At 58.7% G+C, this 57,466-nt stretch carries 54 protein-coding genes (1 of these 54 running past the window's edge); 24 read left to right on the top strand and 30 right to left on the bottom strand.

All coding sequences use genetic code 11. The features are described 5' to 3' along the window. The first annotated feature begins 145 nt into the window (after window positions 1-145). Window positions 146-571, top strand: coding sequence for a VOC family protein (locus tag GPL81_RS19335; protein ID WP_160108008.1), 426 nt, complete (start codon window positions 146-148; stop codon window positions 569-571). 119 nt (window positions 572-690) lie between these two features. Here GPL81_RS19335 and GPL81_RS19330 read toward each other — a convergent pair whose 3' ends face one another. From GPL81_RS19330 to GPL81_RS19305, 6 genes are all read right to left on the bottom strand, one after another. Further along, window positions 691-1,263, bottom strand: coding sequence for a GGDEF domain-containing protein (locus GPL81_RS19330; protein ID WP_160108007.1), 573 nt, complete (start codon window positions 1,261-1,263; stop codon window positions 691-693). 73 nt (window positions 1,264-1,336) lie between these two features. Further along, window positions 1,337-1,918 (bottom strand): hypothetical protein, encoded by a 582-nt coding sequence (locus tag GPL81_RS19325; protein WP_160108006.1) that lies wholly within the window; start codon window positions 1,916-1,918, stop codon window positions 1,337-1,339. A 1-nt stretch (window position 1,919) separates the two neighbouring features. Next, window positions 1,920-4,088, bottom strand: a complete 2,169-nt coding sequence (locus GPL81_RS19320) for a xanthine dehydrogenase family protein molybdopterin-binding subunit (protein ID WP_160108005.1) — start codon at window positions 4,086-4,088, stop codon at window positions 1,920-1,922. A gap of 7 nt (window positions 4,089-4,095) precedes the next feature. After that, window positions 4,096-4,551, bottom strand: a complete 456-nt coding sequence (locus GPL81_RS19315) for a (2Fe-2S)-binding protein (protein ID WP_096510999.1) — start codon at window positions 4,549-4,551, stop codon at window positions 4,096-4,098. Between the two features lie 245 nt (window positions 4,552-4,796). Then, entirely contained in the window at window positions 4,797-5,951 is a 1,155-nt protein-coding gene (locus GPL81_RS19310) for an NnrS family protein (protein ID WP_160108004.1), read from the bottom strand. Continuing rightward, window positions 5,951-6,199: a transmembrane sensor/regulator PpyR gene (locus GPL81_RS19305; RefSeq protein WP_160108003.1), complete on the bottom strand. Its 249-nt coding sequence runs from the start codon at window positions 6,197-6,199 to the stop codon at window positions 5,951-5,953. Before GPL81_RS19305 ends, GPL81_RS19310 begins: the two co-directional genes overlap by 1 nt. Window positions 6,200-6,563: 364 nt before the next feature. On the opposite strand from GPL81_RS19305, the gene GPL81_RS19300 reads away from it, so the two are divergent. Both GPL81_RS19300 and GPL81_RS19295 read left to right on the top strand, forming a co-directional pair. Beyond that, the gene (locus GPL81_RS19300) at window positions 6,564-7,067 is read left to right on the top strand and encodes a VOC family protein (RefSeq protein WP_160108002.1); all 504 of its coding nucleotides are present in this window, start codon (window positions 6,564-6,566) and stop codon (window positions 7,065-7,067) included. 33 nt (window positions 7,068-7,100) lie between these two features. After that, window positions 7,101-7,934: a helix-turn-helix transcriptional regulator gene (locus GPL81_RS19295; protein ID WP_160108001.1), complete on the top strand. Its 834-nt coding sequence runs from the start codon at window positions 7,101-7,103 to the stop codon at window positions 7,932-7,934. A 101-nt stretch (window positions 7,935-8,035) separates the two neighbouring features. On the opposite strand, the gene GPL81_RS19290 is transcribed toward GPL81_RS19295, so the two are convergent. Then, window positions 8,036-8,623, bottom strand: a complete 588-nt coding sequence (locus tag GPL81_RS19290) for a LysE family translocator (protein WP_160108000.1) — start codon at window positions 8,621-8,623, stop codon at window positions 8,036-8,038. An 88-nt stretch (window positions 8,624-8,711) separates the two neighbouring features. Continuing rightward, on the bottom strand, window positions 8,712-10,043 hold the full coding sequence (locus GPL81_RS19285; protein WP_160107999.1) for an aminotransferase-like domain-containing protein: 1,332 nt from the start codon (window positions 10,041-10,043) through the stop codon (window positions 8,712-8,714). An 88-nt stretch (window positions 10,044-10,131) separates the two neighbouring features. Between GPL81_RS19285 and GPL81_RS19280 the strand changes: the two genes are divergently transcribed. The 7 genes from GPL81_RS19280 to GPL81_RS19250 all read left to right on the top strand — a co-directional run bounded on the left by GPL81_RS19280 (window position 10,132) and on the right by GPL81_RS19250 (window position 15,547). Further along, window positions 10,132-11,028, top strand: coding sequence for a DMT family transporter (locus tag GPL81_RS19280; RefSeq protein WP_160107998.1), 897 nt, complete (start codon window positions 10,132-10,134; stop codon window positions 11,026-11,028). Between the two features lie 91 nt (window positions 11,029-11,119). Next, window positions 11,120-11,740, top strand: a complete 621-nt coding sequence (locus tag GPL81_RS19275; RefSeq protein WP_160107997.1) for a LysE family translocator — start codon at window positions 11,120-11,122, stop codon at window positions 11,738-11,740. Window positions 11,741-11,887: 147 nt separating this feature from the next. Continuing rightward, a complete protein-coding gene (locus tag GPL81_RS19270) occupies window positions 11,888-12,100 on the top strand; it encodes a DUF1059 domain-containing protein (protein WP_160107996.1) in 213 nt (70 codons plus the stop codon). A 236-nt stretch (window positions 12,101-12,336) separates the two neighbouring features. Further along, window positions 12,337-13,419: a bifunctional transcriptional activator/DNA repair enzyme AdaA gene (locus GPL81_RS19265; protein ID WP_160107995.1), complete on the top strand. Its 1,083-nt coding sequence runs from the start codon at window positions 12,337-12,339 to the stop codon at window positions 13,417-13,419. A 34-nt stretch (window positions 13,420-13,453) separates the two neighbouring features. Beyond that, window positions 13,454-14,266: an isocitrate lyase/PEP mutase family protein gene (locus GPL81_RS19260; RefSeq protein ID WP_160107994.1), complete on the top strand. Its 813-nt coding sequence runs from the start codon at window positions 13,454-13,456 to the stop codon at window positions 14,264-14,266. 4 nt (window positions 14,267-14,270) lie between these two features. Then, window positions 14,271-14,888 carry a DNA-3-methyladenine glycosylase family protein gene (locus GPL81_RS19255; RefSeq protein WP_160107993.1) on the top strand — a complete coding sequence of 206 codons (618 nt, stop codon included), beginning with the start codon at window positions 14,271-14,273 and terminating at the stop codon, window positions 14,886-14,888. 170 nt (window positions 14,889-15,058) lie between these two features. Next, window positions 15,059-15,547 (top strand): GFA family protein, encoded by a 489-nt coding sequence (locus GPL81_RS19250; RefSeq protein WP_160107992.1) that lies wholly within the window; start codon window positions 15,059-15,061, stop codon window positions 15,545-15,547. Between the two features lie 26 nt (window positions 15,548-15,573). On the opposite strand, the gene GPL81_RS19245 is transcribed toward GPL81_RS19250, so the two are convergent. Further along, entirely contained in the window at window positions 15,574-16,182 is a 609-nt protein-coding gene (locus GPL81_RS19245) for a MiaE family protein (protein ID WP_160107991.1), read from the bottom strand. Between the two features lie 162 nt (window positions 16,183-16,344). Between GPL81_RS19245 and GPL81_RS19240 the strand changes: the two genes are divergently transcribed. Then, the gene (locus tag GPL81_RS19240) at window positions 16,345-17,208 is read left to right on the top strand and encodes a universal stress protein (RefSeq protein WP_160107990.1); all 864 of its coding nucleotides are present in this window, start codon (window positions 16,345-16,347) and stop codon (window positions 17,206-17,208) included. A gap of 74 nt (window positions 17,209-17,282) precedes the next feature. On the opposite strand, the gene GPL81_RS19235 is transcribed toward GPL81_RS19240, so the two are convergent. Continuing rightward, window positions 17,283-17,753 carry a DUF1289 domain-containing protein gene (locus GPL81_RS19235; RefSeq protein WP_096510965.1) on the bottom strand — a complete coding sequence of 157 codons (471 nt, stop codon included), beginning with the start codon at window positions 17,751-17,753 and terminating at the stop codon, window positions 17,283-17,285. A gap of 457 nt (window positions 17,754-18,210) precedes the next feature. Here GPL81_RS19235 and acnB point away from each other — a divergent pair, with 457 nt between their 5' ends. Beyond that, a complete protein-coding gene (gene acnB, locus GPL81_RS19230; RefSeq protein WP_160108053.1) occupies window positions 18,211-20,811 on the top strand; it encodes a bifunctional aconitate hydratase 2/2-methylisocitrate dehydratase in 2,601 nt (866 codons plus the stop codon). A 173-nt stretch (window positions 20,812-20,984) separates the two neighbouring features. Here acnB and GPL81_RS19225 read toward each other — a convergent pair whose 3' ends face one another. The 8 genes from GPL81_RS19225 to lhpH all read right to left on the bottom strand — a co-directional run bounded on the left by GPL81_RS19225 (window position 20,985) and on the right by lhpH (window position 32,612). Further along, window positions 20,985-22,637, bottom strand: a complete 1,653-nt coding sequence (locus GPL81_RS19225; RefSeq protein ID WP_160107989.1) for a SulP family inorganic anion transporter — start codon at window positions 22,635-22,637, stop codon at window positions 20,985-20,987. 94 nt (window positions 22,638-22,731) lie between these two features. Continuing rightward, the gene (locus GPL81_RS19220; RefSeq protein WP_096510959.1) at window positions 22,732-24,012 is read right to left on the bottom strand and encodes a serine/threonine transporter; all 1,281 of its coding nucleotides are present in this window, start codon (window positions 24,010-24,012) and stop codon (window positions 22,732-22,734) included. A gap of 378 nt (window positions 24,013-24,390) precedes the next feature. Beyond that, window positions 24,391-28,344 (bottom strand): trifunctional transcriptional regulator/proline dehydrogenase/L-glutamate gamma-semialdehyde dehydrogenase, encoded by a 3,954-nt coding sequence (gene putA, locus GPL81_RS19215; protein ID WP_160108052.1) that lies wholly within the window; start codon window positions 28,342-28,344, stop codon window positions 24,391-24,393. 209 nt (window positions 28,345-28,553) lie between these two features. Further along, window positions 28,554-29,276, bottom strand: a complete 723-nt coding sequence (locus tag GPL81_RS19210) for an amino acid ABC transporter ATP-binding protein (RefSeq protein WP_160107988.1) — start codon at window positions 29,274-29,276, stop codon at window positions 28,554-28,556. Next, on the bottom strand, window positions 29,273-29,926 hold the full coding sequence (locus GPL81_RS19205) for an amino acid ABC transporter permease (protein WP_160107987.1): 654 nt from the start codon (window positions 29,924-29,926) through the stop codon (window positions 29,273-29,275). Before GPL81_RS19205 ends, GPL81_RS19210 begins: the two co-directional genes overlap by 4 nt. Before the next feature lie 10 nt (window positions 29,927-29,936). Beyond that, the gene (locus GPL81_RS19200; protein WP_160107986.1) at window positions 29,937-30,599 is read right to left on the bottom strand and encodes an amino acid ABC transporter permease; all 663 of its coding nucleotides are present in this window, start codon (window positions 30,597-30,599) and stop codon (window positions 29,937-29,939) included. 60 nt (window positions 30,600-30,659) lie between these two features. Next, a complete protein-coding gene (locus GPL81_RS19195) occupies window positions 30,660-31,481 on the bottom strand; it encodes a transporter substrate-binding domain-containing protein (RefSeq protein ID WP_160107985.1) in 822 nt (273 codons plus the stop codon). Between the two features lie 123 nt (window positions 31,482-31,604). Next, the gene (gene lhpH, locus GPL81_RS19190) at window positions 31,605-32,612 is read right to left on the bottom strand and encodes a trans-3-hydroxy-L-proline dehydratase (protein WP_160107984.1); all 1,008 of its coding nucleotides are present in this window, start codon (window positions 32,610-32,612) and stop codon (window positions 31,605-31,607) included. A gap of 254 nt (window positions 32,613-32,866) precedes the next feature. Between lhpH and GPL81_RS19185 the strand changes: the two genes are divergently transcribed. Genes GPL81_RS19185 through GPL81_RS19175 form a run of 3 tightly spaced genes read left to right on the top strand, consistent with a single transcriptional unit; the run spans window position 32,867 to window position 36,622 of the window. Then, a complete protein-coding gene (locus tag GPL81_RS19185; protein WP_160107983.1) occupies window positions 32,867-35,098 on the top strand; it encodes a N,N-dimethylformamidase beta subunit family domain-containing protein in 2,232 nt (743 codons plus the stop codon). Between the two features lie 4 nt (window positions 35,099-35,102). After that, entirely contained in the window at window positions 35,103-36,128 is a 1,026-nt protein-coding gene (locus GPL81_RS19180) for an Ldh family oxidoreductase (RefSeq protein ID WP_178122613.1), read from the top strand. Window positions 36,129-36,181: 53 nt separating this feature from the next. After that, window positions 36,182-36,622, top strand: a complete 441-nt coding sequence (locus GPL81_RS19175) for a GNAT family N-acetyltransferase (RefSeq protein ID WP_160107982.1) — start codon at window positions 36,182-36,184, stop codon at window positions 36,620-36,622. A 23-nt stretch (window positions 36,623-36,645) separates the two neighbouring features. Here GPL81_RS19175 and GPL81_RS19170 read toward each other — a convergent pair whose 3' ends face one another. Continuing rightward, on the bottom strand, window positions 36,646-37,929 hold the full coding sequence (locus tag GPL81_RS19170; RefSeq protein WP_160107981.1) for an NAD(P)/FAD-dependent oxidoreductase: 1,284 nt from the start codon (window positions 37,927-37,929) through the stop codon (window positions 36,646-36,648). A 118-nt stretch (window positions 37,930-38,047) separates the two neighbouring features. Next, window positions 38,048-38,725 (bottom strand): GntR family transcriptional regulator, encoded by a 678-nt coding sequence (locus GPL81_RS19165; protein ID WP_246218948.1) that lies wholly within the window; start codon window positions 38,723-38,725, stop codon window positions 38,048-38,050. A 437-nt stretch (window positions 38,726-39,162) separates the two neighbouring features. Here GPL81_RS19165 and GPL81_RS19160 point away from each other — a divergent pair, with 437 nt between their 5' ends. From GPL81_RS19160 to GPL81_RS19150, 3 genes are all read left to right on the top strand, one after another. After that, a complete protein-coding gene (locus tag GPL81_RS19160) occupies window positions 39,163-39,423 on the top strand; it encodes a tautomerase family protein (protein ID WP_281355066.1) in 261 nt (86 codons plus the stop codon). Window positions 39,424-39,508: 85 nt separating this feature from the next. Next, the gene (lhpI, locus tag GPL81_RS19155; RefSeq protein ID WP_160107979.1) at window positions 39,509-40,471 is read left to right on the top strand and encodes a bifunctional Delta(1)-pyrroline-2-carboxylate/Delta(1)-piperideine-2-carboxylate reductase; all 963 of its coding nucleotides are present in this window, start codon (window positions 39,509-39,511) and stop codon (window positions 40,469-40,471) included. 85 nt (window positions 40,472-40,556) lie between these two features. Next, window positions 40,557-41,591, top strand: coding sequence for a trans-3-hydroxy-L-proline dehydratase (locus tag GPL81_RS19150; RefSeq protein WP_160107978.1), 1,035 nt, complete (start codon window positions 40,557-40,559; stop codon window positions 41,589-41,591). A gap of 236 nt (window positions 41,592-41,827) precedes the next feature. On the opposite strand, the gene GPL81_RS19145 is transcribed toward GPL81_RS19150, so the two are convergent. Further along, entirely contained in the window at window positions 41,828-42,610 is a 783-nt protein-coding gene (locus GPL81_RS19145) for an SDR family NAD(P)-dependent oxidoreductase (protein WP_160107977.1), read from the bottom strand. A gap of 121 nt (window positions 42,611-42,731) precedes the next feature. Next, entirely contained in the window at window positions 42,732-43,652 is a 921-nt protein-coding gene (locus tag GPL81_RS19140; protein ID WP_160107976.1) for a LysR family transcriptional regulator, read from the bottom strand. Between the two features lie 148 nt (window positions 43,653-43,800). Here GPL81_RS19140 and GPL81_RS19135 point away from each other — a divergent pair, with 148 nt between their 5' ends. Then, window positions 43,801-44,706: an NAD-dependent epimerase/dehydratase family protein gene (locus GPL81_RS19135; protein ID WP_160107975.1), complete on the top strand. Its 906-nt coding sequence runs from the start codon at window positions 43,801-43,803 to the stop codon at window positions 44,704-44,706. Window positions 44,707-44,907: 201 nt separating this feature from the next. Here GPL81_RS19135 and GPL81_RS19130 read toward each other — a convergent pair whose 3' ends face one another. The 8 genes from GPL81_RS19130 to GPL81_RS19095 form a co-directional block, all read right to left on the bottom strand. Next, entirely contained in the window at window positions 44,908-45,888 is a 981-nt protein-coding gene (locus tag GPL81_RS19130) for a transketolase family protein (protein ID WP_160107974.1), read from the bottom strand. A gap of 3 nt (window positions 45,889-45,891) precedes the next feature. Next, complete coding sequence (locus GPL81_RS19125; protein WP_160107973.1) at window positions 45,892-46,776, bottom strand: transketolase; 885 nt, start codon at window positions 46,774-46,776, stop codon at window positions 45,892-45,894. A gap of 79 nt (window positions 46,777-46,855) precedes the next feature. Further along, window positions 46,856-47,959: an LLM class flavin-dependent oxidoreductase gene (locus tag GPL81_RS19120; protein ID WP_160107972.1), complete on the bottom strand. Its 1,104-nt coding sequence runs from the start codon at window positions 47,957-47,959 to the stop codon at window positions 46,856-46,858. Between the two features lie 201 nt (window positions 47,960-48,160). Beyond that, the gene (locus tag GPL81_RS19115; protein ID WP_160107971.1) at window positions 48,161-48,958 is read right to left on the bottom strand and encodes an SDR family NAD(P)-dependent oxidoreductase; all 798 of its coding nucleotides are present in this window, start codon (window positions 48,956-48,958) and stop codon (window positions 48,161-48,163) included. Window positions 48,959-48,987: 29 nt separating this feature from the next. Further along, window positions 48,988-50,487 carry a sugar ABC transporter ATP-binding protein gene (locus GPL81_RS19110; protein WP_160107970.1) on the bottom strand — a complete coding sequence of 500 codons (1,500 nt, stop codon included), beginning with the start codon at window positions 50,485-50,487 and terminating at the stop codon, window positions 48,988-48,990. A gap of 23 nt (window positions 50,488-50,510) precedes the next feature. Beyond that, complete coding sequence (locus GPL81_RS19105; RefSeq protein ID WP_160107969.1) at window positions 50,511-51,461, bottom strand: sugar ABC transporter substrate-binding protein; 951 nt, start codon at window positions 51,459-51,461, stop codon at window positions 50,511-50,513. 57 nt (window positions 51,462-51,518) lie between these two features. After that, on the bottom strand, window positions 51,519-52,361 hold the full coding sequence (locus GPL81_RS19100) for an ABC transporter permease (RefSeq protein WP_246218947.1): 843 nt from the start codon (window positions 52,359-52,361) through the stop codon (window positions 51,519-51,521). Between the two features lie 203 nt (window positions 52,362-52,564). After that, window positions 52,565-53,077 (bottom strand): flavin reductase family protein, encoded by a 513-nt coding sequence (locus GPL81_RS19095; protein WP_160107967.1) that lies wholly within the window; start codon window positions 53,075-53,077, stop codon window positions 52,565-52,567. A 290-nt stretch (window positions 53,078-53,367) separates the two neighbouring features. On the opposite strand from GPL81_RS19095, the gene GPL81_RS19090 reads away from it, so the two are divergent. The 5 genes from GPL81_RS19090 to GPL81_RS19070 form a co-directional block, all read left to right on the top strand. Continuing rightward, the gene (locus tag GPL81_RS19090) at window positions 53,368-54,294 is read left to right on the top strand and encodes a LysR family transcriptional regulator (RefSeq protein ID WP_178122612.1); all 927 of its coding nucleotides are present in this window, start codon (window positions 53,368-53,370) and stop codon (window positions 54,292-54,294) included. A gap of 228 nt (window positions 54,295-54,522) precedes the next feature. Beyond that, window positions 54,523-54,906 (top strand): tautomerase family protein, encoded by a 384-nt coding sequence (locus GPL81_RS19085; RefSeq protein ID WP_160107966.1) that lies wholly within the window; start codon window positions 54,523-54,525, stop codon window positions 54,904-54,906. A gap of 29 nt (window positions 54,907-54,935) precedes the next feature. After that, window positions 54,936-55,556 (top strand): TetR/AcrR family transcriptional regulator, encoded by a 621-nt coding sequence (locus GPL81_RS19080; RefSeq protein WP_160107965.1) that lies wholly within the window; start codon window positions 54,936-54,938, stop codon window positions 55,554-55,556. A 136-nt stretch (window positions 55,557-55,692) separates the two neighbouring features. Continuing rightward, window positions 55,693-56,658 carry a 2-hydroxyacid dehydrogenase gene (locus GPL81_RS19075; RefSeq protein WP_160107964.1) on the top strand — a complete coding sequence of 322 codons (966 nt, stop codon included), beginning with the start codon at window positions 55,693-55,695 and terminating at the stop codon, window positions 56,656-56,658. Window positions 56,659-56,801: 143 nt separating this feature from the next. Beyond that, window positions 56,802-57,466, top strand: partial view of a phosphotransferase family protein gene (locus GPL81_RS19070; protein WP_096510951.1) — the 5' portion only. Its footprint extends 403 nt past the window's final position; the window shows 665 of its 1,068 coding nt (coding positions 1-665); it begins with the start codon at window positions 56,802-56,804; its stop codon lies off the right edge, out of view.

Below are 57,466 nucleotides of genomic sequence, written 5' to 3'. Positions count from 1 at the left end.
GGGTTTTTTTGTGCCTGCGATTCCAGTGCGGGCGCAATCCATTGCAGGAGCCGGTATTTCAGGGTTAAAAGTTCAGTCAGTGGAATGCCGTTTTCGCTGGCAAGCCAGCGCCTACACTCAACTCTCCATGACCGAGGCTCACCTGATGCAACTCTCTCCTTTTCACTTGGCCATTCCGGTGTATGACCTGCCCGCCGCGCGGCACTTTTATGGCAGCGTGTTTGGTCTGGAAGAAGGCCGTTCCAGCGATCATTGGGTCGATTTCAACTTTTTCGGCCATCAACTGGTGATTCACCTGGCGCCGAAAAACGCCTCGCAAGAGGCTGCTCATACCAATGCGGTGGACGGCCATGACGTCCCGGTACCGCACTTCGGCGTGGTGCTGGGGATGGCGGAATGGGAGGCGCTGGCGCAGCGGCTGAAGTCGCTGGAGACGCGGTTCGTGATCGAACCGGGGATTCGCTTTGAGGGACAGGTTGGCGAACAGGCGACGATGTTTCTGTTCGATCCGTGCGGGAATGCACTGGAGTTCAAGGCGTTCAAGGATATCGGGCAATTGTTTGCCAAATAGGCGGCGCCTATGAAGACGCCTTCGCGAGCAGGCTCGCTCCTACAGTGGATTTGCGTTCACAGCAGATCAACTGTAGGAGCGAGCCTGCTCGCGATGAGGCCCGTCAATACAGCCCGCCTCTACCGGCCCAGCGCCTTTTCAGCCTCAACCAACAGTTCTTCAACCGAGCCATGAACCGTAGGGTCATACTCGATCTGCCCAATGCTGAAACCAATGCCATACCCGCGATGGGCCATGGTATTGCGCTCATCCAGCATTTCCTCCAGCCGGGCCTTGATGGCCGTGACATCCACGCCGCAAGAGCCGGTGAGCAAGGCGACGAAGGTAGCGCCTTCCAGGCGGCCAATCACGTCACTTTCCCGAAATCCGATGCTCAGCACATCGGCGAAGGTCTTCAGCGCGTGATCGCCCTCGGTGCGGCCAAACAGATAGTTGATACGCTTGAAGTCATCCAGGTTGAAAAACAGCAGCGTCGCCGGTCGACCCAGTTGCCCGCAGGCCTCCAGTCCCAGTTGGGCCAGCGCCAGGAAACCGTGCCGATTGGGCAGTAGCGTCAGTTCATCCATACTCGCCATCTGCACCCCGATCAGCTCTTGCTCAGCCTTGCGTGCAAGATCGCGCAGCAGCTCACGCTCCTGCTGTGGCGTCCCTGCACATACACCTGTTGTGTGCGGTTTGCCTGAGATCAGCATCACATACTCCCATGGAGGGTATGTTCTTTAGAGTCCTCGATATCGGTTTGACTCCGTGTTCATTGACCGATGGTCAAGTACCCAGCACCGGGCAAGGCCCTCCTGCCTCAGCCCAGAGCTTGAACTGGGTGACAAAAATATCGTGCGCAACCGGCACCGGCGTGCGATTACCGCCCGGATTCCAGCCCCAGAGCACCAGCTTGTCCTCGCTGACGTGTTTGATCAGCGCCGCGAAATCCCGGTCGCCATTGCTCGCGCGGTCCTTGATCATGCTGCACAGCTTGTCGGGCGGCAGGCCGATCCAGGCCATTTTGTGCGCCGCCGGCGGCAGGCTCCAATGGGGGGCACCGGGTGGTGCCTTGGGACCGTAACTGGCCGGTGGATTGGTTTCGGCATGGCAAGTGGCGCAGGGCAAACCCGCCGCGCCTTTGCCGTCCAGGCCACGAACCACATTCATGGCGTGGGGCGTTCCAGCATCGAACTGCAACGGTGAATCGCCGGGAATATGGCAATTCTGGCAGCGGGGGCTCTGGAAGACTTTCTGCACCGTATCGAAGGCCTTCAGTGCCTCCTTGTCATCAGCGAAAAGCTCCGTTGCATAGATGAAAAGGCAAAGCAGGAGCAAGCCGCCAAGTACCCAATGATGTCGTTTCATCTCACACCCCCGACAGTTGCAGCGGCAGCTCCCGCAGACGTTGCCCAGTCAGGGCGAACACCGCGTTGGCCACTGCCGGCGCCGTGGGTGGCACACCGGCCTCACCGATGCCACCGGGTTTTTCGCTGCTGGGCAGGATATGCACTTCAACCACCGGCATCTCGTTGAGCCGCAGCACCTGGTAATCGTGGTAGTTGGATTGCACCACGTGTCCGTCCTTGATCGTCAGCTTGCTGTGCAAGGTGAAGCTCAGGCCGAAGGCGATGCACGACTCCATCTGCGCCGCGATGCTCTGCGGGTTGACCGCAATCCCGCAGTCCACCGCGCACACCACCCGATGCACACGGATCGCCAAATTGTCCTGGGACACTTCGGCGACGTGGGCCACGTAGCTGCCGAACGACTCATGCACCGCCACGCCCAGGGCATGGCCGTCCGCCAACGGCGCCTTCCAGTTGGCCTTCTCCACCGCCAGGTTCAACACGCCAAGGTGCCGCGGATGGTCCTTGAGCAAGGTCCGCCGGTACTCCACCGGGTCCTTGCCCGCGGCTGTGGCCAGCTCATCGATCAGCGATTCCATGACAAAGGCGGTGTGGGTATGCCCCACCGACCGCAGCCACAGCACGCTGATGCCGGTTTTCGGCGAATGCAGGTCAACCTGATGGTTGGCCAGACCTTCGAGATACGGGCTATCGGCCACGCCCTCGACCGACGTCTTGTCGATGCCGTTCTTGACCATGGCCGCTTCGAGCGAGGTGCCGGCCATGATCGATTGCCCGACCAGTACATGCTTCCACGCCATCGGCAGGCCGTCAGCCCCAAGCCCCACTTGCGCCTGATGCAGGAATGCCGAGCGGTAGTAGCCGCCACGGATGTCATCCTCCCGCGCCCACACGGTTTTCACCGGCGCACCCGCCGCCTTGGCGACCTGCACCGCTTCGGCGACAAAGTCCGAGGTCGGGTTGGCCCGCCGGCCGAATCCGCCGCCGAGGAACTCGGTGTGGATTTCGACCTGCTCGGGTTTGAGTCCGGTGATTTTCCCGGCGATCATCTGGTCCAGGGTCTGGAACTGCGTGCCGGTCCAAATCTCGCATTTATCCTGGGTGATTTTCACCGTGCAATTGAGCGGTTCCATCGGCGCGTGGGCCAGATAAGGCACGCTGTACTCGACGTCGAGGGTCTTGGCTGCCTTGGCCAACGCCGCCTTGGCATCGCCTGCCTGACTCGCCGGGAGGCCGGGTGTGGCGGCGAGTTTGCGAAAGTCCTCCAGCAGTTTCTGACTGTCCAGCCCAGTGTTCGGCCCCAGGTCCCATTCAACCTTCAGCGCATCGCGCCCCAGTTTTGCCGCCCAGTAATGATCGGCGATCACTGCCACACCGGTCGGCACCTGCACCACTTTGTGCACGCCTGGAATCGCCAGCGCCTCAGCGCCTTCAAAGGATTTGACGCTGCCGCCGAACACCGGCGAACGGGCGACCATCGCCGTCATCAGGCCATCGAACTGCACATCCATGCCGAATTTGGCGCGACCGGTGATTTTCTCCGGCGTGTCCAGGCGCTTGGTGGGTTTGCCGATGATCGTCCAGTCTTTCGCATCCTTGAGCTTGATCGATGCCGGATCCGGCACCGGCAGCTTGCCGGCGTCATCGGCCAGTTCGCCGTAGGTGGCGCGCTGGTCGCCAGCAATCACTACACCCGATTCGGTGGAAATCGTGGAAGGCGCGACATTGAAGCGCTTGGCCGCGGCCTCGATCAACATCAACCGCGCCGCCGCACCGGCCTGGCGATAGCGATCGAACTCCATCCAGGTCGAGGTCGAGCCGCCAGTGATCTGCATGCCGCCGAATCCGGCCAGACCATAGTCCTTGGCGGAGGCCGGGGAATGTTCGACGCGAATTTTCGACCAGTCGGCGTCCAGTTCTTCGGCAATCAACATGGTCAGGCCGGTCCAGATGCCCTGCCCCATTTCCGAATGGCCGAGCAACACGGTGACGCTGTTGTCATTGCCGATGCGCAGGAAGGCATTGGGGGCGAACACGTTGCCCTGGTTCTCGGCGCCCATGGCAAAGCGATGGGCACCGGGGATGACGAACGCCACCACCAGCCCGCCGCCCAGCACGGCACTGCCCTTGAGAAAACCACGACGCGAGAGCGGAGGGAGGCTGTTCATGACCACCTCAACTCAGCTCGGCGGCGCGCTTGACCGCGGCGCGGATTCTTGAATAGGTGCCACAGCGGCAGATATTGCCCGACAGCGCCTGATCGATATCACTGTCGGTCGGTTGCGGGATCTTCGCCAGCAACGCCGCCGCCGACATGATCTGCCCGGACTGGCAATAACCGCACTGGACCACATCGAGTTCGGCCCAGGCTTGCTGCACCGGGTGCGAACCGTCAATCGACAAGCCTTCGATGGTGAGGATTTTCTGCCCATGGGCCACGGCTGTGGCGGGCGTGATACAGGAGCGCAATGGCGCGCCGTCGATGTGCACGGTGCAGGCACCGCATTGAGCCATGCCGCAACCGAACTTGGTCCCGGTCAGGTGCGCGACGTCACGCAGGACCCAGAGCAAAGGCATGTCCGCGGGGACATCCAGTTCCTGGTCCTTGCCATTGATATTGAGGGTCAACATTTGCGAAGGTCCTCAGACTCAGGCTGTTCTGAAGGGGGCGTCGCTGTAGCCGTCAACGACCTGCGCGCGCCTCGGGTTATCCCTTCAGCTAAGTCCAATTTGCCCCGCAGGCCGAACTCTATCGACCACCGGTCACCCTCCCCACCTTGTAGGAGCGAGCTTGCTCGCGAAAAACCTGCCCCCCCCCCCGCGGGGTGTCAGGCGCCCAGCGTTATCGTTGACGACCATCGCGAGCAAGCTCGCTCCTACACCCTCGGCTTGAGCAAAATATCGGTATAACGCAGCAGAAACAGTCCCAACGCCATGCACCAAAGCAATGCTGACAGCGCCAGCCCGTACCCGGAAAACGGCACCAGCAGCACCCGCGACAGCCCGGCCATCAGCATCAGGGCAAACCCCGCCACGATCGCTTTCGACGGCTGCAACGGGCGCCCGGTATGACCGAGGCTGACCCGGGCAATCATCGCCAGAATCAGACCACCCACACCGCCCACCGCCAATGAATGGGTGACCAGGCTCTGTTGCGTCATCCAGCCTGCGTGCCACAGCGCCATGGCGAAAACCGCCACCGCCAGCCAGGCGTAGGACAGATACAGCGACCACAGCAACGGCACGCGCCACAGGCCTCGATCGTGCCAGCGCCACAGGCGCAGCAAGTGCAAAGCGCCCATCAGCACGAACAACGCCGCCAGCCAAAGCCTGGGAATGTCCTGCAAGCCGAGGGCAAATGTCAGTGCTGCAAGCAAACCGCTCATCAACAGAATCCGGTTCGGCCATGGACTTCCCGCAGGCTGCACCGGCCGATTCAGGCCGCGCTGGATGAAAAACGGAATCACGCGCCCGCCAATCACACTCATCATGGCGCCCACCAACCACAAGGCCGCCAGGACACCACGCCGTTGCAGCCCGGCGTCGTCGGTCGAAAGGCCCGCCACCGTCATGGCCTGGCACCCGGCCAGCAGCATGACCATCAGCAGAATCGGATAGTTGTCGCGCTTGCCGGCGGCGATCAAGTCGCGGCCCAGCACCAAGGCCAGCAGTGGCAGAAAAGGCAGCTGCAAGAGAAGCAAAAACCCCGGGGAAATCGGCAGCAGCCAGGCCAGTCGCGCCAGCAGCCAGACCAGCACCAGCCCGATCAACGGCCAGCCCTTGAGCCCCGGTCGCCCGGTCCAGTTCGGCACCGCCGTCAGCAGGAACCCGGCGATGATTGCCACGGCGAAGCCGAACGGCATTTCGTGCCGGTGCCAGGCGAGCATGCCGCCCACCGGCTGCGCGCCGGGCAAACGGCCATACAGCCACAAGACCCAGATCGCCACCGCCAGCGCAGCGAACGTGGCCCCGGCCAGAAAAAACGGACGAAAACCGAGACTGAAGACAGGCGCCGCGACCAATTTGCGCATCAGGCCAGCGCCCCGGCCAGCGGTTTGCTCAACCGGTGTTGGGCCAGCAAGCGCATGACGTAGCCGATTTTCAGCAAGGTCGGCCCGACAATGGTCATGGCATGCAGCGAAACCAGGGCGAGGATCGACAGGTGACCGTCATAGAGGTAAGCACCGTAGATCCCTGCCAGCAGCATCGCCAAGCCGATACCGAGCACCCGGCTTGAGAGGTGTAAAACGTTCTGAGGGTTGCTGAAGAAATGGAACATTTTTCCGTACTCCTGTAGCCGTTCAGTTGTACGTTTGATGCATCAAGGGTCGTGCCAGGTATTTACCCCATACGAATCAGGCAGTTGAGACAGATCAAGTCATAATGACTCACTACAAAAAGAGTCTTTTCGACTCATATCGCAGTCATATTGACACAACCCTGTAGGAGCTGGCTTGCCAGCGAAGAACCCAGGAGCGACAGGGCTAACCTGTGGATACGCGTAATCGTTGACGACCATCGCTGGCAAGCCAGCTCCTACAGGGGGCGTTTTGGGACATTTGTCGATCTACGGCACGACCAGACGAGCAGAGGCTGACTACGCTGATAATCCAGCATGGAAAAACCTGCGAAGGAGACCCGTCATGCAACGCGTTCAAAAACTTACGCCCTGCCTGTGGTTCGACGATCAGGCCGAAGAAGCGGCAAAGTTCTACTGTTCGATCTTCGACCATTCGAAAATCACTGCCACCACCCACTATGGCCACGCCGGTTTCGAGTTCCACGGACGGCCCGAAGGTTCGGTGATGACGGTCAGCTTCGAACTCGACGGGCAGAGTTTCACCGGCCTGAACGGTGGTCCGATGTTCAAGTTCAGCGAGGCGATTTCCTTTCAGGTCAATTGCCAGACCCAGGACGAAGTCGACCATTTCTGGGGAGCCCTGTCGGCTGGCGGTGTCCCGCAGGCTCAGCAATGCGGCTGGCTCAAAGACAAGTTTGGAATGTCGTGGCAAGTTGTTCCGGTGCAACTGATGGACATGATAAAAGACCCCGACACGCACAAATCCCAACGCGCCATGGAAGCGATGCTGCAAATGAAAAAACTTGATATCGCCGCACTCAAGCGAGCCTTTGACGGCGAGAGCTAATACACTCCGGGGCTGATCTGCCGAGGACCGACCATGACGCTCGCCAAGCCCAAGGACACAGACAAGGCCCCGCGCTTTTGGCGCGACGACGCCCTGCCCTTCATCGAGGCGCGCTCCATCGCCGACGGACGCGAGGTCTGTTACACCCGGCATGCCCATGAGCATTTTTCCATCGGTGCGATCACTGCCGGGCGCAGCACCTATGTGCACGAGCAATCGCGGTTCGAGGTCAGTGCCGGCACCGTGGTGTTGATGAACCCCGGCGATGTCCACGCCTGCAATCCGATTGACAACCAGCCCTGGTCTTACCTGATGATGTATGTCGATACCCTGTGGCTCACCGACTTGCAGCATCAGCTCGGCTTCAGCGAGGACCCGGCGTTTCGCCGCTTCGCCGTCACCCACACCTCGGACGCCGATCTGTTTGACGGCTTGCAGGGCTTGTATGACGTATTGATTGATCCGCAGCAGGACGTCCTGCGCAAGCACAGCGCAGCGGTGGAGTTTTTCACCGAGGTGCAGCTACGGCTGAATCCGGTCGATCAACCACTGCGCGAGCCCAATTTCAAGCTGGAGCGCGCCGCCGATTTTATCCGCGAACACTGCACGCACATGCTCAAACTCGAGGACATTTGCGACGCGGCACAATTGTCGCCGTCCTACCTGATCCGCGCCTTCAAGCAGCATTACGGCATGACGCCCCACGCCTTCCTGGTCAACCGACGCATCCAGTTCGCCCGGGAGCAACTGCGCAACGGCAAGCTGATCGCCGATGTGGCGCTGGAAGCGGGATTTGCCGATCAGGCGCATTTTCAACGGGCGTTCAAACAGCATTTGGCGGCGACGCCAGGCCAGTATCGCGGCTGAAGCGCATCCCTGTAGGAGCCGGCTTGCTGGCGAAAGCGGTGTGTCAGCCGCCATTCATTTTGATTGATACACCGCCATCGCCAGCAAGCCGGCTCCTACATCTACTGGATCAACAGATACAGGGCACTCCCCGCCAGCAACAATGCCATGCCCCGATTGAACCAGCGCATCCCTGCCGGATTGTTCAGATACCCGCGCAAAAACGTCCCGGCATACGCCCAGCAACCGACCGACAGGTAGCAGATCACCAGGTACACCGCCGCGAACTGCCACACCAGCCGCGCCTCGCCATCGGCGACGAACGCGCCCATGCCGGCCACGCAGGCCAGCCAGGCTTTCGGGTTGAGCCATTGCATGACGGCGCCATACAGCATCGACGGCGCACGATCAGCGTCCTTCGCCTCAAGGTGCCCATTGTCGCCCGCCAGTTTGAACGCCATGTACAAAAGGAACGCCACCCCAGCCCACTGCACCATCTGGGTCATGGCCGGCCAACGCTGCAACAACTCATGCAGCCCCAACCCCATCAGCACCAGCAGCAACACAAACCCCAGGGTCGCCCCGGCCACATGCCGCTGACTGGCGCGAAAGCCGAAGCGCGCCCCCGAACTCAACGCCACGATATTCACCGGCCCTGGCGTTATCGAAGCGACCAGCGCAAACGCCGCCATGGACATCATCAGACTCATCGCACACCTTCTTCCTGTCAGTTGAACCAGGCTTCAAGGTAAAGAGCCCTCGGGTGCACGTATTGAAGAAAACTGCCCTGCGCGAACACTATGAGTAAAAGCCGACCACCCGCTTCACTTTCACCAGCGCTTCGCGCAGCGAGTCCATGTCCACCGAGCCCAGCGCCAGGCGAATGGCATGGGGTACATGGGGGGTAATCGAAAAGGGTTCGGCGGGCGACACCGACACCTGCTCGCGCATCAACGCCATGGCGATCTGGTCCGCCCGCGCCTCTTGCGCCAAAGGCAACCAGATGAAGTACGAAGACGGGTGGCTGATCGTCCTGAGCCCTGCCAGTACCTCGCGCGCCAAGGCTTGCCGGGCCTGCGCGTCCGCACGTTTGTGCGCCTCCAGCTTGCTCACGGTACCGTCGTCGAGCCAGGCCGTAGCAATGGCGGTCATCACGCCGGGGGTGTTCCAGGTGGTCGCCATGATCGTACGCTCGAAACCTGCGATCCATTGCGCGGGGGCGGCCACGAAACCGACGCGCAACCCGGTGGCGACATTCTTGGATAAACCGGACACGTACACCGTTCTTTCCGGCGCCATCTCAGCCAGCGGTGGCGGCGGGTTTTCGGCCAGAAACGCGTAGGCCGCGTCCTCGATGATCGTCAGGTCATGCTGTCGTGCAATCGCCACCAATTGCCCGCGTTGATCGGCGTCCATCACCCAACCCAAGGGATTGTGCAGGGTCGGCATCGAATAGACGGCCCGCACGGAACGACGCTGGCAGAGTTGTTCCAGGGCCGGCAAATCCGGCCCTTGGTCGGTGACTGGAATGGGCAAGACTTCAAGATGCAGCGTTTCGGCCAGCGTCTTGAAACCCGGATAGGTCAAGGCATCGGCGGCGATGACATCGCCGGGCTTGAGCAGCGTCATCATCACCACCGCCAGGCCATGCTGGGCGCCACTGACGATCAACACCTGCTCGGCCGGAACATTCAGCCCGCGCTCAACCAGGTGGCGTGCCATCGAAGCCCGCTCATGCAGACGCCCTGCGTGGGGCTGGTAGCGCAGGTGCGATTCCAGGTCGCCGGACAACGCAAGCTGGCGCAGGGCATGGCGCAACAGATCCGCCTGGCCGGGCAACGACGGGTAGTTGAAGTTGAGGTCGATCATCCCCGCCGCCACCACGGACTGGGAAATACCCTGCCCGGGCGGCAGTGATGTTTCCCGGACAAAGGTCCCGCGCCCGGTTTCGCCGCTGATCAGGCCCATGCTTTCAAGCTCGGCGTAAACCCGGCTGGCAGTGACCAGCGCCAGTCCGTGCTCAGTAGCCAATTGCCGATGCGTCGGCAGCCGTGTGCCGGGCGGCAAACGACCCGAGCGGATGTCAGCGGCGAAGGCATCCACCAGTGATTTATAGCGGGAACGAGGCATGTCGAGATGTATCCATGACAATTTTTTGATTGTATCGATAGTCGGTCATAGGATGGATTCACGCAACCCAACAATGAGCGTGAGCGAAATGGAACGGACATCAAATCTGCAAGACCGCGCGCTGGACAGCAGCACGAGCGGCTGGATCAACGGCCTGATCGGTGTGGTGATTTTCAGCGGCTCACTGCCGGCGACACGAATGGCCGTGATGGAATTCGATCCGGTCTTCCTCACGGTGGCCCGCGCGACCATCGCAGCGCTTCTGGCGCTGTGCCTGCTGCTGTTGTTCAAGGAAAAACGTCCTGCGCGCAATCAACTGGTGCCCCTGGCCATCGTCGCCTTGGGTGTCGTGGTGGGTTTTCCACTGCTGACCGCACTGGCGTTGCAGTACGTGACCTCCGCGCACTCCATCGTGTTCGTCGGCCTGCTGCCGCTCGCGACCGCGGTATTCGGTGTTTTGCGTGGAGGTGAACGCCCTCGGCCGGTGTTCTGGATTTTCTCGGTGCTGGGCAGCCTGCTGGTCGTCGGCTTCGCCGTTGCCCAAGGCCTGACCGCTTCACCTCAAGGCGACATCCTGATGCTGCTGGCGATCCTGGCCTGTGGCCTGGGTTATGCCGAAGGGGCAAAGCTGTCGCGCACGCTCGGCGGCTGGCAGGTGATTTCCTGGGCGCTGGTGCTGGCGTTGCCGGTCATGGCTGCACTGACGTGGTGGCGGATGCCGGTGTCTTTCAGCGGCATCAGCACACCCGCCTGGTCCAGCCTGGCTTACGTGTCGCTGTTCAGCATGCTGATCGGTTTTGTGTTCTGGTATCGCGGGCTGGCCCAGGGCGGAATCGCCGCCGTCGGCCAACTGCAACTGCTGCAACCGTTTTTTGGCCTGGCGCTGGCGGCGACCCTGCTGCACGAACAGGTCAGCCTCGGCATGCTCGGGGTGACCGTGGCGGTGATTGTGTGCGTGGCCGGGGCGAAAAAATTCGCCCGCTAGCTACTGCTATGGCGCTTGCCGTCATGACTGTACGGGGCGCTCCACCTGACCGGCGTGTTAAAAATACGGCTCTCGTTACAGGAGCCCGCCCATGGACCTCGCCACCCTCACACTTTTCCTGCCGGCCTGCTTTGCGCTGAACATGGCGCCAGGCCCGAACAACCTGTTGTCAGTCAGCAATTCCACCCGCTACGGCTACCGTACCGCCTGTGTGGCCGGGATCGGCCGGTTGCTGGCGTTCGCCGGGATGATCGCCCTCGCCTCGGCGGGCCTGGCGGTAGTGCTGCAAACCTCGGAGTTATTGTTCTACGGGATCAAGATACTCGGGGCGGCCTACCTGTTCTATCTCGCCTGGCAGCTGTGGCGCGCTGAACCTGGCGTGGAGAACACCGTGATGGGTGAACCGGTGGGGATGCTGGCATTGGCCCGGCAGGAATTTCTGGTGGCGGCGGGCAACCCGAAAGCGATCCTGATCTTCACCGCGTTCCTGCCGCAATTCGTCGACTCGACCCGGGCCATCACGCCGCAATTCGCGGTGTTGGGCGCGCTGTTCCTGGTGTTGGAATGGATCGCTATCGCGGCCTATGCCTACATGGGCCTGCACATGCGCCGCTGGTTCGCCAAGCCGTCGGGCAAGCGGATGTTTAATCGCTGCTGCGCCGGCCTCTTATCGGCAGCAGCGTCCGTATTGCTGATGGCCCGACGGGCCTGACCCACATTGAACCAGGGTGTTTACCGGACAGACCTATACTTCAAGAGTCGGCACACTCGATGTGGCATGCAATCGTGTTTGATGTAACGCGTCGAGCGATCGCTCACGCAGGTTACGGCCTGCCTTCATCGTAGGGAGGAGAACATCATGGCGCGTAAATACATCGACTGCCGCGAGTTCCCGAGTGATACACAATGCTCGGTAGCGCTGTCCGCAGACTCTGAAAACGAACTGCTCGAGGCCGCCGCACAGCATGCAGTCAGTGTTCACAAACACACCGACTCACCGGAACTGCGTGCTCAACTGAAGACCATGTTTCACGACGGCACCCCGCCTGTTGAAGCACCGCGTCGCGCTTAGTGCTCCGGGGTTTCAGAGGCATGATTGTCATTTATGGTCGATCCGTAGCTGACGCACTTACATCTACGGTGGGAGCGAGCCTGCTCGCGATGGCGCAGTGTCAGTCACTTCAATGTTGGATGTGCTGGCGCCTTCGCGAGCAGGCTCGCTCCCACATGGCGTCTTAAAGTGGATGACGGAAATTCCCTGTCGATTTTCCGGTGGAGGCCGTCACTGCCCCGTTCTATGCTGCGTCCATGAACCTACAACACACGCTGCTTCCGCCCCACGCCGAGATGGTTCGCGCCATGCTCGAACGCGACACCGCCTACGAGGGGGTGTTTTTTACGGCGGTGAAAACCACCGGGATCTTCTGTCGCCCCAGCTGCACGGCGCGCAAGCCGAAGCCGGAGAACGTCGAGTTTTTCGCCCATGCCGATCAATGCCTGTCCGCCGGCTACCGTGCCTGCCTGCGCTGCAAGCCGCTGGCTGCCGCGGACAGCGCCCCGGACTGGGTGCAGCGATTGCTCAAGGCGGTGGACAACGATCCCGAACAACGCTGGACCGACGCTCAACTGCTGGCCGAAGGCATCGAGCCGCTGAAATTGCGGCGCTGGTTCAAGCAACATTTCGGCATGACCTTCCACGCCTGGCTGCGCACCCGGCGCCTGGGCATGGCGCTGCGCGGCATCAAACAAGGCGACTCAATTGACAGTGCCGCGTTCGATTCGGGTTACGAATCCCTGAGCGGTTTTCGCGATGCGTTTCAAAAGTCCTTCCACATCACGCCGGGCCGCGCCGCCAACAGCGAGCCCTTGCTGTTCACCCGATTGACCACGCCGCTGGGGCCGATGATCGCCATGGCCGAAAGGCGTGGTCTGGTGTTGCTGGAGTTTCTCGATCAGTCTTCGTTGAACCGGGAAGTCGAAGCACTGCAAAACCGCTTTGGTTATGCCGTGGCGCCGGGGCATAACGCGCATCTGCAACAGATCGAAGAACAACTGAGCGAGTATTTTGCAGGCCTTCGCACTGAATTCAGCATTGCCCTGCACATGCCCGGTAGCGAGTTCTCCCGCCAGGTGTGGGCCGAGCTGGCAAAAATCCCCTACGGCCAGACCACCACCTACGGCGCCATCGCCACCCTGCTGGGCAAGCCCGGCGCCAGCCGCGCAGTGGGCCTGGCCACCGGTCATAACCGCCTATCGATCGTAGTGCCCTGCCACCGTGTGATCGGTGCCGACGGCTCGCTGACCGGCTACGCTGGAGGCCAACCGCGCAAGGCGTTTCTGCTCAGGCTGGAAAACGCCGCAGTACAGCTCACCGAGCAGCTCGCATTCTGATCCCACCCAGGTTTTTCATAAGGAAGGAAATTCGATGGACAGGCTCGACACTCAATTTCACCAACTGCATCAGGACGGCCTGCTGATCCTCACCAACGTCGCCGACGCCACCGGGGCACGGCTGGTGGAGCAGCTTGGCAACAAGGCGGTGGCCACCAGCAGTGCGGCGGTGGCCTGGGTTCATGGTTATCCGGATGGCAACACCCTGCCCCTTGAACGCCTGGTATCGACGGTCGAATCCATCGCCCGGGTGATCTCGGTGCCGTTGACCGTGGACATCGAGGCCGGTTACTCCGATGACCTGGCTCGGGTTGCACAGGTGGTGGACGCTGTGATCGCCGCCGGCGCGGTGGGGATCAATATCGAGGACGGCGCCTCCGCGCCCGAACTGCTCGCCCGCAAGATCGAAACCGTGCGGGAGATTGCCGAGCGTCGCAACGTGAATCTGTTTATCAACGCACGCACCGATGTGTACCTCAAGAGCCTGGTGCCCGCCGAAGACCGCGTGGCGGAAACCCTCCGGCGCGCCGCGCTGTATCAAGCGGCCGGTGCCAACGGGTTGTTCGCGGCGGGCGTCACGTCGGAGTATGAGATCAAGGCGCTGTGCCAAGGCACGACACTGCCGTTGAATGTACTTGGGTTACCCGGCCTGCCGTCGCCAGAAGCGCTGCAAGGGCTTGGCGTGCGTCGCCTGAGCGCCGGCTCGGGCATCGCCGAGTTTCTATACGGTGCCATGGCCTCACTGACCCAAAGCTTTCTGCGCACCGGCAGACTCGACGGCCACGACATCAAGGCGCTGACCTATGGCGAAATCAACGCGCTGTTGAAACCGTTCGGAAAAGCTTGATCCCATGCACGACAAATACCAGGCAGCCACCGAGTTTTTGTCCTCGCGAGACGATGACTGGCGTCGGCATATCGCCGCCGTCGGCCCGTGCCTGCATGAGCCCCATGCCGCTCGCGATCCCTATGAATCGCTAGTGCGGGCGATTGCCTACCAGCAACTGCACGCCAAGGCGGGCGATGCGATCGTCGGGCGCCTGTTGGCGTTGTTCCCGTCGGTCTCGTTTCCGCGACCTGAACAGATTGTTGCCACCGACTTCGATCAAATGCGCGCTTGCGGTTTTTCCGCCAGCAAGATCGCGACCATTCAAGGCATCGCCCAGGCGGCGCTGGACGGCGTGGTGCCGGATTACACCACGGCGCTGGCGATGGATGATGAAGCACTGATCGAGCGCCTGATCACCCTGCGGGGTGTGGGGCGCTGGACCGTGGAGATGTTGTTGATCTACAGCCTGGAGCGGCCGGACATTCTGCCTGCCGATGACTTTGGGGTGCGTGAAGGGTATCGGCGGCTCAAGGGATTGGAGGTACAGCCGACGCGTAAGCAGATGATCGAGATCGGGTTGGCGTGGAGCCCTTACCGGACGGTGGCTTCGTGGTATTTGTGGCGGGTGCCCGGGCGTTAGACCGCGTTATCGTTCTTCGCTGGCAAGCCAGCTCCCACAAGGAACTTTGCGTCGGCAACATTTGTGTTCGACGCAAGACCTGTGGGAGCTGGCTTGCCAGCGATGACGTCAGCACTGTCGCCCCCTATCTTCTAGGCTAAACCAGATCACTTCAGCCACTGGAGGTCCCCATGCATCTCGAAGGCTCCTGCCATTGCGGCGCGGTGTCGTTCAGCCTGAACAGCGCCCACCCCTACCCCTATCAACGCTGCTATTGCTCGATCTGCCGCAAGACCCAGGGCGGTGGCGGTTATGCGATCAACATTGCCGGTGACGCCAACAGCCTGAAAGTACGCGGGCGCAAGAACATTGCGATTTACCATGCGCTGCTCAAGGGCGAAGGCGAGGCACGTGCCCACCGCAGCAGCGCCGAACGGCATTTCTGCTCGGTTTGCGGTTCGGGTTTATGGCTGTTCAGCCCCGAATGGCCGGAGCTGATTCACCCATTCGCCTCGGCCATTGATACGCCATTGCCGGTGCCGCCGGAGCACACGCATTTGTTGCTCGATTCCAAGGCACCCTGGGTCGAGGCCGAAATTCAGCCTGGCGATAGGCAGTTTGATGCTTATCCCGAAGAGTCCATCGCCCAATGGCATGAGCGCTTGGGTTTGAGCCGGTAGGAGCGAGCATGCTCGCTCCTACAGGGTCAGGCGACAGTCGGGATGCCGCTGTGGAAACGGAACTCCACATCCGGCGATTCGATCAATTCCTGCTCGGCGACTCGGACCCTGTCGATTACCTGGGCGATGTCCTTGGCATCCCCGTACTGGTAAGCCAGTTTCAAATATCCCTGAAAATGCCGGGCCTCACTCTTCAGCAAGCCGAAATAGAACTTGCCCAGTTCTTCGTCCAGATGCGGCACCAGCGCCTCGAAACGCTCGCAACTGCGGGCTTCGATGAACGCGCCAACCACCAGGGTATCCACCAGTTTTACCGGTTCGTGACTGCGTACCACCTTGCGCAGCCCCGAGGCGTAGCGCCCGGCGGACAGCTGGCGCAGCGCGATCTTGCGCTTTTTCATCAGGCGCATGACTTGTTCGTGGTGCACCAGTTCCTCCCGGGCCAGCCGCGACATCATGTTGATCAGGTCGACGTGGGAGTGATATTTGGCAATCAGGCTCAACGCCGTGCTGGCGGCCTTGAATTCGCAATTCTTGTGGTCGATCAGCAGGGTTTCCTGATCGGCCAGCGCGGCCTGGACCCAGCCGTCGGGGGTGCGACAGCCGAGAAACTCGTGAATTTCGGGAAGGATCATGGGGCCCACGGGATAAAAGGTTCAAAACGAAGGGCGACGATTATACCGGCCTGCCGGCAGACCACCAGTCAACGACCGTTGATATGCATCAACACCGCTTGCGACGGGCAGCAACTATAGTTGTGCAACGCCACGCTGTTTCATTTTCAGGAGATCCCGCTCATGCAAGCCATACGCAGCATTCTGGTGGTCATCGAACCCGAACACTCGGAAAGCCTGGCGCTCAAACGGGCCAAATTGATTGCCGGCGTCACCCAGGCGCACCTGCACCTGCTGGTGTGCGACCCCAAACATGATCACAGCGCCATGCTGAGCGTGCTCAAGGCGGCTTTGCTGGAAGACGGTTACAGCGTCACCACCGAACAGGCGTGGAACCAGAGCCTGCAGGAAACCATCGTCGATGTGCAGCAGGCCGAAGGCTGTGGCCTGGTGATCAAGCAGCATTTCCCCGACAGTGCGCTGAAAAAAGCCCTGTTGACCCCGGCAGACTGGAAATTGCTGCGTCACTGCCCGACGCCGGTGCTGCTGGTGAAAACCGCGGGTTCGTGGAAGGACAAGGTGATTCTGGCGGCCATTGATGTGGGCAACCAGGACCTTGAACACCGTCATTTGCATAACACCATCATCGATCACGGCTATGACATCGCCAGCCTGGCCAAGGCCCAGTTACACGTGATCAGCGCCCATCCGTCGCCGATGTTGTCATCGCCCGACCCGACCTACCAGCTCAGCGAAACCATCGAGGCGCGTTATCGCGAGCAGTGCAAGGCGTTCCAGGCCGAGTTCGACATCGATGACGAACACCTGCACATCGCGGAAGGTCCGGCGGATGTGTTGATTCCCTACATGGTGCACAAGCTGCAGGCGGCGGTGACGGTGATCGGCACCGTAGCGCGCAGTGGTCTCTCGGGAACGTTGATCGGCAATACAGCGGAAGTGGTGCTCGATGCGGTGGAGAGCGATGTGCTGGTGCTCAAGCCGCAGGAAGTTGAGGATCATCTGGAGGAGATGGCCGGCAAGCATTGAGGTGGATGGCGCCAAATGTATCGCCTTCGCTGGCAAGCCAGCTCCTACAGGAGCTGGCTTGCCAGCGAAGCTTTTCACCCGCCAAACGCATCCTTGAGGAAACCCGGCGCAATGTAGCGCTGGTAATGCGCCTCGGAGAGCAGGAAAAACTCCCGATCGATGGCATCGCGCAATTCCGGCAGGTTCCAGTCGCGGAACTCCGGCAGCAGCACCATCCCGTAGGCCTCCAGATTATTGATGACCCGCGCCCCACGAGCGATCAGCTGGTACGCCCAGCAATAAGCCGACTGGTGCGGCACGAAACGGATCTTGCGCTGCTCCAGCTGGGTTCTGAGCAGCGACGCATCGAAAATTTCCACCTTGGCCGCCATCACCTGGGACAACAGCTGCTCAAGGCGCAGCCAAACCGCGCGCTTTTCTTCCTCGTTGTAACCGTTCCAGTGAATCACTTCATGGTGGAAACGCTTGCAGCCACGGCACACCAGGTCACCGTAAACAGTGGAGCAAAGGCCGACACAGGGAGTCTTGATGGTTTGATTGGGCATAGGCAGGCAGAACACGAAAAAGCAAAACAGGCCGGCATGTTAGCCCTTTGTCCGCCATTGATCACCCCTCAAAGTTCAGGGCCTTGGGTGAATCAGGGGTTGGCGACCGCCACCACCAAAGTCCAATAAAACCTGACTTACCTTTAATTTTTTTTTGCCGTAGAATCAGCCTGCCTTTTTAGGCGCCAATGTCCGTTAGAAGCTGTTTTCAAAGCGTCACGAGCACAGTCGTTCCTTCAGAGCGGTGTTGGCGAGGGGTTTTTCCAGCGGGGAAAAGTCCAACGCCAACCCTCATCAGCTCCCGTTCTGCAGGCGTAAAACTTTGAAAGCAGCTTCTGTAAGGAATTGTCGGTAATTCTGGCTAAGTGGCTCACAACGCCATGCAGCGCATGAGTACGGCAATTTCGGGATGAGCGTCCCGGACACCCATTTGGGACCACTGATGAGGGTAATAACTGTGCTTGAAGCCTACCGCAAACATATCGAAGAGCGCGCAGCACTGGGTATCGTTCCCCAGCCGCTAAACGCCGAACAAACTGCAGGCCTGGTCGAGCTGCTGAAAAATCCCCCGGCTGGCGAAGAAGCATTCCTCGTTGACCTGATCACCAATCGCGTTCCGCCAGGAGTGGACGAAGCAGCCTACGTCAAGGCCGGCTTCCTGTCCGCCATCGCCAAGGGCGAAGCCAAATCCCCCCTGATCGACAAGAAGCGCGCTGTTGAACTGCTCGGCACCATGCAGGGCGGCTACAACATCGTGACCCTGGTAAACCTGCTGGACGACGCCGAACTGGCACCAGTAGCTGCCAAAGAACTCAAGCACACCCTGCTGATGTTCGATGCCTTCCACGACGTTGCTGAACGCGCCAAGAAAGGCAACGCTCACGCCCAAGGCGTGCTGCAATCCTGGGCTGATGGCGAGTGGTTCAAGAACCGCCCGACCCTGGCCGACAAGATCAGCCTGCGCGTATTCAAGGTGACTGGCGAGACCAACACCGACGACCTGTCCCCTGCTCCCGATGCCTGGTCCCGCCCGGACATCCCGCTGCACGCCCTGGCCATGCTGAAAATGGCTCGCGACGGCATCGTGCCTGACGCACAAGGCGTCACCGGTCCGATGAAGCAGATCGAAGAAATGCGCAACGCCGGCTTCCCGATCGCCTACGTTGGCGACGTGGTCGGTACCGGTTCTTCGCGTAAATCGGCGACCAACTCGGTGCTGTGGTTCTTCGGCGACGACGTTCCTTACGTGCCGAACAAGCGTGCAGGCGGCTTCTGCTTCGGCAGCAAGATCGCTCCGATCTTCTACAACACCATGGAAGATGCCGGCGCACTGCCAATCGAATTCGACGTGTCCAACATGCACATGGGCGACGTGATCGACCTGTACCCGCATGCTGGCAAAGTCTGCAAGCACGGCACCGACGAAGTCCTGACCACCTTCGAAATGAAGACCCCGGTCCTGTTGGATGAAGTACGTGCTGGCGGCCGTATCCCGCTGATCATTGGCCGTGGCCTGACCGAGAAGGCCCGCGCCGAGCTGGGTCTGCCTCCGTTCGACCTGTTCAAGAAGCCTGAAGCTCCCGCTGAAAGCACCAAGGGTTTCACCCTGGCGCAGAAAATGGTTGGTAAAGCTTGCGGCGTAGCCGGTGTGCGTCCTGGCACCTACTGCGAACCGAAAATGACCACCGTGGGCTCTCAGGACACCACCGGTCCAATGACCCGTGACGAACTGAAAGACCTGGCGTGCCTGGGCTTCTCCGCTGATCTGGTGATGCAGTCGTTCTGCCACACCGCGGCTTATCCAAAGCCGATCGACGTGACCACCCACCACACCCTGCCTGACTTCATCATGACCCGTGGCGGCGTTTCCCTGCGTCCGGGCGACGGCATCATCCACTCGTGGCTGAACCGCATGCTGCTGCCAGACACCGTCGGTACCGGTGGTGACTCCCACACCCGTTTCCCGATGGGCATTTCGTTCCCGGCCGGTTCCGGCCTGGTAGCGTTCGCCGCTGCCACCGGCGTGATGCCGCTGGACATGCCGGAATCGATCCTGGTGCGCTTCAAAGGCAAAATGCAACCTGGCGTCACCCTGCGTGACCTGGTTCATGCCATTCCTTACTTCGCGATCCAGAAAGGTCTGTTGACCGTCGAGAAGAAAGGCAAGAAAAACGCCTTCTCCGGCCGCATCCTGGAAATCGAAGGCCTGGACAACCTGAGCATCGAACAGGCTTTCGAACTGTCCGACGCCTCGGCCGAACGTTCGGCTGCCGGTTGCACCATCAAGCTGTCGAAAGACTCGATCACCGAGTACCTGCAGTCCAACATCACCCTGCTGCGCTGGATGATCGGCGAAGGCTACGGCGATGTACGTACTCTGGAACGTCGCGCCCAAGCGATGGAAGCCTGGATCGCCAACCCTGAGCTGATGGAAGCCGATGCCGACGCGGAATACGCCGAAGTCATCGAGATCGACCTGGCCGACGTCAAGGAGCCTGTGCTCTGCGCGCCGAACGACCCGGACGACGCTCGCCTGCTCTCCAGCGTTGCTGGCGAGAAGATCGACGAAGTGTTCATCGGTTCCTGCATGACCAACATCGGTCACTTCCGCGCTGCCGGCAAGTTGCTGGATCAGGTCAAGGGTCAGCTGCCTACCCGTCTGTGGCTGTCGCCACCGACCAAGATGGACGCTCACCAGCTGACCGAAGAAGGCTACTACGGCATCTACGGCAAGGCTGGCGCGCGCATGGAAATGCCGGGCTGCTCGCTGTGCATGGGTAACCAGGCACGTGTAGAGCCGAACTCGACCGTGGTGTCGACTTCGACCCGTAACTTCCCGAACCGTCTGGGTGACGGCGCGAACGTCTATCTGGCTTCGGCCGAGCTGGCGTCCGTGGCTTCCATCCTGGGTCGCCTGCCGACCGTCGAGGAGTACATGGAATACGCTGGCAAGATCGACAGCATGGCGGCCGATGTCTACCGCTACCTGTCCTTCGACCAGATCGCCGAGTTCCGTGAAGCTGCTGCGAACGCCAACATCCCGGTCGTTCAAGCCTAACGTTGCAACGCAATGAAAAACGCCGCCCATCGTGAGATGAGCGGCGTTTTTTTATGCCCTGTAGGAGCAAAGCTTTTGTGGGAGCAAAGCTTGCTCGCGATGAACGATGACGCGGTTCGTCAGGAAAGACGCCATCGCGAGCAAGCTTTGCTCCCACAGGTTCTGCTCACAGGTTATGCGGTAGGCTGAAGGGCCTGTTGAACAGCACCATCCACACTCAACCCGCTCAACATCACATTGCAGGCCTTCACCTCAGGCAACGCAGCCAACACGGATTCGGCACTGTCCTTGAGACGCGCCAGAATCAACCGCTTGCCCTCCCCATGCACCCGAACAAAAAACTCCTGCATCGCCTCAATACTGGTGCCATCCAGATCCGGCGACTCTTCCAAACTGAGAATCACCGTATGAATCGGCGCTTGCGAATGCCGGATCAAGCGCAAGGCGCCGCCAAGAATCCGCTCGACGTTGGCAAAGAACAACGCTTCACCCGGACGGACAATCAACACCCCTGGTACCGTTTGCGCCGTTGGATGGCGTTGCAGGTCGACAAAGTCGTGACCGCCATCGATGCGCCCCAGTATCTGGATATCCGCCGCCGACATCTGCTTGAGCATCAGCAACACACTGATCGCCACGGCCACCAGCAAGCCGTCCAGCACCCCCAGCACCAACACCGCACCCACGGCGCAGATCACCAGCAGACGGTCACGGCGCCAGATGAAATACCGCCCCAGCGGCTGCAGGCTCAAGCCGCGTCCCAGGGCATGGACGACGATGGCGGCGAGGATAGGCTCCGGGGTCAGGGCGATGTACGGCAGTACCGTCAGGACAATGACCAGCACTACCAGCGCCGCCACGATGCCGGCCAAGCGCGAAGTGGCGCCCGCCGCCTCATTGGCCGACGTGGCCGAATACCCCGCGCCGGCCGGCATGCCGTGGAACAGTCCGGACAACAGGTTGCTGGCCCCCAGCGCCAGCAGGTCGCGATTCGAGGTGACGCGATCTCCGTGCTTGAGCGCATAGGCACTGATCGAGCCATAAGACTCCGCATACAGAATCATTACCATGGCGAACGCCAGTTCACCCAGACGCAACCAGTCGGCAAACGGCAGTACCGGCAGCGCCGGCACCTCCAGGCTCAGGTCGATCACGCCGATCAGCTTCACGCCATAAGCCGGCAGGTCCATCCCCTGCCCCGCCGCAATGCCGATGACCACCACCAACAAACCACCTGGCAGGCGTGGAAACCGCGCGAACAGCCATAACAAAACCAATGCCACGGCACCGACGCCAGCCGCCGCCCAGTTCCATTTCGGCAATTGCTCCAGCAGTTGCGGCAAAAAGCGCACCAGGTTGGCATCGGTCAAATGCACACCAACCACGCTGGCGACCTGCTTGAGAATGATGGTCAGCGCCAGGCCAAAGGCAAAACCGCGCAGCACCGGTTTGGCGATGAACGACGTCACGCTGCCGAGCTTGAACAGCCCGGCCAGCAAGAAAAACGCCCCGGTCACCAGCACCAGACTGAAGGCCAGGGTCGAGCGCAATTGCGGGTCGCCATTGGCCAGGGTGGCGGTCGCGGCGGCCAGTACGGCGGCGGAGGATGAGGTGGCCGAGACAATGGCGAAGCGGCTGGTGCCGAACAGGCCATAACACAGCAACCCAGCGAACAGGGCGATCACCCCGGCCTGGGGCGCCAGTGCGGCGATGCCTGAATAAGCGACTGCCTCGGGCAGCAGCAGGCCGGCAATCGACAAACCTGCCAGCAGGTCCTGCCAGCGATTGGGTGGTTCAACAGGGTTGGGCGGTAAGGCGCTCGACAATCCGGTGTCTCCAGGCGAAAAAAAACCGCTGCACGTAACACGTGCAGCGGCCACTGTAGCTGTCAATCCGGCACTGCGCGAGCAGGCCGGTCGATCACGCGGTCAAGGAGTAGATCAACGCGCTGATCGCCACCAGACCTACCGCCACCACAAACACGTTCGACGCCTGACCGCGATAACGCGCCATGGCTGGCACCTTGCGGATGGCATACATCGGCATCAGGAACAGGATCGCTGCGATCACCGGGCCGCCGAGGGTTTCGATCATGCCGAGGATGCTCGGGTTCAGCGTGGCGACGATCCAGCACACCACCAGCATGAAAGCGGCGGTCATGCGGTCCAGGGTCTTGGCGGACGGACGCTTGCCGCTTTTGACGATCAGGCCCTTGAGACCTTCGCTGGCGCCGATGTAGTGCCCCAGGAACGACTTGGAAATGGCCACGAACGCAATCAACGGTGCCGCGAAGGCGATGGTCGGGTTGCTGAAGTGGTTGGCCAGGTACGACAGGATCGACAGATTCTGCGCTTTCGCTTCGGCCAGTTGCGCCGGCGACAGGGTCAGCACGCAACTGAAGACGAAGAACAGCACCATCACCACCATCAAGGCGTGGGCGCGGGACAGGATTTGCGAGCTGCGCTGTTCGGCGTGGTCACCGTAACGACGCTTCTGGTCCACCGCGAACGCCGAGATGATCGGCGAATGGTTGAACGAGAACACCATCACCGGGATTGCCAGCCAAAGGGTGTGTAACAGCGCCGACGGCTCAGGCAACGTGCTGGCCGTGGTCAGGATGCCGCCGTTCCAGTGCGGAATCAGGAACACCGCCAGGAACAGCAGTGCGACGATGAACGGGTACACCATCAGGCTCATGGCCTTGACGATCATTTGCTCACCGCAGCGCACGACCGCCAGCAGGCCGAGGATCAGCACCAGCGACAGCACCGCGCGCGGTGGCGGCATGATGTGCAGTTGGTGTTCGAGGAAGCTGCCCACGGTGTTGGTCAGGGCCACGCTGTAGATCAACAGGATCGGGAAGATCGCGAAGAAATACAGCAACGTGATCAATGCGCCGGCCTTTAGGCCAAAATGCTCTTCCACCACTTCGGTGATGTCGGCACCTTCGCGGCCCGACAGCACGAAGCGGGTCAGGCCGCGGTGTGCGTAGAAGGTCATCGGGAACGCCAGCAGCGCCAGGACCAGCAGCGGCCAGAATCCGCCCAGGCCCGCGTTGATCGGCAAAAACAGGGTTCCTGCACCAATCGCCGTGCCAAACAGGCCCAGCATCCAGGTGGTGTCTTGGCGATTCCAGCTCGAAAGGGTTGCTGGTGTTGCTGCTACATAGCGTTCGTTAACGCTATTGGCCTGATCATTCATCCGGTGGGATCTCCACATTCCGGTCACTTGCCACCCGGCCAGAACGCGTCGGAATACCCGACAGGCAGCGCCCGGCCGAAACAGGGGCGCGATTCTGGAGGATTAGTGAGCAGAAGCAAAGACTTAGGTGAGGGACGGTGGTGCCAAGTGGTAATTTTTGAACGACAAATAACCCTGTGTGCGTAGGCGTTCAGCAGAAAGTAAAACGGTGTCACCAACATTTAGAATGGACGGGCCAGTACCAGGAGACTGGAGTATCGCGCCCGGTTCATCAAGGCCAGCACTGGTCTGAACATCACTGTTCCTACGTATGGAGTTCGTTGGTTTCAGAAATTGCACATCAAGAGGCCAACTTTCCATGTCAGCCCCTTCCCCCGATTAACCGATGGTCATCAGACTTGCATTACCACCCGCTGCAGCCGTGTTGATACTGACAGCCCGTTCGATAACCAGTCTCTCCAGTGGAATGTCGCACTCACCTGGAGACAGGCCATGAACGCTGATAATTGCCCCTGACCGGGAAGCGATCAGTTGGCAAAAGTGCCGCAACTGGTCCGAATGCCCATGATGCAGAACCGCGTCGAACTCCACCGTTCCATTGTTCCAGTCAGTCACTCTGCAGATAGCGCGCTGCACAACTTCAGGAAGTTTGCTGAACAAAGCCTTTGTTCGTGGACTTTCTCCCCACAGGACTTTGCTGCCGACTGAAAGCACGGCCGCCAGTTGCACCAGCAAATCCTCTTCCGTATCGCCGATACACAGGACACGAGCCCGAGGAAGTATGGTGTAGGTGTTTCGTTCTCCCGTAGGCCCGGTCAGCACACGTGTCAGTCCGCTTTGAGATTCGACTTCGAATTTCTTGCACTGCATATGCAGTACATCTTTTTTCTCGGCATGAGCCCAATCGGCCAGGAATTTCAACGGCAAAAGTAAATCTGCCCGACCGCTCTTCTCTGGAACGTTTTGCCCATCAGACTCAACAAACGCCTTGGATACGGCATGTTCCGGTCTTGTCGAAAGAAGGCGGTACATATAGAGCGGCCCACCAGCCTTCGGGCCGGTACCAGACAATCCTTCCCCACCGAATGGCTGAACACCGACCACTGCCCCCACAATGTTGCGGTTCACATAGACATTGCCTGCGTGAACATTGCCAACGATCTTGGTTATGGTTTCGTCGATGCGTGTGTGTACGCCCAGTGTCAGCCCATACCCTGAACCATTGATGTGCTGGATCAATTGATCCAGATTCTTGCGGCTGTAACGGACGACGTGGAGTACAGGCCCGAAGATTTCTCGCTCCAGTTCGTCGATACTTTCCAACTCGATCAGTGTCGGCTGTACGAATGTGCCTCGTCGAAAATCCTCACCGGCCATGATCGAGGTCTGGTAAACCGAGCGACCTTTGGCGCGCATGCTTTCAATGTGCTTGTCGATGCCCGCTTTCGCCTCTGCATCGATCACCGGCCCGATATCCACACATAGCCTGTCCGGGTTGCCTTGCCTGCATTCAGCCATCGCGCCCTTCAACATCTCGATCACTCGATCCGCCGAGTCGGCCTGAAGGCACAGCACCCTCAGAGCAGAGCAGCGCTGACCGGCGCTGTCGAACGCAGAAGCCACAACGTCAATGACGACTTGCTCGGTCAAAGCGGATGAATCGACGATCATTGCGTTCTGCCCACCCGTTTCCGCAATCAACGGAACCGGACGGCCCAGGACGTCGAGGCGCCCGGCGATATTTTTTTGCAGCAGGCGGGCGACCTCCGTCGACCCGGTAAACATGACACCTTTGACCCGGTCATCACTGATCAACGCTGCACCAATGACACTGCCACGACCCGGCAAAAGCTGCAGCACACCACTTGGAATACCAGCCTCGAGCAAGATGCGCACGGCTTGTGCGGCGATCAATGAAGTTTGCTCAGCTGGCTTGGCCAGCACTGGATTGCCGGCCGCCAATGCGGCAGCAACCTGTCCGGTAAAAATCGCCAGCGGGAAGTTCCAGGGGCTGATGCATACGACCGGGCCCAATGGCCGATGGGCATCATTGGTAAAATCCCTGCGCGCTTGCACCGCGTAATATCGAAGAAAGTCGACAGCCTCTCGCACTTCGGCAATGGCATTGGCGAAGGTTTTACCGGCCTCTCGCACCAGTAACCCCATGAGCGGTTGAATGTCAGCCTCCATCAGATCCGCTGCCCGCTCCAGTATTTGAGCGCGCTCGCTAACAGGCGTTGCCTGCCAGATAGGGGCGGCGCTGATCGCATATCCTAGCGCCTGTTCAACATCCTCAAGATCAGCCGGCTGAACGCGACCGACTACGTCACGCAAATCCGAAGGATTGCAGACTGGCTTCAGATCACCGGATCGACCAACTCCGCCTAACATCGGCGCAGCCGTCCACTCAGTGTTTGCCGTGGCGAGCAACGCACAAGAGAGTGAGGCCAGGCGATGTTCATTCGCCAGGTCGATCCCGGCGGAGTTTGCTCGATCCGCACCGTACAAATCCCGTGGCAAAGGAATTTTTGGATGAGGCAGACCATAGGTTCCATCCTCAAAGGCCATCGCATCCACCGTCAGCACTGGATCGGCAATCAACTCCTGAATGGTGATCGAATGGTCGGCGATGCGGTTGACGAATGACGTGTTCGCGCCATTTTCGAGTAGACGGCGAACCAGATACGCCAGGAGCGTTTCATGGGTTCCTACGGGGGCATAGACGCGGCAAGGCCTGTTCAGCTTGCCTTCGGACACCATGCCGACGACCTGTTCATAGAGCGGTTCGCCCATGCCGTGCAGGCATTGGAACTCATATTGCCCGGGGTAATAGTTCTGGCCCGCGATGTGGTAAATCGCTGACAGCGTATGGGCATTGTGCGTCGCAAATTGCGGATAAATGGCTTCAGGGACCGCCAGCAGTTTACGTGCACATGCGATGTAGGAAACGTCGGTATACACCTTGCGGGTATAGACCGGATAACCTTCAAGCCCCTCGACTTGAGCACGCTTGATTTCACTGTCCCAGTACGCGCCCTTCACCAGCCGGATCATCAGGCGATGACGGCTTCGGCGGGCCAGATCGATCACACAGTCGATCACATAGGGGCAGCGTTTCTGATAAGCCTGAATGACAAAACCGATGCCGTTCCAGCCTGCCAGTTCCGGTTCGAAGCAAAGCCGCTCGAGCAGGTCCAGCGACAGCTCCAGGCGATCGGCCTCTTCAGCGTCGATGTTCAAACCGATGTCGTAACGCTTGGCCAACAGCGTCAACGAAAGCAGGCGCGGATAAAGCTCGGCCATCACGCGATCATATTGCGCGCGGCTGTAGCGCGGGTGCAGTGCCGAGAGCTTGATGGAGATGCCTGGCCCTTCGTAGATTCCCCGCCCGTGTGAAGCCTTGCCGATGGCATGGATGGCTTGGGTGTAGGACGCCAGGTACTTTTGTGCGTCGTGCTCGGTCAGGGCGGCTTCGCCCAGCATGTCGTAGGAATAGCGAAAGCCCTTGGACTCGAATCGTGTGGCATTGGCCAGCGCCTGGGCGATGGTTTCGCCGGTGACAAACTGCTCGCCCATGACCCGCATCGCCATGTCCACGCCTTTGCGGATCAACGGCTCCCCGCCTTTGCCGATAATGCGCGTGAGCGTCGAAGTCATGCCGGTTTCGCTGTGGGTGGCGACCAGTTTCCCGGTCAACAAAAGCCCCCATGTCGCCGCGTTCACGAAGAGCGAGCCACTTTTACCGATATGCGTCTGCCAGTTGCCATTGCTGACTTTGTCGCGGATCAACGCATCTCGGGTGCCCTTGTCCGGAATGCGCAGGAGCGCTTCAGCAAGGCACATCAAGGCGACGCCCTCCTGCGATGAAAGCGAGAACTCCTGAAGCAAACCTTGCACGAGCCCCGCCCGCCCGCTGGCGTTCTTCTGATTGCGCAGCTTTTCGGCAATGCCGGCGGCCAGTCTGGTTGTCGATGAGGCCATCTGCGGAGGCAACCGTGCTTGCTCCAACAGCATCGGCACCATCTCTTCTTCCGGCCGTCGATAGGCTGACGTAATCGCCGCTCTGAGCACCGACTGCGGATGGATGTTTTCCGCCAGATCCAGGAAAGGCTGACAGGCCGTCTCCACCAATACTTCACCTTGTACTTCCGGATCGCCGAGGTGCGTGCCGAGCAGCTCATCCAGCGTGACTCCGCCTTCAAGCTTCTCCAGACAATTGAAGAGCGCCTGCTTGATTAACCAATGCGGCGTTCGATCAATCGATGCAGCGGCAGATTTGAGACGTTCACGGGTCAGGTCGTCGAGTTTCACACCGAGGGTAGTCGCCATTATTAGAGCCCAGCCAAGGAAACCGTTAAAAGGAAAATGGAGCGGTCATGGACCGAATTGAAGACGCGTAAATGCGACATTCCTGGCAACTTCGGCGTGCTAAAAGACAATGGTTGCCACCAGGTAAAATGACGCTATGCGCGCCACAACCGCGGTTACTACATCAACCAGTAACCGCGGTATTCGCCGCTCTCATTGCAAGAGCGTGATCTTCAGAGTACCGAGCATAGAAAGTTTGCTGTTTCAGCTTTTTCCGGACAGTCGAAGATCTGTTCGGGACTCCCTAACTCGTGGATCTGCCCTTTATGGAAGAACGCGACACGGTCCGAAACCTCGCGGGCGAAACGCATTTCATGGGTGACCACGATCATGGTCATCCCTTCATGGGACAACATGCGCAAGGTATCCAGCACCTCACCAACGAGTTGCGGGTCCAGCGCAGACGTCACCTCATCGAATAGCATGTAGTCCGGCGACATCGCCAGCGCGCGTGCGATCGCCATCCGCTGCTGTTGCCCGCCCGACAGACGCGATGGAAAAGTCGTCAGCTTCTCACCCAGTCCCACATGTCTGAGTTTTTCGACAGCGATCGCCTCGGCCTCCTGCTTCGATTTGCCCAGGACTTTTCGCGGGGCAAGCATCACGTTCTCGAGAACTGTCATATGGGGAAAGGCATTCCATTGCTGAAATACAATGCCGATCTTTTGCCGAAGTTTATTAAGATCTGTTTTTTTCGAATGGACGTGAATGCCATCGACACTGATACGACCTTGCTGGATATCTTCCAGACCATTGATACACATCAGCATGGTCGACTTGCCGGAACCCGAACCACCGATCATCGATAACACTTCGCCCTTGTTCACGCTCAGGCTGACACCCTTGAGAACATGCAAGGCACCAAAGTGTTTATGTACGTCTTCAATTTTAATCATTGTATTTGCCACCTTTTCTCAAGCCGAGCGCCGAGTCTCGCAATGGGGAAGCTCATCAAGAAGTAGATCACACCGGTAACTGCCAGGATCGTTAATGGCTCCTGAACGCGGGTTGTGACAATCTGGGAACTGCGTAACAGTTCAATGATGCCGATCCACAAAACAAGTGAGGTATCTTTCATTATCCCGAGGGCCAAGCCGATCCAACTCGGGAATACAATCCTGGTAGCGATAGGCAACGTGATCGAAACCACTTCCTGCCGCCAACTCAAACCTAGTGATCGAGCGGCGCGGCGCGTTGTGGTCGGGACTGCCGCCACCCCGCTCCTGACAATCTCGGTACATAGCGCAGCGGCATAAACGCCGAGGCAAATGCACGCAACCACATAGGTTGGCCAGTTCAGGCGAAACATGCTGTTGAATGAATTGAATATGACCAATTGAATCAACAGCGGCACCGAACGGAAGATATCCAGAACCCAGCCAATGGGAGAACTGATCCACCACGCGGCACCGGCTCTAATCAGACCGAACAACGTGCCGAACAAAGTGCCTATGCCGACCGCTGCCAAAGTAATAGCGATTGTGACAACAGCACCCTTCAATAAAAACAGGATGTCGCTCCACGCTAATGTCCCTTCAAAAAACATGGCGCACCTCTCAATAACGAAACAGGCGCCAAGCGAATAGCCGCGCGCAAATCGTGAATATTTTCGATATCAGGTAGTACAGGCAAGCCGCGACGAAGAAGTACTCGAATGTCCGATAAGTCATGACATTAAGTTGCTGAGTAACACCTGTCAGGTCGCTCGTCAGACCAACGATAGTACCGAGGGAAGTCATCAGAATTGACCAGACCATCTGGTTGGTCATGGCATGGAACACCGCCCGCAACATCTGCGGAAGCACGATATGCCATAGCGTCTGGGCCGCCCCCATGCCCAACGAGCGAGCGGCGCGTACCTGAGTTTCCGGAACAGCGGAGAAGCCGCCCCGGAAAGTTTCTGCCAGGTAGCCTGCGTTGTTGAACGTGATACCGAGCAGGAGTGCATAGTAAGAGTCGATACCAACTCCAATGGAGCCCAGCCCGAAATAGACCATGTAAATCTGAAACAGCCCTGGCGTGTTACGCGCCGTTTCAATCCACACGCTGGCCAGACCCGAAAGGGTTTTGTTACCCGATCTTTTAGCAAGCGCCAACAGGACGGCTATCACCGTACCAATTGCCATCGCCAGTGTGGCAATCTCCAAGGTCACTAGCGCTCCCGACAACATCTCCGGAAGCGACTCCAGAACCGGGCGCCACTGGAAGGTATAAGACATACGATTACCTTTTTTTAAACGAAAGGTTTTTGTTTTTCCGGAACGAATGCCCCGCTTTCCTTAACGATAGGTACCTTTGACAGTCAGATCCGGAGCCGGCCCGCCTTCTGTTCCCACCCATTTCGCATAGAGTTCGGCATATCGACCGGAGCGAACCTGGCGGTTGAGGAAAAGATTCACGTAGTTGAGCAGTCCTTGTTCCTGGCGCTGCACGAGAAACGCACAGTAGTCAGGGTCGACAGGAGCATCACCGACGATCTTCAGACCCGGATATTTCCCCGATTTGATGACGTGGGTGGCGATCGTCGCGGTGGTGTACGTTGCATCGATCTTCTTCTGGCTGAGTGCCAGAAAGCTGTCCGACTGGGACTGGAAGGTCAGCATCTTGGTTGCCGGATCATTGATCTTTTGCACCGTCTCTTTCAGAGCGGTCGTTTCGTAGGCCCCTGCCGGGCCGCCCACTGTATGTCCCTTGAAGTCCTCGGCGCCTTTAATGCCGGAATCTTCGCGGGCAAGAATGATCGTGTTGAAGACGAAATAGGGAATCGAGAAGCCGATCGTTCTTGCACGTTCAAGCGTGTCAGAAGCCACGGCGATGCCCACATCCGCACGACCAGACAGAACCGCAGGGATACGATCCGGATCCGGGGTGTCGACGATTTCAGCCTTAACGCCAAGGGCGGCAGCCATATCGTTGCAATAATCCACGTCGAAGCCGATCGGCTTGTTGTCCTTGTCACGGGAACCGTTGGGCGGGAAATCAAGCTCTACCGCACAGCGCAGCTTGCCCGACGAAATGATATCGTCCAACTGGTCTGCATGAACGGCGGTGGTAGCCAAAGCAGCAAAAGCTGCGGCCAGGATAAGTTGGTTGATGCGCATTTTGTTCCCCTCGTTTGTTGGCTGAACTCAGAAACAAGATACGCTTATTTTAGCGTATCCTGGATATCGTATACGTATTATCGGGGCAGTAAAATTACAACTCTTAGATCGTTATTGTTGGTCTCACTGGACTAGAAAACCGTAGGTCAGTGGATCCGTCTCGTCGATGATCCAGTTGGCGAAGCCACAGATATGGGCCTTTCCGCTCACTTCAGGGATGACGGCGTCCAACGGGCCGACCATGGTTTCGCTGAGCACGCGACCTTTGAACACGGTGCCGATGATGGACTCGTTGACCAGCGCATCGGCAGCCGACAGTTCCCCGCGCAGATAAAGTTGTGCCACTCGGCCCGCGGTGCCCGAACCGGTCGGGGATCGGTCAATCGCCCGGTCCGCATACACACAGCAGTTGGCCTGGGTGGAACCCTCGTGACGCGGATCGCCATACACCATGACGCCGTACACGTCGTTGAATTCCGGGATTTCGGGATGGACAAAAGCACCGCGGGCATTGATCGCGGTTTTGATTTCATAGCCGAACTGGGTAATCGTCGACAGGTCTTTCTCGCGAATGGCGATATTGTGCGGCCGGCCATCGACATAGAAATAGGTCGCGCCACCGTAGGCGATATCACCCGTGACCTTGCCGAAAGTCGGAGTGGTCACCGTCACATCCCGCTCGAAAATGAATGACGCCACGTTGACGAAACGTACCGCGCCCGTCCGGGTGCCATCCCATTCGACAAACGCCTCGATGAAGCCACAGGGCGCGTCAATGCCTACGCGGGTCTCTGGAGATTTTCGCTCAATCCAGCCCAACTCCACGGCAGCCGTTGCCAGCGCGATAACACCGTGCCCGCAGTGAGGGCTGTAGCCCATGTTATTGAGGAAAATCACGCCGAAATCGGCTTCTGCACTCACAGGCTCAGTGAGGAAACCACCATACAAATCCTTGTGGCCGCGAGGTTCAAGCATCAGTGCACGCCGGTAGTGATCGGCGTTGTGTTGCAGCCAGGTGCTGCGCTCGACAATGGTGGCGCCTGGCACTTTTGGTAGTCCCTGGGTGACGAGGCGGAATGTTTCCCCGCTCGTGTGCAGCTCCACAGTGGCAAATGATCGTTCGTACTGCATTCGTAGTCTCCATATCTCTGGGTTGCGAAAGCGGGTCAATGGCGTGGATTAGCCGCCATTTCAGATATGGTATACGATAAACGAATTGCGTCAACTGTCTAATTACCCAGCTCTGTCCATCGAGGCAACACCAGGAGGTGAATAAAGCAGGTGCATTTAAAGAAGAAACAGAACGGCGAGATGCGTACGCGATGATGTCGTTGACAGCAGAAAAATGGTATACGATATTCTATAAAACATCAGGTAGCAGGTGTATGGCCCATTCAGATATCGATTTCCCGGCAGTGATTGGCTACGTAACGCCGTTGAGCGCCCAGCCCGGAGAACTGCTCGAATTCAAAATTTCCTCGACAGGTGATCGGGACATCTGCGCCAAAGTCGTGAGGTTGGACTGCTGCGATCCCAATCCACAGGGCCCTGGCCTCAAAAGCGCGGAAGTGGACTTCGGCCTGGAGCAAAGCTATCGCGCGTCCGAGCAAAAGACCTACCTCGGTTCCTGCGCCATCGGCCCCCTGCCCTCCCTCCGCGACGCACACGACCTGACGCTGTCGCTGCTCATCAAACCCACACTGGTCAGTTCCACCGACCAAGTGATTTGCTCACTGCAGGATGAAACTGGAACGAACGGCTTCGCAGTAGCGCTCAACCAAGGAACGCTGCATATAAAAAGGCTGGGAATGCCCGTCCACCAAGTGCTCGACACTCACCTGGAAAGAAACCGATGGAGCCACCTGGAAATCTGCTTCGGTCCGCAGGACGTCGTCATTCGCTCGACGCTCGTGGGTGGTCGAAAAACCGCCGAAGTCAGCACCCGGCTGGAGGGGTTTCAAGTCCCCCTCAAGGACACCAGTCACCTGTGTCTCGCCGCAATCTGGCGCGGCCATCCCGTTGATTGCTTCAACGGCTCTATCGAAGCGCCCTGCTTGACCCGCTCGCGGACGGGCGCGACACCTGACACTGAGGTGCTTGCGCGCTGGTCTTTCGCAAAGGATGTGCCCAAGCAAACGGTTGAAAATGACATTGATCCCTCGCGTCATCTCACCTTGGTCAACATGCCGACGCGTGGCGTGCGGTCTTCGGCCTGGTCCGGGCGCAACATGGACTGGAAAAACGCGCCTGATGAATACGCAGCCATCGCCTTTCACGCCGATGATCTGAGCGACTGCCAGTGGAGTACTACCCTGGCAATCCGCGTGCCGGCGAACATCCCATCGGGGGTCTATGGACTGCTGATCGAGAACCCGTCTGGCAGCGACACCATCCCCTTCTACGTGCTGCCTGGCGGTGACTCGCCCCGCCGCAAAATCCTCTTTCTGGCACCCACATTCACCTACATGGCCTACGCGAACCATGCTCGCGGAACATTCGCTGGCGCGCTGCAAAACCGGGTCAGGGAATGGAGTGCCTATCCGCATAATCCGGATGTGGTGGGCGCCTTTGGGTACTCAAACTACAACCGCCACCCGGATGGCTCGGGGATAACCCTTTCGTCCCGACTGCGGCCGATCTTGACTATGCGTCCGGGCTATCTGGTCTACCCCGACGAGAATGGATCGGGTATGCGTGGCTTCGCATCGGACTCACACCTGACGGACTGGTTGAAAGCCAAGGGCTTCGAATTTGATGTCATCACCGATGAGGACCTCGACCGTAAAGGTGTGGATGCCCTGGCGCACTACGATGTCGTGCTGACCGGCACCCAGCCTGAATATCACACACGCCGCACGCTGGAAGCGCTGATCGCCTATCGAAAAGGCGGCGGAAAACTGATGTACCTCGGCGGTAATGGCTTCTATTGGAAAATCGGCCGCGACCCAAGTCACCCGCACATGATCGAGGTCCGCCGGGCGGAAGGTGGCATGCGGGTTTGGGCCAGCCAACCCGGCGAGTATTACCACCAACTCGATGGCGAGTACGGGGGACTGTGGCGCCGCAACGGCATAGCACCACAACAAGTCGCCGGCGTGGGTTTCACCGCTGAAGGCGCGTTCGAGGGAACGTATTACGTCCGCACCCCGGAATCGTTTCACAGTGAATTGGCCTTCCTGTTCGAGGGTATTCACCCCGAGGAAAAAATCGGCGACTTCGGCCTTTCGGGAGGCGGTGCTGCCGGCTTCGAGATCGACCAGGTCTGTTCGGATCTGGGAACCCCGGATTTCGTGACGGTGATTGCCGCCTCCGAAGGTCATGGCCCGACCTTCGAAACCACCTTCGAAGAGCTGCTGCTTCCGGGCGTCTTTGACGGCGGCCCGCGACCTTATGGAGGCATCCGTTCCAACATCGTCTACGGCATCGATGAAAATGGCGGCGGCCTGTTCTCGGTCGGCTCCATCACGTTTTGCGGCAGCCTGTCGCACAACCATTACGACAACAACGTATCGCGTCTGCTGGAAAACTGTTTGCGCAAATTCCTCGCGACTTCACGCAGTACTGATGACTCGCTGTCGTACCCACCCCGCTCCCATCTTCCTTCAACAGGTGATTGACACCATGACAGACGAACACCGCTTAGTGCGCATGGACTTCGACGAACTCACAGCGCTGCTGAAGGAAATCTTCATATGCCATGGGACGACTGCGTACGTCGCCAATATTCTGGCCGCCAATTGTGCAGGCTGCGAACAAGATGGCGCCCTTAGCCACGGCATCTTCCGCATGCCCGGTTATGCGGCCTCGTTGAAGAGCGGCTGGGTGGATGGGCAAGCTGAAGCCGAGGTGAACGTTGTCAGTCCCTCATTCATCCGCATCGATGCCCGGAACGGATTCGCACAACCAGCACTGGCCGCCTCCGCGAGTGCTATTGATGAAGCGATCGAACGCACTGGCGTGGTCGTCGTTGCCATTCGCAACTCCCATCACTTCAGTGCGCTCTGGCCGGACGTTGAACCGTTTGCCCGCAAAGGGCTTGTCGCTATCAGCTTCGTCAACGGTCTGGCCAATGTCGTCCCGCATGGTGGTCACACTGCGGTTTTCGGCACCAATCCGATTGCCTTTGCCATACCGGTAGCCAACGCCGATCCGCTAGTGGTGGATCAGGCAACCAGCGTCATGGCCAACGGTGAAGTCCGGCTTCATGCGCTCGACAACAAACCGCTCCCGCCCGGTGCCGGCGTCGACAGTTCAGGTGCCGCCACCACCGATCCCCATGCGGTGCTGGCCGGCGGAGCACTGAATACGTTCGGAGGGTACAAGGGCTCCTCGATTGCTCTCATGGTCGAACTGTTGGCAGGTGCATTGACCGGAGGGCAATTGTCGTTCGAAAACGATTTCGGCCATTGCGTTGGCGCGCAGACGCCGAAGGCCGGACAACTGTTGATCGTTATCGATCCGAATCGCGGCGGCTTAACCGACTTCAGCCAGCGTGCGGCGGTGCTCTGCAAGCAATTGATCGAAGCCGGTCAGGATCGCTTACCGGGTGAGCGTCGCTACAAGAACCGGCACGCCGCGCAAACCCTGGGTATTGCGCTTGCAGAAGACACACTGGCGGACCTGTTGCACCTGGTCACCAACGCGTGACCTTCACCACAAACACATTCAACCCACCTCACAAACACTATTCTGGAGCAGACATGAACAACCTATCGCGTGACACCGACAAGCTGAAATTCCATCGATCGCTGACCCCTTCACACATTGAGCAGTTGGTGGCGCTTTTTCAAACCGAATGGTGGACCAAGGGGCGCAACAAGGCAGACGTGGAAAAGATGCTGCAATCGGGTGGCCCGCTCTTCGCTTTTATCGACCCGCACAACGACGAACTCGTCGCATTCGCCCGGGCGATGACCGACGGCGTCTATAAAGCGATGATCTTCGACATCATCGTCAAGGAAACATGGCGCGGGACGGGCCTTGGCGGTGTGTTGATGAACACCGTGCTGAACGATCCAGCGCTGGTCGACATCAAGCACCGCGAACTCTACTGCCTGGATGACATGGTCCCTTTCTATGAGAAATGGGGCTTTGCCACAGCAGCAGCCGGCCTGAACTTCATGCGCAAGTCAGAGGGATAACCCGGGCGCCGGCCGTTTTCATGTCACAAGGAAAAACGCGTGGCGCTGAAGGGGGCCAGGTTTTGCGCAAGCGTGCGGCCGGCGACCATCTGTGCGATGAGTCGTCCGGTCGTGGCGCCCAATGTCAGGCCGAGCTGGCCATGACCGAACGCCAGGAACACATTCGATAACCGGGTACTACGATCGATCACCGGTTTGGTGTCGGGCAGGTACGGACGGTAGCCGACACCGTATTCGAGGTTGTCCAGTTGCAGGCGGGGAAGGATTTTTCGCGCCTTCTCAAGAATGATTTCGGCACGCTTGAAGTTCGGCTCGGCATTGGGCCGCGCAAACTCCATAGTGCCGCCGATTTGCAGGCCGCGGGTCATCGGGCTGACGCAAAACCCGCCATCGGGAAAGATCAGCGAGTGGTGTACAGCCACCTCCGGTGTCGGAAGAAGCACCTGATACCCGGCGATCCCGGCCAGTGGAATCTGTACGCCAAGCTGATCAAAAAACGCTCGCGAACCGACACCTGCCGCAATCACCACATGATCAGCGGCGTAACGCTCACCGTTGGCGAGTGAGACGCCGTTGGCATGATCGACCAACTCATCCAGCCTTTTGACCTGACCTCGCACCCGAACACCGCCCTGATCGATAAAGCTTTGCGTCAGCGCCGTAATGAAACCTTCGGTATCACTGACCGAGCGCCAGTCGGGGAACAGCAAGCCATGGCTGAATGCACCGGCCAACGACGGTTCGAGATCGGCTATCGCGGCGGCATCGAGTACTTCTGCCTTGAAACCCAGGGCCGTGCGAAACGCCAGATGGGGACGCTCCTGCTCAAGGCCGGCAGCGGACTCGAACAGCTTGATTACCGGACTTTCACGCAGCAGAGCCGGCTCGGTACAGGCCTGCAGCAATGGCGCGTAATCAGCGTGGACATGGTGAGTAAGGCTGGCAATGTCCTGGGCAATTTCCTCCGTTTTGGCCTGCCGGGCACACGCCAGAAACCTCAGGAACCACGGCAGCATGCCCGGCAGCGCGCTTGCTCTTAACGCCAGCGGCCCCTTCTGATCGAGCAGCCAACCCGGTATTTTCTGCATCACGCCCGGCCTTGAGAGTGGAATCACTTCGCCGATTGCCATCTGCCCGCAACTCCATTTGGCTGTGCTGTCACCCGCCGCCGCCGGGTCGATCAACATTACCGCATAGCCTTCCCTCTGCAGATACAGGGCGCAACAGATCCCGACGATACCCCCACCCACAACAACGACCCTTTCTGAAAACAGACGAGGGTGCTCAGAAGAATGAACAGGCGCCATGTGTCCCCCCTTAAGGCAGCATTAAATCGAGATATTTTAGGATATCGTATACACATATCACCAAAACCAATTCGCCGCAGCGAAGGCTACGGCGATGCACGGCGTGTAACGGTTGGATTTACTTACGGATATTGGTCAGCAGAGACTCGCAGGCCTTGGTGATGTGCTGACGCAGCAACTCGGCGGCTTCATCGGCATCGCCCTTGCGGCACGCTGCGAGGATTTGCCGATGTTCGCGATCATCAACCCCTGTACCACCGGAAAGCGTCAGCTGAATTCTCAAGTAGCGCTCAATACGGTCATTGACCGAGCGGATGAGGTTCATCAGGAATGGTCGATTGGCATCCTCGTACAGACAGGAATGAAACTGCCAGTTGAGTTCTGCCCAGCGTGCAACATTCGTCTCTTGGGCGAATTCGTCACAATACTGCTCGGCTCTCTTGAAGGTTGCTTCGGTCATCAACGGCACGGACAGTTTCAGTGCGCTGGACTCCAGCATCGCCCGGACTTCGAAGATCTGCGCAATTTCCGGCTCTGAAATGCTTTTGACAACGGCGCCGCGGTTGCGTTGAAACTCGACCAGGCCCTCGGCTTCGAGCCGTTTCAGAGCCTCGCGCACCGGGATTTTGCTGACATCGAAAAGTTTGGCGACGTCGTCCTGGCGAATCGGTTCGCCTTCGTCGAAGTCGCCAGTGATGATCGCCTCGCGAATGTGATTGGCGATGATGTCGGACGCCGTTGGCGCTGAGCCAAGTGAAGGCAGATCTGCAGGACTTAGAGGCAATTTGAACTCCATGTGTGCAATCGGGAAGCTACGATCGAATAACGTATTCTATATCAGATCACAGCTTACCATCGGCCGGTCTGTCAGGTGATTCAGCCTTGCCTGGGTGGCTGACGCTACCCATCAGCCCCTAAAAACTCGTTGACACCATACTTAACGTATACGATATTCAATCTAGAGTTTGACTCATCCGGTGTCAAGCGGCTAACGGCAGCATTTGCGCTGCACCTCTACCTATAAAAACAACAGGAGAAGCCCTGCATGCAAAACCCAAAAAAAAACGTAGGCGACAAATCGCAGACATACAGAGGCACTGACGAAGTCGACGGCCATCAGAAGCGCGCACTGAAAACTGGCAGGCGTGACGACGTCAGATCCGTTGTCCACGACCTGATGTGGGTAGCGACCACCAATGAGTACATGCTGATTCTTTGATACGGGTCTGACACATCCGCGCCTTTGAAGCTCGCGACTCGAATACTCAGGAGAACCCTGGAATGCCAATTGTAAGAATTGAAATGCTCACCGGACGGCAGGATGAAAAAAAACACCAACTGGCGCGTGAGATTACTGCTGCCTTCGCCAGAGTCCTTGGCTCTGCGCCCAAGGACGTGACCATTACCTTCACGGATGTGGCGGCTTCTGACTGGGTGATTGCCGGCGAGCCACTGGGTGCTTCAGCGACGATTTGCCCGCCGCCCCAACGCTGAAAGCAATCATCGAATGGCAGCCACGATTGCTGGCAGCAATCGCGCAAGCACTGCATTTTCCCTCCTCCAATGTCGAGTGTTTCTCATGTATTTGAATGCCCAACAACTGGCCGACGCACTGCCTTGGGACGCGTTGATGGATGCGTTGTCCGATATCTTCACGCGCACCGTGCACTCCCCTGTACGTCACCACCACAAAATCGAAGTTCCAGGCGACCCCACCGCCATGTTGCTGCTGATGCCGGCCTGGATCGAAGGTGAATACCTGGGGGTCAAGCAAGTCACCGTGTTCCCCGGCAACAATGCCAAAGGCCAGCCAGGTCTCAGCAGCCACTACCTCCTGAGCTGCGCAAAAACCGGTTTGCCGCTGGGTCAGTTTGACGGCAACGAACTGACAGCCCGTCGCACCGCCGCCGCTTCAGCCCTGGCCTCACGTTATCTGTCACGTGCCAATTCGAAACGCTTGCTGATGGTTGGGGCTGGGCGCATGGGCCGTTATCTGGTCAGTGCTCACCGCTCGGTTCGCGATCTGGAAGAGGTGCTGGTTTATGACCGCAACATCGAAGCAGCAAGAGCATTCGCCAACGACCTGCGCGCCCAGGGACTCCAGGCGCAGGCGGTGACACTCCAGGAACTGCCCACTGCCGCCGCGGTTGCCGACATCATCAGCTGCGCGACGTTGGCCACCGAACCGGTGATCAAGGGTCAATGGTTGCAGCCGGGGGTGCATCTGGATCTGGTCGGCAGCTTCACACCGACCATGCGCGAAGTGGACGACGACGTCGCGGCAAGCTGCAACATTTTCGTCGACACCCGCGAAGGCGCTCTCGCAGAGACCGGTGACCTGATCCAGCCGATTCGCAACGGCGTCATCACCGAATCCGATGTCATCGCCGAGTTCAGCGAACTGTGTGCTGACAAACATGCCGGCCGTTCTGCCCTGAAGGATCCTGCCCAGGCCATGACGATGTTCAAATCGGTTGGCGCATCGGTTGAAGACCTTGCGGCAGCAATTCTGGCTTATCAGCGGACTTCGTCTTGCGATTAACAACCGCCATGGCAGCCGCTTTCAATTTTTGTGTTTTCAATACTGCCTGGGCGGCATGCGCCCATGAGTTCCCGGAGGAAATATCATGCGATCATCCAAAGTCATCCATGTCGTCAGTTGCCATGCTGCCGGTGAAGTGGGCGACGTCATTGTCGGCGGCGTCGCGCCCCCTCCTGGGGAAACCATTTGGGATCAGCGCCAGTTCATCGAAACCGATCAAACCCTGCGCAACTTTGTCTTGAACGAACCCCGCGGTGGGGTGTTCCGGCATGTCAATTTGCTGGTGCCTCCCAAGCATCCGAAGGCGCACATCGGCTGGATCATCATGGAGCCGTGCGACACGCCGCCCATGTCCGGTTCCAACTCCATGTGTGTGGCGACCGTACTGCTGGAGACCGGCATCATTCCCATGGTCGAACCGCAAACCCGCATGTTCCTTGAACCGCCAGGAGGATTGATCGAGGTGGTTGCGACCTGTCGCAATGGTAAGGCAGAGCGCATCAGCGTGCGTAACGTACCGTCGTTTGCCGATAAGCTCGACGTCACTATCGAAGTACCGGGCATCGGCACTCTACTGGTCGATACGGCCTATGGCGGTGACAGCTTCGTCATCACCGACGCCAAAAAACTGGGTTTCTCCCTCACCCCTGACGAGGCGCGGGAAATCGCCGATTACGGCATGAAAATCACTCAGGCGGCAAACGAGCAATTAGGCTTCGCACATCCTGAAAACCCGGACTGGAACCATATTTCCTTTTGCCAGATCGCTAATCCGGTTGAAATGAAAAACGGAGTGCTGACAGCAGCCAATGCTGTCGCTATCCGTCCCGGGAAGGTCGATCGCTCCCCTTGCGGTACGGGTTGTTCCGCGCGAATGGCGGTGTTGCTTGCCAAGGGCCGGATGAAGGTAGGTGACCGCTTTATTGGTAAGTCGATCCTTGGCACCGAATTCGACTGTCGCATTGATTCTGAATTGCGGGTGGGCGACCGGCCTGGCATAAGCCCAATCATCTCCGGGCAAGCCTGGATTACCGGAACACATCAACATACGCTCGATCCGTCAGACCCCTTCCCCGCAGGCTATCGCCTGTCCGACACCTGGCCTGTGGAAGGTCGGTGACAGGACCTCGTTCGAATACTCCCACGAATTCGCACCTACGGTGAACATGGCGAAAAGGCGGGTGAAGGGGTATTCCCTTCCACAACGCCAAGTACGATTTCAACGGCAATGTAACGACCACCGGTGCGCATTATTTCGCTGAGGTGGCCCGGACTGCCCTGTATGCGGAATAGGCAAGAAGAGGACAGCACTGTGAAGTGCTGTCCTTTCGCAAGGGCGTGAGAGCGGGTACCGCTTTAAAGTATCGACCGTATGGTTCCACCTTCAATGCGCATGGCCATGCCGTTGAGCGCCGGCGAAGCTGCCAGGTGCAGGACGCTGCAGGCCACCTCTTCGGGCTCGATCATGCGTCTGATCAGGGATGTCGGCTCGGTTTCGTCAAAATAATCGTGTACCACCTGTTGTGCCGAGATGCCCTTCTCTTCCGCGATTTCCCGGTGATAACGCTTGACCGCCTCGGTGTAGGTCGGCCCGGGCAGTATCGAGTTGACGCGCACCGCTGTGCCTTTGGTCAACTCAGCCAGGGCCCTGGAAATACCCAGCAGACAGGTTTTCATCGCGCCGTAGTGAACCATCCACGGCTGAGGCTTTACGGCGGATTCACTGCTGATAAAGACGATCGACCCGTGCCCGCGATTGAGCATATCCCTCATGACAAGGCGAGTCATGCGCACACCGCTCATGACATTGACATTGAAGTAATGAAACCACTGGGCATCGTCCGTTTCGAAAAAGTCCCTGACCTCGAATATCCCGACATTATTGATCAGGAAGTCAATCGGGCCGGACGCCTGGGCCATCTTGACCAGGCACTCCGCCGCCCCGTCCTGTGTCAGATCGGCAACCAGGCCCTGACAGGAGTCGCCCAGTTCTTCAACCACCGCATTCACTTCGTCTGCCAATAGCCCGCTAATGACAACCTTTGCACCTTCGAGAATGAAGCGTTGGGCGATGGCCTTGCCAATGCCTGTCGCCCCGCCTGTGATGAGTGCGGTTTTGCCAGTCAGTTGATAATCCATGAAAGCTGCCTTGTTTGTTGTTATGCGCAAAATCTTGCCCCAGGCTCGGGCTGAAGTCTTTCAAGGGTTGCAGAAGACTGCTTTAACAAAACTCTGAAAATGGGTGCTTGACCTGCCGTCATTAAGGTTTGAGATGCGGGCCAATCCTTTCCAACAGAAAATCAATAAAAACCCTGACGCGATGGGGCAATTGCTGTCCAGGGCCGATAAACACCGCATGAATGGCCTCGGTTTCACCGCTGTTGAATTGCTCCAGCAGCGGCATCAAACGCCCGGACTCGATATCGGCATTGATATGGAAGCTCGCGAGTCGAGCGATACCCAATCCAGCCAGCGCAGACTGGCGAATGCTCTCGCCATCACTGAGCAAGGCATTGCCTTTGGGTTCAATCTCGATGCGCTGGCCTTCGGCATCGCGATAAACCCAGGCCTGCGAATGACGATGAAAACCAAAGCTCAGCCGATTATGTCGCTGCAGGTCATCCAGGGTTTTCGGCTGACCGTATCGTGCGATGTACGCCGGTGAAGCCACCGTGATCATTCGGCTTTCACCCAGTCGACGCTGGACCAGGCTCGATTCCTTCATCGGGCCGGTACGTATCGCGACATCCGCGCGTCGTTCCAGTAGATCCACAACGGTATCGGTCAGCTCCACGTTCAGGGTGATGTCCGGGTAAGCCGCCAGAAAATCAGGCAATTGCGGTAGCAGGCAATGCAGGCCAAAAGGAAGGTTGGCATTGACCTGAATCAGCCCGCTAGGTTTGGCTACATTGGCAATATCACGCTCGGCAGAGTCAATCAGCTCGAGAATCCGCAGGCATTCATTGTTGAAACGCTCGCCCTCGGCCGTGAGCTCCAGGCGTCGGGTGGAGCGATGAAGTAAACGCGCACCCAGTCGCGTTTCCAAACGGGCGATCAGCTTGCTCACCGCCGAGGGTGACATGTCCAGACGCCGGGCGGCCTCGGAGAAGGTGCCGGCATTGACGACTCGGGTGAACACTTCCATTTCGCCGGAGCGGTTGATGTCTTTGAGATTTAGCATGAACTGTATTCACAGATACTTGTAGTTAGAGCAGTCTAGCTCACAAACGGACCCCATCGTATCGTGAAGAGATTCCTTAACCAGGAATGACCGCGCCTTTGTTTCAAGTAAAGGCCGGGCAAACTCAAGATGCGAAGGAGACAGAACATTGAAAATTTTCGTTACCGGTGTGACCGGTTACATCGGCGGTTCGGTTGCCAAATACCTGGTAGATGCGGGGCATGAAGTCAGTGGTCTGCTGCGTAACCCGGAACAGCGCAGTGCGCTACTGGCGCTGGGTATCACCCCTGTGCTCGGCACCCTGGATGACGCTTTTATTCTCAGCGAACAGGCACGTGCTGCCGACGCGGTCGTGAATGCGGCCAATTCGGATCACCTGGCTTCGGTACAAACCTTTATCAGCGCTCTGAGCGGCAGCGGAAAAGTACTGCTGCACACCTCAGGCTCAAGTGTTGTGGGTGACGATGCTCGCGGTTCTTATGAACGTGCCGAGATCTTCACCGACGAGACGCCATTCACACCCATGGACATCCGCAAGGATCGGGTCCACATCAACCAGATCGTGCGGCGCGCAGGTGTCGAACACGGTATTCGTAGCATCGTGTTTTGCCCGACCATGATTTACGGTGAATCATTGGGGTTGCCGGCAAAAAGCGATCAACTGCCCAAGCTGTTTGCGCAATCGCGAAAATATGGCGCCGGGGCCTACATGGGGGCCGGGGTGCATCGCTGGTCCAACGTGCACATCGAAGATCTGGCAGAGCTTTATCGCCTTGCAATCGAAAAGGCCCCATCGGCCTCGTTGTTCTTCGCCGAGAACGGCGAAGCATCGTTCCTCGAAATCGCTACGTCCATCAGCAAATCCCTTGGCTTTGGCGGCGAGATTCAAAGCTGGCCGGCTGATGAAGCCATCGCCAAGCTAGGAGATTGGGCGCGCTTTGCCATCGGTTCCAACAGCCGCGTGCGGGCAGTCAATGCGCGCACGCTGCTCGGCTGGAAGCCCAAGCGCGAATCGATTTTGCAGTGGATCGAAAACAGCGGAGTACAATGGTAATACCCACTGACTGTCGAGATTCTGAAAGCTCACTTCGGTGAGCTTTTTCATGCGCTGGCGAATGCTCTCTTCCAGGCAAATCACACCCATAAAAAAACGTGCAACCAGGGTCATCGTCAATGAAGACCCTCGCTGCACGTCAGGCCCATTGAGCCTAAAGGGGAAAACCGTCAGTCAAACGCCTTCGCCCGATATCAAGGCTTAGGCCAACACCTCCCGCGCTACGCTTTCGATACCCGCCGCATCCAGCCGGTAATGCCGATAGAGGTGAGTCGGCGGCGCAATAAGACTGTACTCGTCGTAAATACCATGGCGTCGCACTTTCACCCCAATACCCTCCTCCGCGATCACTTCACACACAGCGCCACCCAGACCGCCAATGATGTTGTGTTCTTCAACGGTAAGAATGGATCGGCTGTTGCGCGCGGCGGTCAGCACCGCTTCACGATCCAATGGCTTGATGGTGGTCATATCGATCACGCCTACCGAACGCCCGGCGGCATTCAAGGCTCGCGCCGCTTCAAGTGCCGGATGAACTGTTGAGCCGGTCGCGATGATGGTCAGTTCATCGCCGGTCAGGTGCACGGTTGCCTTGCCGAAGACAAAGTCCGGAACGGTTTCGTACACCACCGGATCACGCCCGCGCTGGATGCGAAAGTAGATCGGTTGCGGGTAGTTTGCCGAAGCGAGTATCGCAGCCTTGAGTTGATTCCCATCGGCTGGAGCAACCACCGTGATATCGGCAATCGAACGCATGATCGCCAGGTCTTCGGTGGCGTGGTGCGAGGTGCCGTAGAAGCCCAGGGAAATCCCGGCATGATGGCCGATCAGGCGCACCGGCAAGGCTGAGTACGCCACGTCCATCCGGATCTGCTCGCAGCACAGCAATGGCAGAAAGGATGCAAAGGTCGCCACGAACGGCTTCATGCCCACCGCCGCCATCCCGGCCGCGGCAGACACCATGTTCTGTTCGGAAATACCGAACTGCACGAATTTTTCCGGGTGCAATTCGGCGAACTTTGACAGGCCGTTGGAGTATTGCAGGTCAGCGGTACCGGCAACGATCGGTTCGCCCCGTTCGACCAGTTCTATCAGGGCATCCGACAAGGCATTCAAGCTCGGCGTCTGGCTGTTCAGTTCCCGGTATTGCCAGGAGTTGTTCGACAGAGGTGCGGTATTCATGAGTTAGATCACCTTGCTTTTGATTTCGTCGATAGCACGTTGCGCATCTTCGGGATCGAGATACCCCAGGTGCCAACCCGGCTCGGTCTCCATGTAGGAAACCCCTTTGCCCTTCACCGTATTGGCGATGACGCACACCGGCTGCGTGCGCGTCGTGTCGGCCTTGAGGCGACGCAACAGGCTCGTGACCGCGGCCAGATCATGGCCATTCACCACGTGGGTCTCCCAACCGAACGCAATCCACTTATCCGCCAACGGCTCGATACCGATGACGTCATCGACATTACCGTCGAGCTGAAAGCCATTGCGATCGATGATTGCCACCAGGTTTGCGGTTTTATGGTGGGCCGCCGACAGCGCCGCTTCCCACACTTGCCCTTCCTGCATTTCCCCGTCGCCGAGCATCACGTAAGTGGTGAACGTCTTGCCCAGCATCCGCCCGGCCAGGGCCATGCCCAAGCCGCCGGACAGGGCATGACCTATGGAGCCGGAGGAGAAATCCACACCGGGGACTTTGCGCATATCAGGATGGTCGCCCAGGGGATTGCCCAGGCGCGTGTAGTTGTCGAGGATTTCTTTCGCGAAGAAGCCCCACTCCACTAACACTGGAAACAACCCGACGGCCGCATGCCCCTTACCCATCATGAAACGATCGCGGTCGGGCCATTTCGGTTCGGCGAATCGCAAGTCCATTACGTCGTAATACAATGCGGCGAACAACTCGGCCGCGGAGAACACCGACGTGTAGTGGCCGACCTTGGCGATCTCGATCAGCCGGATGGTTTCCAGGCGAATGAACTGGGCTTTTTCCCGCAGACGAGTCAACTCTTTCGCGGTCAGTTCAAAAGCGTGATCCGCGTTGTCGCGGAAATCTGTCAAATCAGTCATATGTAGTGTCCAGGCGCGTTACCAGAGTTTCGGCCGCATCCGTGATGCGGCCGCACATAAGCCCTGCGCAATCGGGCGATTACTGCGCTTTCAAACGTGGCGTCATGTAGTCGTTGAGGCGCGGCATGACCTGTTGCGCAGTCAGTTGCATCGAGCGCCGCCACAGCGCTTCGTCATCCCACTCGTGGAAAGTGGTCATCAACGTGCCGAACGGCCCGGTCTGCTCACTGAACGCCACCAGTTGCTCGGTGACGGAGTTCACGTCGCCGTAAATCACCATTTCCTTGATGCAGTGGTCGACCGTCACTTCCTCGTCGGTCATGTCGGGGCGGGTCTTGAAGATCTTGGTGTAGTGGTTGGTGGCCAGGTTATCGATCATGTAGTCGAAGTAGCGCCGCAGCGTGCAGCTCTCTTGCGCCAGATAGTCCTCGGCCTGGGCCTGGGAGTCGGCAACGAATACCGAACGGGCCACGCGCCAATTATTGGCATCGGCCTTGATCCCGGCACTTTCCGCGCCCTGGCAGTAAGCCTGCCAATGGGAAGCCACTGTTGCCGTCGGGTTGAAGTTGGCGGACATCAGGTCCCAATTCTTGGCACCCGCAAGTTTTGCGGTGCCGGAAAACGGACTCATGGCCGTGGTTGCCACCCGCGGAAACGGTTTCTGGAATGGCGTCGGCATGTAGCCGATTTCCAGTTCGTGGTGCACCGCATCCTTGAGGCTGACCTGGTAGTGCTGCGAGGAAAAATCATAGGGCGCGCCCGAGTTCCAGATCGCACGGATCATCTCGTAGCACTCCACCATCATCTGCCCACGGTCCTTGCCGTTGCTGCCGTACACCTCGAAGTCGGAAGCCAGTCCACCCGGGCCGATACCCATGATGAAACGCCCCTTGGACATGTGGTCGAACATCGCGGCATCGGCGGCGATTCGAGCCGGGAAATGGTGCGGAAGATTCAGCACTCCGGTGCACAGTTTCATGCGTTGGGTCAGCGGAATCAGGGTGGATAGAAATTGCAGCGCATTGGTTATCGGCTCGGTGCGCTGTGACGTATGTTCACCGACCCAAAGCTCATCAAAACCGACGCTGTCGGCATGGACAGCACACGCGATGTCCTGATCGTACATCTCGTGATAGTCCCAGCCCTTGTGATGAAGTGGCTGCATGAACATGGCGAGTTTCATGTCGTTCTCCTGCTGTTTTCAGTGACCGGTGCGCTGCGAAACTGTTTCGCTGCACACCGTTTTCATGACGAGCGCTCGTTTCGCAGGCGTGCCAGTGCCCGCGCTGCAAGTCGCAACGTTCAAGGAATGGGTTAAATATCCGGGGCAAGTGACGCGTTACATCAGCGCGTGCAACTCACCCTCAAATGCTTTGTTTGCGATTCAACTTCCGTGCAGCAACCAGCCGCCGTCCACCAGCAAGTCGATGCCTGTCACATAGGATGAAAGCGGCGAAACCAGGAACAGCACCGCATCGGCGATCTCCCAGGGTTCGGCCGCCCGACTTAGGCCGATGTTGCCCAGCACGTTGTTCTGCCGGTGCTGCTCAAGCAGCTCCGGCTCCAGGTTGCCCGGTGTCGCGGTCAAGCCTGGCGAGATCGAATTGACCCGAATGTTGAAGACACTCAAGTCCTTCGCCAGGCTTCGGGTCATGGCCAGTACCGCGCCCTTGGAGGCGTCATAGGTGCAGTGATTGGCCATGGGACGATGACCGCAGATCGACGACAGATTGACGATCGCCCCGGCGCTTCTTTGCCGGCGCATCTGTCGTTGTGCGGCCTGAGCACCCAGAAACACAGCGCGCGTGTTGATCGCGTGCAGTCCGTCCCAGAAACCCGCATCGACGTCATCAATCGCCTTGAGCGGGTAGACACCGGCGTTATTGATCCAGATATCCAGGCCACCGAAACGCTCGACCGCGATGTCCGCCAGCCGCTGAATGTCACCCGGACGACTGACATCGGTGACCTCGAATGCCACGGCATAACCCGCCTCCATCAATTCCTCGCTACGCTCCAGCGCCAGGCTGCCTATCAGTACATTGGCCCCTGCTTCGGCCAGTCGCCGACTGATGGCGAAACCGATGCCGCTGCTGCCACCAGTGACGACCGCGGTTTTTCCGGACAAATCCAATAGCTCGGCAAAGGGTCGATACGGCATTGCCTGGTATGGGGCCGACATGTTTGAACCTCCTCGATTAGCGCCCGTCATCAAGCGGTCGCCAGGGTCATGATGCTGTCGGGGGCAATCTGCGGCCGATGCAGGATGCCTTGGGAACAGCCGCGCGCCATGACCATCACCCGATGGGACAAACCGACGACCTCCTCCAGGTCGGAACTCACGACAATCACCGACACCCCGGTTTTAGCCAGATTGATGATCAGCTCGTAAATCGCCGCGCGCGCGCCCATGTCGATGCCCCGCGTTGGCTCATCGAGAATGATGACTTTCGGATTACGCGCGATCCATTTGGCGATCACCACTTTCTGTTGGTTGCCGCCGGACAACTTGTCGAGCACCTGCCCCGCTACGCCCTTGATCCCCAGTGTCGCAATGCGTTCGCGAGCAAATGCCGCTACTCGGTGATTGGCAATGACGCCGCAAGAGCTGAGGCTATCCAGATTGCAGTAGGCCAGGTTCTCGGCAATCGTCTGGCTCAACACCACGCCTTCGGATTTACGGTCCTCCGGGATCAGTACGACACCGGCATGGATCGCTGCCAACACGTTATTGGCCGGCAGTGATCGATCCCCCAGCATCACCCTGCCCTGGCTCAATGTACTCAACCCGGCTATCGCCTGAACCAGCTCCGTTCGACCGGCGCCGACGATGCCGGCAATGCCAAAAATCTCCCCGGCCTTCACTGAAAAAGACACATCGTGAAAGCGCCCTGCCTTATCCGACAGCTGCTCGACGCTCAATACCACCGCATCCCCAAGGGCCGGCAACTCTGGAAACAGGCGGTCGATCGGGCGCCCGACCATTTGCGACACCAGGACGCCGACATCGGCCGTGCCACTGTCGTGACGTGCGATCAAATGACCATCACGCATGACCACAACCTTATCGGCGATCCGGGCGATCTCGTCCATGCGATGACTGATGTAGATGAAGGACACCCCCTCCTTCTTCAGTTCTTCGATCTGATTGAACAACAGGTCGGTTTCGTCCTTGCCCAGCGCAGCGGTCGGCTCGTCGAGAATCAACAAGCGCGAATTGAGCGTCAGGGCCCGGGCGATTTCCACCAGCTGCTGGGCGGCGATTTTCAGTTGCCGAACCGGCGTATCCGGCGAGATATCCAGACCCAGGCGCCGCAGTTGCTCCTCTGTTTCACGGAACATTGCCTTACGGTCGATGATGCCGTCGCGGGTCGGCAGATGACCGAGGAAAACGTTCTCCGCCACGCTCAAGTCAGGCAGCAGGTGGACTTCCTGATGGATCATATTAATCCCCAGCGCCATGGCGGCTCCCGGCCCGGTTGGGGCATAGGGTTCACCGGCCAGGAACATCATGCCTTTGGACGGCGTCAGGGCGCCGGCGACGATGGAGGAAAAGGTCGATTTTCCCGCGCCGTTTTCCCCCAGCAACGCCACCACTTCTCCGTAGCCGATATCGAGGCTGATATCTTCCAGCACCCTGACCGAGTTGAATGACTTGCCGATGTTGCTCGCACGGAACAACGGCTCCCCGGCGGTATTGATCTCACTCATGACGGGCCCTCCCTTCACCGATCTCAAGGATGCTGCTCAAGGAAGGTTGCTGCGTTTTCCCGGGTAGTGACGAAGGCTGGCAACAGCTGAGTCTTGGTCACCTGTTTGCCTTGCTGCAGATCGACGGCGGTACGCAATGCGGTACGCCCCATTTCCACGGCTTGTTGCGTGATGGTCATGTCCAGTTTTCCATCGCGAATCGCTTCCAGGGCAGATGGCAAACCGTCATAACCGAACACCCAGACCTTGTGATCGATGTTGGCCACCTTTACCGCCTGAGCCGCACCGAGCGCCGGCGCATCGGAGCGACCGATGAACACGTTGATCTTCGGGTTCTTTTGCAGCATGTCCTGGGCGACCTTGAAGCCATTGTCCTGCAGCCAGTCAGTCGGTTTGCGGTCGATGACCTTCATCCCCGGAGCCTCGGACAACACCGCATCCAGGCCTTTGGCCCGAGCTACTTCAGTGGAGTCGCCAAGCGTCCCTTGCAGCAGGCCGATTTCAGCCTTGCCACCCGTCAACTTGATCATTTGCCGGGCCAGTTCGCCCGCGGCGGCCAGGTTGTCGGTAGAGATGTAGGCATCGCATTCGACGTTTTTCGGAAAGTTGTCAATGCAGATCACCGGCACACCCTGCTGTCGCGCCAGGCGCACAGGCACGGCCGAAGCGGCGCTACCGGTCGCGGTGTAAAGCAGTACGTCGATTCCTTTGCTCAACATGTCCTGAATCTGACTGACCTGTCGCGCGGGATCGGCCTGGGCATCAGCCACCAGTACATTCTTGATGCCGAGGGTCTTGGCCTGTTCCATGACGCCATCCCGGACCATCAGGTAGAACACCCATTGCAGGCTCGGGATCGACATCCCGACCGTGATTTCGTCCGTAGGTTTGCCTTGTGCGTAAGCACCGGCCGACATCAGGCAGCCCAGCAATGGCAGCCACAGAAAGCGAAGCGAAAAAGCAGACAGGTTCATGTTTTTTACCTTTTTATTGTGCGTGGAACGATGCCGGTTTTGATCGATGACCCGAGATCAGTCAGCCTTGCGCTTGAGCAGGTCGAGCATCACCGCGAATGCGATCACCGCGCCGATGACCACTTGCTGAACGAAGGGTGAAATACCGGCCAGGTTCAAGCCGTTGCGCAATACGCCGATGATCAACACACCGATGATCGTGCCGACCACACTCCCCGCGCCGCCCTTGAGGCTGCCACCGCCGATCACCACGGCAGCGATCACATCCAGCTCGTAGCCGACACCCGCGCCGGCGCCCGCGGTGTCCAGGCGGGAGGTCATGATGATTCCGCCCAGGGCCGCACAGATGCCGGAGATGATGTACACCGCGCTGGTGTAACCCTTGACCCGGATTCCGGCGAGCTTGGCCACCTTGCTGCTACCGCCGATGGCATACAGGCTGCGACCGGATACCGTGAACTTGAGAACGAACCAGAACACCAGCGCAAGCACGACGAAACAACTGACGGTCAGCGACAACACACCGCCGTAGCGGATAACCGAGAGGTTGCTGAACCATTCCGGAAATCCACTGACTTGCGCACCGTCGGTGACCATATAGGCCAGGCCGCGGGCGATGGACATCATCGCCAGCGTCGCAATGAATGATGGAAGGCCGGCCCGAACCACCAGCAAGGCCGTGGTCGAGCCACAGGCTGCACCCACGGCAATCGCCCCGAGCATGGCCACCCACATCGGCAAGCCGAGCGCCTGTTCGAGCCAGCTCATGACCATGATCGCCACCGCCAGCACAGCACCCACGGACAAGTCGATACCACCGATGAGAATCACCAGCGTCATGCCCAGCGCCATGATGCCCAGCACCGTCACTTGATCCAGCACATTGAGCAAGTTACTCAAGGTCAGAAAACTATTGGTAGAGAAGGTTAATACCGCGCATAACAATAAAAGCCCGGCCATCGGACCCGCCACACTGTTGTCCAGTCCAATCCACTTTGGAATCGACCCGGGCAGTCTTGTTTTTGCCAACAACTGATTGTTCATACCCACATCCACTTCTTATGTAATTGTTATAAGATCGAGCAGCACGTGATAACTACGAATTAACGACCCAGCTCCCGATAGCGTCCTCCCATATAGAGAAGTGGATCTTCCAGTGGTTGAGTGATGACATAAATGACGTTGCCAATAATCACCGTGTGCGTACCGTGTTCAATCTCCTGCACCACTTCGCAAAAGATCGCTGCCTGGGCGTCGGCCAAGTAACGAATACCGTGAACACCCGTGCGCCAATCACCGTCGACAAAGCGTCGTTCGCGCAGATCTGGCTGGCTGAATATTTTGCAGATCGGTTCGTGCTGACTTTGCAGCATGTTCACGCAGAACAGCCCGGAACGCTTGATTATCGGTGAGGCACTGGCGCTACGATTGACGCAGATCAGAGCCGACGCAGGGTCCATCGATACCGAGGAAAAAGCGGTCGCGGCCAGGCCGTGGGGCTGACCATCATCAACTGTGGTGATCAGGGTTATAGAAGAGGCAAAGCGACCCATTGCCGATTTGAATTGACCGGCCAGGTCTATCGAAGGGGCGGCCTCTTGATATTGAACACGCATAGCATAAACCCTCTTTTTATTGTGACTCACAGGCACTGGCTTGCATTATTAACAATCAACCGAACTTTTCTATTCGATTTTAGGAAATTGACTCTTCACTGAAACTGAAAGATGAACCAAACAACAAACATATTTGAATTCGCTTCACAGGCGCCCTCAAACCCCTATTCCAAAGCGCTTGCGTACTTTTTCACCTTGTCTGCCGGCTTTTTTGATTAGATGGTTTTTACTGAATAATTGGCTGATACTTTATTGACAATAAAGCGTAACTTTCACGAGGCGAAATCCCCATGGTCGATCGATTGCAGGACATGCGGCTGTTTCGCCTTGTCGTTCAGACAGGTTCACTTTCAACGGCGGGTCGGCAAATGGGCCTGTCGCCAGCGGCCATGAGTGGTCGACTCAAGGCAATGGAGGACTTCTACGGATTGCGCTTGCTTAAGCGCAACACCCGAAGCTTGAGCCCTACCGCCGAAGGACAGTTGCTGTTTGAAAACGCCCAGAAAATTCTCGAAGAGGTCGACACCCTCGACAGCATCATCAAAAACGGCCATAGCGATCTGCTGGGAACCATCGGCCTGACGTGCCCTACCGATCTGGGCCGGCAGTGGATCAGCCAACTGGTCGACAGCTTCATCAGCGAAAATCCCCATATCCGCGTTCGCCTTTTTCTCACCGACCGCGTACTGGACTTTGTCGAGTCCGGCTCGGACATTGCAATCAGGTTCGGAGACCTTCCGGACAGCACACTTATCGCCCGCTCCCTTGGAGTGGACCGGCATATAGTTTGCTGTTCTCCGCAGTATCTTGAGCAGCGCGGCGCACCGCTCAGCCCTGAAGACCTGCAGCATCACAACTGCCTGGTACACCTGAGTGCGGATTTCACACTTGATCGGTGGAAATTCATGGACAAAGGGGTGCCAACCACAATTCAGGTCAAGGGCAACCGGCTGGCCAATGACGGATTTACCTTGCGTCAATGGGGAGTTCAAGGCTTGGGGATCATCTGGAAGTCGGTCTGGGAGGTGGCGGACGACATACAGGCCAAACGGTTGATCCCGCTACTTGAAGACTATCAATGCCCCAGCACCGGGTTTCACCTGCTGACCGAGGGCGGTAAAAAGCTGCCATTACGAGTGAAGACCTTCGTCGATTTTGCCGTGCAGTACTTCAAAAAGCTCGATACGCCGTCGCGATACATCCTGCCGACACCTTAGCCTCGATACGATCGTAAGCCGTAAAGCGGGACTGATTGTAGTGGTCAACCAATCCCGGACAATCCAGCATATTTGCCCAATACATCGCTATCGCGGGCAAGCCCGCTCCCGCAGGGATTTCGCAATGTTCCCACTTCGCGTTTCATCGCCAAACGACGACCTGCACTTGATAAAGGTTAATCATCATGTATTTTTTAACCACACCCGTCTTCGATCTGGAGTCATCCCATGCCACTGGTTCGCGTCGAAATCAAAAAGCAACAGGACCCCACCTACGCCAAACGCATCGGCCAACTGATCTACTCCGCCATGCACACCACGATTGGCGTGCCGGAAAACGATAACTTCCAGATCCTCGCCGAACACGATGAGCATCATTTCATCTTCGACCCCCAGTACCTGGGCATCCCGCGCAGCGACGGCCTGGTCATCATTCAGATCACCCTGAGCGAAGGCCGTACCGTCGAGCAGAAAAAACTGCTCTACAAAACCATTGCCGAGAGTCTCAACACAGAACTGGCCGTGCGCCTGGAAGATGTTTTCATTAATCTGGTGGAAGTGAAGAAGGAGAACTGGTCGTTCGGCAATGGTATTGCCCAATACGCCCTCTGACTTTCAATCCAGCTACCTGTGAGCCGCCAATGCCTCGAGTTTCCCGCAAGCAAGCCGACCTCAACCGCGAAATCATCGTCGATGCCGCTACACGATTGTTTCGCGAGCGAGGCCTGCATGGGATCAGCGTCGTCGATGTGATGGCCGCTGCCGGCCTGACCCATGGCGGCTTCTATGGTCACTTCGAGTCCAAGGAAGCGCTGGCCAGGGAGGCCAGCGAGCGGGCATTCAAAGAGGTGGGCACGCGCTGGCGTGAGCGGGTCGCCACGACTGACGACAAGGCCGCCGCGCGCCGCGCCCTGATCGAGCCGTACCTGTCGGTCAATAGTCGCGACAATCCCGGCGAGAGCTGCCCGGTGGTGGCCTTCGCCGGCGACATGTGCCATGAAAGCGCCGGGAGTGGTTTGCGCGAACCGTTCATGGCGGGCCTGAACCGCCTGCTCGACTCGTTCGCCAAGTTGATGGACTCGCAGGATACCGCCGAAAACCGGCAACAGGCGCTGGTGCAGTACTCGCTGATGGTCGGCGCCCTGACGCTGGCCCGGGCTACCCGGGGCGAAGACCTGTCGGATGAAATCCTCGAGGCCGCGCGCAGCTTTCTGACAACCGAAAAGCCAGGCTCCCCTCCGCAACCTGAAGATTCGGTGTAAGAGTAAATGTATCGCAGGCGACGCCAGCTCCTACACTGAGAAGCGTGGCTTCGAAGACAGCATTGCCAAAACGTTCCGGGGCCAGCAATCTCAAGCGACGTTCGAGTCCGATATCCGATGCCCACAGGAGCCAAGCATGCCCGCAACCGTTCTGGTACTGGTTGAAACCATCAATGATTACCTGCCCATCCTCGAACATCAGGGTTTCCACCTGATTCTCGCCCCGACCCCCGCCGAGCGCACCGAAGCCATCAGCCGTCACGGCGGCCAGATCAACGCTGTCCTCACCCGCGGTCCACTGGGCCTGTATACCGATGAAATAGCCGCCCTGCCTAACCTGAAAATCATCTGCGTGATCGGCGCCGGCTATGAAATGGTCGACCTGCAGGCCGCCGCCAACCGGGGCATCACCGTCACCAACGGTGCCGGGGTCAACGCCTCGTCCGTGGCCGACCACGCCATGGCCCTGTTGCTGTCGCTGGTACGTGATGTGCCGCGTTGTGATGCCGCCGTGCGCCGGGGTGAGTGGCCGAAAGTCATGCGCCCCTCGCTCGCCGGCAAACGCCTGGGCATTCTCGGCCTCGGCGCCGTCGGCATGGCCATTGCCAAACGCGCTGCCGCGGGCTTCGACATGAGTGTGAGTTACCACAACCGCCAACATCGCAGCGATGTGCCCTATGACTTCTGCTCGACCCCCACTGAGCTGGCACGCGCCTCGGACTTTCTGATCGTCGCTGCCCCTGGCGGCCTCGGCACCCAACACCTGATCAACCGCCAGGTACTCGACGCCCTTGGCCCCAAGGGTTTCCTTGTCAACATCGCCCGGGCCAGTGTGGTGGTCACTGCCGACCTGATTTCCGCGCTCGAGCAACGGCGCATCGCCGGTGCCGCGCTGGATGTGTTCGATGCCGAGCCGCAGGTCCCGGACGCGTTCAAATCCCTGTCCAACGTCATCCTGACCCCGCATGTCGCCGGGTTATCGCCGGAGGCCACCCAGGGCACCGTCGAATTGGTGGGCCGCAACCTGGTGGCGTTTTTTTCCGGCCAACCCGTATTGACCCCGATAGAGCTGCCAGCCATCAGCAACAACGCTGTTGTGTAGGACCATTCAAACAGGTGTATCAAAAACAATGATTGCCCGGCAACACGCTCACCTATAAGGGCCGTTCGTGGTTGTGGGTACCAGGTGCGCACATTAGATTAGCCAATAGTTGCAGGCCTCCAGAATAAGCAGAAGGGATAAGCATGGCGCTTACTGACCAGTCCACCCGTATCCGCTCCGGCGAAGAACTCGATGCCAGCCTGATCGACCCCTACCTCAAGGCGCACATTCCAGGCCTTGGCGGGTTGCCGCAGATCAGCCAGTTTCCTGGCGGCGCATCGAACCTCACCTATTTGCTCGAATACCCTGAACAGGAGTTCGTCCTGCGTCGGCCGCCCTTTGGCCACAAGGCCAAGTCCGCCCATGACATGGGGCGCGAATTCCGCATCCTCAATCAACTGCGCGACGGCTTTCCGTATTGCCCGAAAGCCTATGTGCATTGCACCGACGAATCGGTGATCGGCGCCGAGTTCTACGTGATGGAACGGGTCAAGGGCATCATCCTGCGCTCCGAGCTGCCACCGGAACTGGGATTCGATCCAGCGAAAACCGAAGCCCTGTGCAAGAGCTTCATCGACAAGTTCGTCGAGCTGCACCGGGTCGACTACAACGCCTATGGCCTGGGCGACCTCGGCAAACCCGAAGGTTACGTGGCGCGACAGATCAAAGGCTGGAGTGATCGCTACGAGAAAGCCCTGACCCCGGACGCGCCGCAGTGGGAAGCGGTGAAAGCCTGGCTCAACGACAAGATGCCGGCCGATCACCCAACCTCCAGCATCGTGCACAACGACTACCGCTTCGACAACGT

Source organism: Pseudomonas izuensis, from assembly GCF_009861505.1.
Classification (GTDB): Bacteria; Pseudomonadota; Gammaproteobacteria; order Pseudomonadales; family Pseudomonadaceae; genus Aquipseudomonas; species Aquipseudomonas izuensis.
The sequence above is the reverse complement of the archived record's forward strand: the minus strand, read 5'-3'. Positions and strand labels throughout refer to the sequence as shown.

Excerpts from the sequence above, each read along its gene's own strand:
- GPL81_RS19180 (WP_178122613.1), top strand. The coding sequence starts at position 35,103 with ATGACAGACGAACACCGCTTAGTGCGCATGGACTTCGACGAACTCACA.
- GPL81_RS19270 (WP_160107996.1), top strand. The coding sequence starts at position 11,888 with ATGGCGCGTAAATACATCGACTGCCGCGAGTTCCCGAGTGATACACAA.
- GPL81_RS19250 (WP_160107992.1), top strand. The coding sequence starts at position 15,059 with ATGCATCTCGAAGGCTCCTGCCATTGCGGCGCGGTGTCGTTCAGCCTG.
- GPL81_RS19075 (WP_160107964.1), top strand. The coding sequence starts at position 55,693 with ATGCCCGCAACCGTTCTGGTACTGGTTGAAACCATCAATGATTACCTG.
- GPL81_RS19175 (WP_160107982.1), top strand. The coding sequence starts at position 36,182 with ATGAACAACCTATCGCGTGACACCGACAAGCTGAAATTCCATCGATCG.
- GPL81_RS19210 (WP_160107988.1), bottom strand. The coding sequence starts at position 29,276 with ATGATTAAAATTGAAGACGTACATAAACACTTTGGTGCCTTGCATGTT.
- GPL81_RS19320 (WP_160108005.1), bottom strand. The coding sequence starts at position 4,088 with ATGAACAGCCTCCCTCCGCTCTCGCGTCGTGGTTTTCTCAAGGGCAGT.
- GPL81_RS19080 (WP_160107965.1), top strand. The coding sequence starts at position 54,936 with ATGCCTCGAGTTTCCCGCAAGCAAGCCGACCTCAACCGCGAAATCATC.
- GPL81_RS19130 (WP_160107974.1), bottom strand. The coding sequence starts at position 45,888 with ATGAATACCGCACCTCTGTCGAACAACTCCTGGCAATACCGGGAACTG.
- GPL81_RS19260 (WP_160107994.1), top strand. The coding sequence starts at position 13,454 with ATGGACAGGCTCGACACTCAATTTCACCAACTGCATCAGGACGGCCTG.
- GPL81_RS19165 (WP_246218948.1), bottom strand. The coding sequence starts at position 38,725 with ATGGAGTTCAAATTGCCTCTAAGTCCTGCAGATCTGCCTTCACTTGGC.
- GPL81_RS19285 (WP_160107999.1), bottom strand. The coding sequence starts at position 10,043 with ATGCCTCGTTCCCGCTATAAATCACTGGTGGATGCCTTCGCCGCTGAC.
- GPL81_RS19085 (WP_160107966.1), top strand. The coding sequence starts at position 54,523 with ATGCCACTGGTTCGCGTCGAAATCAAAAAGCAACAGGACCCCACCTAC.
- GPL81_RS19235 (WP_096510965.1), bottom strand. The coding sequence starts at position 17,753 with ATGCCCAATCAAACCATCAAGACTCCCTGTGTCGGCCTTTGCTCCACT.
- GPL81_RS19095 (WP_160107967.1), bottom strand. The coding sequence starts at position 53,077 with ATGCGTGTTCAATATCAAGAGGCCGCCCCTTCGATAGACCTGGCCGGT.
- GPL81_RS19300 (WP_160108002.1), top strand. The coding sequence starts at position 6,564 with ATGCAACGCGTTCAAAAACTTACGCCCTGCCTGTGGTTCGACGATCAG.
- GPL81_RS19195 (WP_160107985.1), bottom strand. The coding sequence starts at position 31,481 with ATGCGCATCAACCAACTTATCCTGGCCGCAGCTTTTGCTGCTTTGGCT.
- GPL81_RS19305 (WP_160108003.1), bottom strand. The coding sequence starts at position 6,199 with ATGTTCCATTTCTTCAGCAACCCTCAGAACGTTTTACACCTCTCAAGC.
- GPL81_RS19205 (WP_160107987.1), bottom strand. The coding sequence starts at position 29,926 with ATGTTTTTTGAAGGGACATTAGCGTGGAGCGACATCCTGTTTTTATTG.
- GPL81_RS19255 (WP_160107993.1), top strand. The coding sequence starts at position 14,271 with ATGCACGACAAATACCAGGCAGCCACCGAGTTTTTGTCCTCGCGAGAC.
- GPL81_RS19240 (WP_160107990.1), top strand. The coding sequence starts at position 16,345 with ATGCAAGCCATACGCAGCATTCTGGTGGTCATCGAACCCGAACACTCG.
- lhpH (WP_160107984.1), bottom strand. The coding sequence starts at position 32,612 with ATGCAGTACGAACGATCATTTGCCACTGTGGAGCTGCACACGAGCGGG.
- lhpI (WP_160107979.1), top strand. The coding sequence starts at position 39,509 with ATGTATTTGAATGCCCAACAACTGGCCGACGCACTGCCTTGGGACGCG.
- GPL81_RS19245 (WP_160107991.1), bottom strand. The coding sequence starts at position 16,182 with ATGATCCTTCCCGAAATTCACGAGTTTCTCGGCTGTCGCACCCCCGAC.
- GPL81_RS19170 (WP_160107981.1), bottom strand. The coding sequence starts at position 37,929 with ATGGCGCCTGTTCATTCTTCTGAGCACCCTCGTCTGTTTTCAGAAAGG.
- GPL81_RS19315 (WP_096510999.1), bottom strand. The coding sequence starts at position 4,551 with ATGTTGACCCTCAATATCAATGGCAAGGACCAGGAACTGGATGTCCCC.
- GPL81_RS19280 (WP_160107998.1), top strand. The coding sequence starts at position 10,132 with ATGGAACGGACATCAAATCTGCAAGACCGCGCGCTGGACAGCAGCACG.
- GPL81_RS19120 (WP_160107972.1), bottom strand. The coding sequence starts at position 47,959 with ATGAAACTCGCCATGTTCATGCAGCCACTTCATCACAAGGGCTGGGAC.
- GPL81_RS19090 (WP_178122612.1), top strand. The coding sequence starts at position 53,368 with ATGGTCGATCGATTGCAGGACATGCGGCTGTTTCGCCTTGTCGTTCAG.
- GPL81_RS19335 (WP_160108008.1), top strand. The coding sequence starts at position 146 with ATGCAACTCTCTCCTTTTCACTTGGCCATTCCGGTGTATGACCTGCCC.
- GPL81_RS19145 (WP_160107977.1), bottom strand. The coding sequence starts at position 42,610 with ATGGATTATCAACTGACTGGCAAAACCGCACTCATCACAGGCGGGGCG.
- GPL81_RS19325 (WP_160108006.1), bottom strand. The coding sequence starts at position 1,918 with ATGAAACGACATCATTGGGTACTTGGCGGCTTGCTCCTGCTTTGCCTT.
- GPL81_RS19140 (WP_160107976.1), bottom strand. The coding sequence starts at position 43,652 with ATGCTAAATCTCAAAGACATCAACCGCTCCGGCGAAATGGAAGTGTTC.
- GPL81_RS19330 (WP_160108007.1), bottom strand. The coding sequence starts at position 1,263 with ATGCTGATCTCAGGCAAACCGCACACAACAGGTGTATGTGCAGGGACG.
- GPL81_RS19105 (WP_160107969.1), bottom strand. The coding sequence starts at position 51,461 with ATGAACCTGTCTGCTTTTTCGCTTCGCTTTCTGTGGCTGCCATTGCTG.
- GPL81_RS19220 (WP_096510959.1), bottom strand. The coding sequence starts at position 24,012 with ATGAATGATCAGGCCAATAGCGTTAACGAACGCTATGTAGCAGCAACA.
- GPL81_RS19310 (WP_160108004.1), bottom strand. The coding sequence starts at position 5,951 with ATGCGCAAATTGGTCGCGGCGCCTGTCTTCAGTCTCGGTTTTCGTCCG.
- GPL81_RS19265 (WP_160107995.1), top strand. The coding sequence starts at position 12,337 with ATGAACCTACAACACACGCTGCTTCCGCCCCACGCCGAGATGGTTCGC.
- GPL81_RS19115 (WP_160107971.1), bottom strand. The coding sequence starts at position 48,958 with ATGTCGGCCCCATACCAGGCAATGCCGTATCGACCCTTTGCCGAGCTA.
- GPL81_RS19200 (WP_160107986.1), bottom strand. The coding sequence starts at position 30,599 with ATGTCTTATACCTTCCAGTGGCGCCCGGTTCTGGAGTCGCTTCCGGAG.
- GPL81_RS19290 (WP_160108000.1), bottom strand. The coding sequence starts at position 8,623 with ATGAGTCTGATGATGTCCATGGCGGCGTTTGCGCTGGTCGCTTCGATA.
- GPL81_RS19150 (WP_160107978.1), top strand. The coding sequence starts at position 40,557 with ATGCGATCATCCAAAGTCATCCATGTCGTCAGTTGCCATGCTGCCGGT.
- GPL81_RS19275 (WP_160107997.1), top strand. The coding sequence starts at position 11,120 with ATGGACCTCGCCACCCTCACACTTTTCCTGCCGGCCTGCTTTGCGCTG.
- GPL81_RS19125 (WP_160107973.1), bottom strand. The coding sequence starts at position 46,776 with ATGACTGATTTGACAGATTTCCGCGACAACGCGGATCACGCTTTTGAA.
- GPL81_RS19185 (WP_160107983.1), top strand. The coding sequence starts at position 32,867 with ATGGCCCATTCAGATATCGATTTCCCGGCAGTGATTGGCTACGTAACG.
- GPL81_RS19110 (WP_160107970.1), bottom strand. The coding sequence starts at position 50,487 with ATGAGTGAGATCAATACCGCCGGGGAGCCGTTGTTCCGTGCGAGCAAC.
- GPL81_RS19295 (WP_160108001.1), top strand. The coding sequence starts at position 7,101 with ATGACGCTCGCCAAGCCCAAGGACACAGACAAGGCCCCGCGCTTTTGG.